The following is a 56,502-nucleotide window of genomic DNA, read 5'->3' as shown; positions in this document are numbered from 1 at the left end:
CCGAGGGCGCACGAACCGTCGTTTCGACACCCGCCGGACGACAGTTCGCGACCACTCGGCGGAGGCGAGCGGCGCGTCCCTCCTCCCCGCGAGCGGGCGGAATGCCGACCGACGCACACACACGAGCGCCCCGCGCCACGGAACCGTGGGGCGGGGCGCTCGGAGTCGGTCAGCGCTCGGGGACGTCGCGCTCGGGCGCGCCCACGTAGAGCTGCTGCGGGCGACCGATCTTGTTGAGCGGGTCGTTGTTCAGCTCGCGCCACTGGGCGATCCAGCCCGGCAGACGACCGATTGCGAACAGGACGGTGAACATCCGCGGCGGGAAGCCCATCGCCTTGTAGATGATGCCGGTGTAGAAGTCGACGTTCGGGTAGAGCTTGCGGCTGACGAAGTACTCGTCCTCGAGCGCGATCTGCTCGAGCTCCATCGCGATGTCGAGCAGGTCGTCCTGCACACCGAGGGACTCGAGGACCTCGTGCGCGGACTCCTTGACGAGCTTCGCACGCGGGTCGTAGTTCTTGTAGACGCGGTGTCCGAAGCCCATGAGCTTGACGCCCTGCTCCTTGTTCTTCACCCGCTCGACGAAGCGCGTGACGGGCTCGCCCGAGTCCTTGATCTGCTGGAGCATCTCGAGCACGGCCTCGTTCGCGCCGCCGTGCAGGGGGCCGTACAGGGCGTTGATGCCGGCCGAGATCGACGCGAACATGTTGGCCTTCGTCGAACCGACCATTCGCACCGTGGAGGTCGAGGCGTTCTGCTCGTGGTCCTCGTGCAGGATGAGCAGCCGCTCGAGCGCCTTCGAGAGCACCGGGTTCGGCTGGTAGGTCTCCGCCATGGTGCCGAAGTTCAGCCGCAGGAAGTTGTCGACGAACGACAGCGAGTTGTCCGGGTACAGGAACGCCTGCCCGATGGCCTTCTTGTGGGCGTACGCGGCGATGACCGGGAGCTTGGCGAGCAGGCGGACGGTCTGCAGCTCGACCTTCTCGGGGTCGTCGACGTCCATGTCGGCCTCGTAGTACGTGGACAGGGCGCTGACGGCGCTCGACAGGACCGACATCGGGTGCGCCGAGTGCGGCAGGGCGTCGAACAGGCGACGGAGGTCTTCGTGCAGCAGGGTGTGCCGACGGATGCGGGCGTCGAACTGCTCGAGCTCGGTGGGGGTCGGCAGCTCGCCGTAGATCAGGAGCCAGGCGACCTCGAGGAAGGTGCAGTTCGCGGCGACCTGGTCGATCGGGTAGCCGCGGTAGCGCAAGATCCCCTGGTCGCCGTCGATGTAGGTGATCGCGCTCTTCGTCGCGCCGGTGTTCACGAACCCGTAGTCGAGCGTGTTCATCCCGGTCTGCTTCTTGAAGGTCGAGATGTCGATCGCGGACGCGCCGTCGACGCTCTGCAGGATCGGGAACTCCGCCGTGCCACCCGGGAACGTCAGCGTCGCGGTCGCGCCCTGCTGCTCGGCAGCAGGGCTCACGGGGACGGGCGTGGTGGGCGGTGTGGCCGTCTTCTGAGCGTCATTGGCAGTGTCAGTCACGAGGACAGCCTAATCGCGGCACCTGTCGCTCGTGCACACATCGGCGGTGATGATTTGGTGGGTCCCACGGATTGCGGGACCTGCCCGACGCGGTCGTGTCCGTGCTACGCGGTGCCGAGTCGACGGCTGCTCGCCAGGCGCTGGGACGCCGCGGCGATGCGCTCGTCGGTCGCCGTCAAGGCCACGCGGACGTGCTCGCCGCCGGCCGCGCCGTAGAACGTGCCCGGTGCGACGAGGATCCCGCGGTCAGCGAGCCAGGCGACGGTGTCGAACGCCGGTTCGCCCCGGGTGGCCCAGAGGTAGAGCCCGGCCTCGCTGTGGTCGACGCGGAAGCCGGCGTCCTCGAGTGCCCGTCTGAGCATGTTCCGCCGCGCCCGGTACCGGGCCTTCTGCTGCTGCACGTGCGTCTGGTCCTGCAGCGCGACGATCATCGCCTGCTGGACGGGCAGCGGCGGCATGAGCCCCGCGTGCTTCCGGACGGCCAGGACGTCGGCCAGGATCGCAGCATCACCGGCGACGAAGGCCGCGCGGTAGCCGGCGAGGTTCGACTGCTTCGACAGCGAGTAGACGCTCAGCACGCCGTCGAGCGAGTCGCCGACGACCCGGGGGTCGAGGATCGTGGGCGTCGGGGTGGTCGCGTACTGCGGGTCCCATCCGAGCTCGGCGTAGCACTCGTCACCGACGATGACCGCCCCGAGCTCGCGAGCACGGGACACCGCGGCCCGGAGTTCGTCGATCGACAGCACACGCCCGTCGGGGTTGCCCGGCGAGTTCAGCCAGACCAGCTTCGTGGTGGACGGCCATTCGGCGGGATCGTCCGAGGCGAGCGCGTCGGCCCGGACCAGCGCGGCGCCGAGCTCGTACGTCGGGTACGCGGCGGCCGGGAACACCACGGTGTCACCGGGGCCGATGCCGAGCCAGAGCGCCAGGCCCGCGATGAACTCCTTCGAGCCGATCGTCGGCAGCGCGTTCGCCTCGGTCAGCGCGACGCCGTGCCGCCGGCCGTACCAGTCCGCGATCGCCTGCCGGAGCGCCGGAGTGCCGGCGACCTGCGGGTAGGCGTGCGCGTCGGTCGCGGTGGCCAGGGCGGTGCGGACGACCTCTGGCGTGGGGTCGACGGGCGATCCGACACTGAGGTCGACGATGCCGCCCTCGCACGCCCCGGCGCGCTGCTTGAACGGGACGAGCTGGTCCCAGGGGAAGTCGGGGAGGTCGAGCGCCACGAGGGGTCCGGTCAGCCGCGGACGGGCTCGGCCGCGACGACGGGGTGGTCCTTGTGGATCACGCCGACCTTCGCGGCGCCGCCGGGCGAACCGATGTCCTCGAAGAACTCCACGTTCGCCTTGTAGTAGTCGGCCCACTGCTCGGGCAGGTCGTCCTCGTAGTAGATGGCCTCGACGGGGCAGACCGGCTCGCAAGCACCACAGTCGACGCACTCGTCGGGGTGGATGTAGAGGGAACGGTCACCCTCGTAGATGCAGTCGACCGGGCATTCGTCGATGCAGGCGCGGTCCTTGACGTCGACACACGGCTGGGCGATCACGTAGGTCACGGTTCGGGTGCTCCCTTCGACGAGCGGGTTCGAGTCTACCCGCGGCCCGGGGCCGTCCGGGACCGCAGCCCCGACAGGTCCGGCCACGCGAGGACCAGGGCGGCGATGACCGCGGGGGCGAAGGTCCACACGTACCCGGCGGCGTTGGCCAGGACGAGCGGCGAGCTCTCCCCGCCGACCGACACGAGCACCTGCGTCGCGACGAGGATCCCGATGCCGATCGCGGCGACCATCGCCCGCGAGCGGTAGACGAGCCGCACGCCCACGGTCAGGCCGAGCACGATGAGGGTGGTGACGACGAGCCCGACCGGGAACGCGCCGATCGTCTGCTGGTGCGTGACCGTCCCGAGCCCGCCTGCGAGCAGCCCGAGCAGCAGCGAGACGACGACCGCCGCGACCTTGCCCTGGCCGGACATCTCGGCGTAGGTCTGCGGCGCCGCCGGCTGCGGGGCCGCGTCGTGCCGGAACGCCTCGACCGCCGGGGCATGCTGCCGGACGCCGTGCGGCATGACCCACGACAGGGCCGCGGGGTCGGCGGGGTCCACGGGGTCGACGGCGACCTGGGAGCGGTACTGCTCGACGGCCGCACGCACCTTCGCCCGGACCGGCAGGACGTCGACCGTCACGTCGGCCTGGCCGCTGGCGGGGTCGACGATCATCGAGAACGGGACTTCTTCGGCACGGGCCGCGTACTGCGCCGCGTGGTGCATCCGCACGTGGTCGGGGTGCCCGTAGCCCCCGTCGTCGGCGTAGCTGATCACGGCGTCGGCACCGGTGGAGCGGATCGCGGCGCGGACGTCGTCCACGACCTCGCCCAGGTCGGCCGCCGTCAGCGAGTCGGCCGGGGCGGCGTCCGCGGCGGTCGCCCGCCCGTCCGGGCCCCACTGCATGCCGGAGTCGACGTAGCGACGCTCCGGCAGGTCGGTCCGCCGAGCACCGCGCCCGCCGAGCCACAGGTGCTGCGGCCCGCCGAGGGCGGCGAGGGCTGCGGCGATCTCGGTCTCCCGGTGCCGCGCCACCCGCGCGGGGTCGCCCGCGAGCGGGGCCAACTGTTCCGTGAGCATCTCGCCGCGCTCGCCCCGGGTCGCGGTGAGCACGGTCACCTCGGCGCCGCGCTCGAGCAGGGTCGCGATGGTCCCGCCCGACGAGAGCGTCTCGTCGTCGGGGTGGGCGTGCACGATCAGGACGCGCTCGGGGCGCGTGGCGGGGGCCTTCGACATCGTCCCCCAGGGTACGGGACTAGCGGGGCGTGACGATGTAGGTCGCCGTGACGCCGCCGCTGTCCTTGGTCTCCGAGAAGGTCAGCACCACGCGGTACGCGTCGCTCCGGAACATGCCGAACGCACTCGACGAGTCCGCACGTTTGGCCGACTCGGTGTACCCGGCGTCGGTGAGCTGCTGCACGGCGGCCTGGAAGTCGTCGACCGAGGCCGCCCGGACCTGCGCGACCCACCCGGAGCCGTTCGGGCCCGCTCCCCCGCCGAGCACGGTGCCGTCGACGAGCGGGACGTCGGCCGACGGGAATCCGTCCGGCACCTTGCCGTCGGAGGTCACGTCGACGCCCTTGAGCGCCGTGTCGAGCGCGCCGTCGATGCCGCCCGCGGCCGAGGACATGCCGTCCTGGATCGCCTTGCCGTCGATGCCGGCGACCCCGTCGGCCACGTTCGACGCGACGGATGACCCGAGGTCGGTGGCCTGCTGCACGGTCTGGGTGGAACAGCCGGTGAGTCCGGCCAGGGCGATGCCGGCAGCGACGGCGGCGATCAGCGGGGTACGGAGGGAACGCATGGCGCGACCGTAACGGACGAGCCGGGAGGCCCGGCGCGAGTTGGCTGTGAACGTGCCGTCCCCGGGGCGGTCACGTGCGCGGCGGGACCGCCCCGGGCCTCCTTCCCGACGAACGTGTCAGGCGACGTACGCGCGCGTCGCGGCCACCAGGGCGTCGACGCCGACCGGGATCGCGGTCTCGGCCTTCGGCGCGTAGAAGGGCGAGTGGTTGCTCGGGATGTCCTCGCCCCGGCGGAAGCGCTCCGGGTCGGTGATGCCCGTGAACCAGTACACGAGCGGCGCACCGGCGGCGGTCGCGAGCTGCCCGACGTCCTCCGAGGCCATGGCGAGTCCGATCTCCAGGTCGCGTGCATCCGGGACCTCGGCTCGGATCGCCTCGAGCACGGTGGCGGCGGCCTCGGCCTCGTTCACGGTGACCTCCGCGCCGGGGGCACGGGCGATCGTCGGCTCGGGCAGCCCGCCGGCCGTGCTCTCGGCCCGGACGATGCGCTCGATCGAGGCGATGATGCGCTGGCGGGTCTCCTCGTTGCGGGCGCGCGTGGAGATCTCGATGACGGCCTGGTCGGGGATGATGTTCGCGCGGGTGCCCGCGTGGAAGCTGCCCACCGTGACGACCCCGGCATCGCTCGGCGAGACCTCGCGCGCGACGACGGTCTGCAGCCGCACGACGGCCGACGCGGCCGTGACGATCGGGTCGAGCGAGGCCTGCGGCGCCGAACCGTGCGCGCCGCGGCCGTTGAACGTCACGGTCAGCCGGTCGCTCGACGCCATCACCGGGCCGGTGCCGACCGCGACGATGCCGACCGGCGCCGGGGCCGAGTGCTGCCCGAGCACGACGTCCGGCTTCGGGAACCGCTCGACCAGGCCGTCCTCGACCATGGCGCGGGCACCGGAGATGACCTCTTCGGCGGGCTGGAAGACGGCGACGACGGTGCCGCGCCAGTCAGCCGTGGTGGCGACCAGGCGCTCGAGCGCGCCGAGCAGCCACGTGACGTGGATGTCGTGCCCGCACGCGTGCATCGTCGGGACGTCCTTGCCCTCGTCGTCGGTGCCGACGTGCTCACTGGCGTACGGCAGCCCGGTCCGCTCCTGCACGGGCAGACCGTCCATGTCGGCGCGGAGCCAGACCACGGGTCCCTCGCCGTTCGTCACGACGCCGACGACACCGGTCCCGCCGACGCCCGTCGTCACCTCGATCCCGCCGATCTCGGCGAGCTCCCGGGCGATGACACCGGCGGTGCGGTGCTCCCGGAAGCCGAGCTCCGGGTGGGCGTGCAGGTCCTGGTAGATCGAGAGGAGGTCGAGAGTCACGCTCCCCACGGTACAACCGCGAACGGCCCGGCCACCTGCTCGAGGTGACCGGGCCGTCGGACGGAGGACGGGCCTCCAGGCCTTGGTTTACGCGTCCTGACGCTTCAGGCGCGCGTACGAGCGCTGGCGGGCCGACGCGTCGAGCTCGACCTTGCGGATGCGCACGACGGCCGGGGTGACCTCGACGCACTCGTCCTCACGGGCGAACTCGAGGCACTCCTCGAGCGAGAGCTGCCGCGACGGGGTCATCGACTCGAACGTGTCGGCGTTGGCCGACCGCATGTTCGTGAGCTTCTTCTCCTTGGTGATGTTCACGTCCATGTCGTCGGCGCGCGAGTTCTCGCCGATGACCATGCCCTCGTAGACCTCTTCGGTGGGGTTGACGAAGAACGTCATCCGCTCCTGCAGGTTCGTGATGGCGAAGGGCGTGACCACACCGGAACGGTCGGACACGATCGAGCCGTTGATGCGGGTCTGGATCGCACCGGCCCAGTCGTCGTAGCCGTGGAAGATCGCGTTGGCGATGCCGGTACCGCGGGTCTCCGTCAGGAAGGACGTGCGGAAGCCGATCAGGCCGCGCGACGGGACGATGAACTCCATGCGCACCCAGCCGGTGCCGTGGTTCGTCATGTTCTCCATGCGGCCCTTGCGAGCGGCCATGAGCTGCGTGATCGCGCCGAGGTACTCCTCCGGCGTGTCGATCGTCATGTGCTCGTACGGCTCCTGCAGCTTGCCGTTCTCGTCACGCTTCGTGACGACCTGCGGCTTGCCGACGGTGAGCTCGAAGCCCTCGCGACGCATCTGCTCGACCAGGATGGCGAGCGCGAGCTCTCCACGGCCCTGGACCTCCCAGGCGTCGGGACGACCGATGTCGAGGACCTTGAGCGAGACGTTGCCGATGAGCTCGCGGTCGAGGCGCTCCTTGACCATGCGGGCGGTGAGCTTGTGGCCCTTGACCTTGCCGACGAGCGGGCTGGTGTTCGTGCCGATCGTCATCGAGATCGCCGGGTCGTCGACCGTGATGGTCGGCAGCGGGCGGACGTCCTCGGGGTCGGTCAGGGTCTCACCGATGGTGATGGTGTCGAAGCCGGCAACTGCGACGATGTCACCGGGGCCGGCGGACTCGGCGGGGTACCGGTCGAGGGCCTTCGTGATGAGGAGCTCGGTGATGCGGGCGTTGACGACGGTGCCGTCGTGCTTGACCCACGCGACCGTCTGGCCCTTCTTCATCGTGCCGTGGAAGATGCGCAGCAGCGCGAGGCGACCGAGGAACGGCGACGCGTCGAGGTTCGTGACGTGGGCCTGCAGCGGGTGCTCGTCGTCGTACTTCGGCGCGGGCACGTGCTGCAGGATGGCCTCGAACAGGGGCTCGAGGTCGTCGTTGTCCGGCAGCTCGCCGTCGTTCGGCTTGTTGCGCGACGCGGCGCCGTTGCGGCCCGAGGCGTAGACCACGGGGACGTCGAGGATCGCGTCGAGGTCGAGGTCGTCGACCTCGTCCGACAGGTCGGAGGCCAGGCCGAGCAGCAGGTCCTGCGACTCGGAGACGACCTCGTCGATGCGGGAGTCGGGGCGGTCCGTCTTGTTGACGAGCAGGATCACCGGGAGCTTCGCGGCGAGCGCCTTGCGGAGCACGAAGCGGGTCTGGGGCAGCGGACCCTCGGACGCGTCGACGAGCAGGACGACACCGTCGACCATGGAGAGGCCGCGCTCGACCTCACCACCGAAGTCGGCGTGGCCGGGGGTGTCGATCACGTTGATGGTGATGGGGCCGTCCGAGCCGAACTCGGTCGCGTGCTTCCCGTTGTAGAGCACCGAGGTGTTCTTCGCGAGGATCGTGATGCCCTTCTCGCGCTCGAGGTCGTTCGAGTCCATCATGCGGTCTTCGCCCTCGAAGTGGGCGTCGAACGAGTTCGTCTGCGTGAGCATCGCGTCAACGAGGGTGGTCTTGCCGTGGTCGACGTGTGCCACGATGGCGACGTTGCGCAGGTCGGACCGGGTGGCGAGCGCCATACAGGACATCCTTCAATTTCTGGGAGAGTGTCGGGCCAGTGATTTCTCAGCACCGCACCCGTGGGCAGAACGCCCGACACGCCAGTCTACCGGTAGTTCGCAACAGACAGGAGTACTGACGATGAGCCGACGGCGAACGTGGGTCGAGATCACGATCGTCCTGCTGCTCTCGCTCGGTGCCAGCGCGCTGTACTCGATCCTGCAGATCATCGACGATCTGTCGCAGACCACCCCGCTCGGCGAGCAGTCCACGGCGCTGAACACCTCGTCGACGACGGTGGAGTACGTCGACCTGGCGCGACAGCTGCTCGGCATCGCGGTCGACCTGGCCCCGGTCGCTCTCGTCTGCTTCCTGCTGTGGAGCACGTCGCGCCCGCACCTGGGACGGCTCGGCATCGACCGCTTCCGTGCGAAGCCCGACCTCGGTGGCCCGGCGCTCATCGCCCTGTGCATCGGGATCCCGGGCCTCGCCCTGTACTTCACCGGTCGGGCCCTCGGCATCACGGTCGCCGTCGACCCCGCTGCCTTCAACTCGTACTGGTGGACGATCCCGGTCCTGCTGCTGTCCGCGATCCGTTCGGGCCTGCAAGAGGAAGTGATCGTCATCGGGTACCTGTACGCCCGGCTCGGCGACCTCGGCTGGGGCCGCTGGCAGATGATCCTGTCGACCGCCCTGCTGCGCGGGAGCTACCACCTGTACCAGGGCTTCGGCGCGTTCGTCGGGAACGCCGTGATGGGCGTCGTGTTCGGCTGGATCTACACCAGGTGGGGGCGTCTGATGCCCTTGATCGTCACGCACTGCCTGCTGGACGCCGCCGTGTTCGTAGGCTACCCCTGGGTGGCGAACGCGTTCCCCCAGCTGTTCTCGTAGGCCACGGAGCGCATACACAGTCTGCCCACAGCGTGCCGAGGGGCAACCACCGCGCCGCACCCCTAGCGTGAGACCCATGAGCATCCCCGCGATCGGCGAGTCCGCCCCGTCGTTCACCCTGCCGGGGATGATCGTCCGCGACGGCGTCCGCACCGACGACGAGTACGACCTGTCCGCCGAGATCGGCCGGACGGTGGTGCTCGCCTTCTACCCGGCTGACGCGACGGCGGTCTGCACCGCTCAGCTGTGCAGCTACCAGGCGGAGCTCGACGACTTCACCGACCTCGGCGCGACCGTGTGGGGCATCAGCCCGCAGGCCCTCGACTCGCACGAGACCTTCGCCCGCGACTCCTCGCTCGCCTTCCCGCTGCTGAGCGACACCGCGGGCTCGGTCGTCCGCGCCTACGGGGTGCGGGCGCCGGGGATCGGCCTGCGACGATCCGTCTTCGTCATCGGCCCCGACGGCGTGGTGCGCTGGCGGCACGTCGGCCTGGTCGGACTCCGGTTCCCGAAGGCCGAGACCATCCGCGAGCAGATCGAATTGCTCGTCTCCTAGAGCCCCGCGTGGGGGTCCGCTGGACAGTTCGACGTGAGGTGTTGACACCCGAACCGGGGCCGACGACCATGGACGGCACGAGCGGTCCGACCAGGATCTGCCTCCCCGGAGAATCGGGTCGTCCGGAGATACGCGCCGGTGTGTCACACCCGCTCCCCGGGCGTCTCCGGGGAGGCATCTCGTACCCTCGTCCGGTGCACACCACCATCGTCGCCCCGGGTCTTCGTCGCCTCGCCCTCGTCCTCTGGGCCGCCGCCGCCGTGCTCGTGCCGCTCGCGCTGGTCGGCGGCGGCTCCCCCTGGCTCGCAGTCGTCCCGAGCATCTGCATCGCGTTCGTCGCGTGGGCCGCGCTGTGGCGCCCACGCATCGAGCTGATGCCCGAGCACCTGCGCATCGTGGACGTCCGGCGGACGAGCACCTACACCTGGTCGCGGGTCACCGAGGTCCGGACCAAGTACGGCATCGAGGTGGTCACGAGCGAGGGCGTGCGCCGCGTCTGGATCGCAACCCGTCCGACCGCGCGGCTCGACGCGCGCACCGGTGACCGGCCGGGAGGCGCGGATCACCTCGACGTGGGCGCCGCGGCCGCGCGCATGCTGGCCCGCGTGCCCACCCCGGCGCCGCAGGACGGCCCGCCCCCCGCGAGCGTCGTCGCTGCGCCGATCACCCACAGAACCCACGGGTGGACGATCCTGGCGATGATCGTGCTCGGGTTCGCGGCGTCGACGGCGGCGGCACGGCTGTAGGACCGGGGCGCCGCGGCCGCCCGCGTGCGCCGACGCAGAACCACACCCCCGACGTCGTGCGACGTCGGGGGTGTGGCTCGTGATCGGTGCTGCGACTACTTCGTGTAGCCGACGTCCTGCCACTTGACGGAGTACTGCTGGAACTGCGCCGGACCGTAGTTCACCAGGTCCTTGCGGACACCCCAGGCGTACGGCTCGGCGAACAGCGGGATCGTGCCGGCGACCTTGACGATCTTCTCGTCGATCTCCTGCGCGTCCTCGGTACGGGCGTCGGCGTCGAGCTCGGCGTTCGCCTTGTCCCACGCCGCACCGAGCGAGTCGTCCGTCACCCCGGTGTAGTTCTGCCCGGCGTCGGCGGGGTAGTAGATCGACTTCAGCGACGAGATCGGGAACGGCGTGCCCTGCCATGCGAAGTACGTGGCGTCGAAGTCACGGCCGTCGGTGGTGATGTACTTCGTGAAGAAGTCGTCGGTCGGCACGGTGTCGATCGTGACCTTGAAGCCGGCCTGCTTCGTCTGCTGCTGCACGAGCTGGGCGATGTTCGCCGAGTTCGGGTTGTCCGACGGGATCACGAACCGGACCTCGAGCGTCGTGCCGCCCTTGGTCGCGTAGCCGTCCGAGCCGATCTCGTAGCCGGCGTCCTCGAGCTTCTTCTTCGCCTTGGCCGTGTCGTAGCCGTAGACGCTAGACACGTCGTCCGTGTAGCCCTCCTGGCCGGGCAGGTAGACGAGGTTGTTGAGCACGTCACCCGGGCTCTTCACCGGTGACAGGATCGCCTGGGCGAGGACCTTGCGGTTGATCGCCTGCGCGAACGCCTGACGGACGTCCTGGTCCTTGAAGACGTCGGCGGTGCCGTTCAGCGTGATCTGACGCTGCGTCGTGCCGAGCGAACGCTCGATCTTCGAGTCCGACCGCGAGTTGGCGGTCTTGAAGTTGTCCGCGCTGCCGTTCAGGTTGAACGCGTCGAACTCCTTGTTGGCGTAGGCCTGGGCGACGCCGTCACGTGACACCGTCTTGAACACGATCGTGTCGAGCTTGCCCTCGTCCCCCCACCACTTCGGGTTCTTCTCGAACGTGAGCACACCGCCGTTGGCGTCGAAGGACTCCACGGTGTACGGACCGCCGGAGACGTAGGTCTTGCCGTCCGCGGCGTACGGACCCTTGGCCCAGGCGGTGTTGAAGTGCTCGGGGGTGTCGACGGCCCAGTACGGGTAGATCGACGTGAACACGGACGGCCAGTCGGCGTTCGTCTTCGAGAACGTGACGATGACGTCGCGCTCGTCGTCGCCCTGCTCGACCGACTTCACGTCCTCCCACACGTTGGTGGCGAGCGGCGCGAAGTCCTCGTTCGTGCCGTTCAGCGCCTTCCAGTTGGCGGCGACGTCCTTCTCGGTGATCGGGGTGCCGTCGGACCACACCGCCTTCGGGTTGATCGTGATCTCGACGGTCTGGGGCGAGTCCTTCGTCAGCTCGATGGAGTCGACGTAGTCCTTGTTCGCCTCCCACTCGCCGTTCTCCTTGAACTGGATGAAGCTCGGCAGGTAGGTCCCGGAGATCGCCTGGTCGTCGACGGTCCCGGAGTCGAGGTTGTTGATCTGGAAGTTGGCCGGAGCCGAGTCGATCGGCAGGGTGATCGACCCACCGTCCTGCACGTCCGCGCGGTCCGCGGCGGTCCAGCCGGTCGACTTCAGCGACGACTCGGCGACCGGGGAGCTGCTGTTGCCCGCAGTTCCGCCCCCGGAGCAGCCCGCCAGCACGACGGCGGCAGCCGCAGCGGTGGCGAGGACGGCGATGCCCTTGATCCTCTTTCGCATGGCGAGGATTCCCTTTCGTTGTGGTTCGCGCAGATCGCGCTGGACCGCGACGGCCCCCGCCGTCGCGTCTGTTGGTTGAGAACCCTAGCCACATCCGAAGGCTGCACAAGGGTCCGTGCGACGAATCGAAACACGCTCGTAACGAATGTTGCATAGCGTCACTTCCGTTGTCCCACCCAGTCGCTCGAACGGCTAGCCTGTCGCCACCGACAACGCCGTCCGGACGGACGGCCGCACCCAGAGGTCACGAAGTACATGCTCGCCTTCATCGCAAAGCGGATCGTCAACTACGTCGTCCTGACGATCGTGGCGACCACGCTCGGGTACATCCTCGCCAGCAGCACGCTCAACCCGGCCGCCCGGTTCCTCGGGCGCAACCCGGCGGTGCCGCAGGGCACCATCGAGGCGTCCCTGCGGAAGCTCGGGGCCGATCCGGACACCCCGCTCATCGTCCGCACGTGGGACTGGTGGGTCGGCCTGGTGACACACGGCTCGCTCGGCATGAGCACCCGCGGCACCGAGGTGACGGCCGACATCATCGCCCGGTCCGGCACGAGCCTGCGGCTGCTCGTCATCGGCACCCTGCTCGGCGCGGTCCTCGGCGTGCTGCTGGGCGTCTGGAACGCCGTCCGGCAGTACCGCACCTCGGACCAGGTCTCGACCTACCTGTCGTTCGCGGTGCTCGCCACCCCGACCTTCGTCATCGCGGTCGTGCTCATGATCCTCGCGACCTCGCTCAACCAGGGCGTCGGGACGCAGGTGATCCGGTTCACCGGTGAGTACACGCCGGGGGTGAGCGGGTTCTTCCCGGTCCTCGGCGACCGCCTCGTGCACCTGCTGTTACCGACGGTCTCGCTGACCATCGGCGCCGTGGCCACCTACTCGCGGTACCAGCGCTCCGCGATGCTCGACGTGCTGTCGAACGACTTCATCCGCACCGCGCGATCGAAGGGTCGCACCCGCGGGTCCGCGATCATGCGCCACGGCGTCCGCGTCGCCCTCATCCCGATGTCGACCTTCTTCGCGTACTCGTTCGGCCTGATCCTGACGGGTGCGAGCATCACCGAGCTGGTCTTCAGCTGGCACGGCATGGGCGAGTACTTCGTCCAGAGCATCAGCAACAACGACATCAACGCGGCCTCGGGCACGATCCTCTTCACGGCGATCCTCGTGCTCATCGCAGGGACCCTCGCGGACCTGCTGTACGCCGCGCTCGACCCGCGAGTGAGGGTGTGACCCGTGTCTGTTCTCGACCCCACGACCACGACCACCGCCGGTGACCCGGGCGACGGCGACGCCGGCGTCCCGGCGCACGTCATCGAGGCCAAGGGCGGCCGCACCCCGCTCTGGCGCAAGGTGTTCGGCACCTGGCGCGCGCGGATCGGCGGCAGCGTCCTGCTGCTCATCATCCTCTGGGCGTTCCTCGGCCCGTACCTGTACCACTGGAACGCCGTCGACTCCGACGGGCTCGCGTTCGGCATGCCGCCGAGCGCCGCGCACTGGTTCGGCACGAACGACATCGGGCAGGACATCTACGCGCAGACCCTCGTCGGCCTGCAGAAGTCCCTGCTCATCGGGCTCATCGCCGGCCCTGCCGCCACGCTCATCGCCGGCATCGTCGGCGCGATCGCCGGCTACTTCGGCGGCACCACCGACCGTCTGCTCGTCTGGGTCATCGACCTGCTGCTCGTGATCCCGTCGTTCTACGCGCTCGTCCTGCTCAGCCCGGTGTTCAAGGACCTGACCTGGGTCGCGCTGATCGTCGGACTCGCGGTGTTCAGCTGGATGGTGATGGCGCGTGTGATCCGCGGCCAGACGATGTCGCTGCGCGAACGCGACTACGTCAAGGCCGCCCGGTTCATGGGCGTCCCGGCGTTCACGATCATCCGGCGGCACATCCTGCCGAACGTCGCGTCGCTGCTCATCATCGACGCCACGCTGGGAGTCGGTGCCGCGATCCTGGCGGAGAGCTCGCTGAGCTTCTTCGGCTTCGGCATCCAGGTGCCCGACGTGTCGCTCGGCACCCTGCTCGCCGCCGGCAGCCAGTCCGCCGTCACCCGCCCGTGGCTCTTCGTCCTGCCCGCCGCGACGCTCGTCGCGACCGTGCTCTCGACCAGCCTGCTCGGCGACGCCCTGCGCGACGCCATCGACCCCACCTCCGGAGCCAACCGTGACTGAGCCGCTGCTGACCGTCTCCGACCTCTCGGTCACGTTCAACCCGAAGACCAAGCCCGTCTACGCCGTCCGCGGGGTGGACTACGCGGTGGCACCCGGTGAGTTCCTCGGCATCGTGGGCGAGTCGGGTTCCGGCAAGTCGGTGTCCTCGATGGCCGTGATGGGGCTGCTGCCGTCGTCCGCCCAGGTGCAGGGCAGCATCCGGTTCGACGGCCAGGAGCTCGTCGGCAGGAACGACCGCGAGATGTCCCGGCTGCGCGGCCGTGACATCGCGATGGTGTTCCAGGACCCGCTGTCCGCCCTGACGCCGGTGTACACGATCAGCCAGCAGATCATCGAGGGGCTGCGCCTGCACGACCGCTCCCTCACCCAGCACGCTGCCCGCACCCGCGCCGAGGAACTGCTGCGCATCGTCGGGATCCCGAACCCAGCCCGGCGCCTCGACGCGTTCCCGCACGAGTTCTCCGGCGGCATGCGACAGCGCGCGATGATCGCGATCGCCATCGCGAACGACCCGAAGCTGATCATCGCCGACGAGCCGACGACCGCGCTCGACGTCACGATCCAGGCGCAGATCCTCGACGTGCTGCAGACCGCGAAGGACATGACCGGTGCCGCCGTGGTGCTCATCACACACGACCTGGGCGTCGTCGCCGGGAACGCCGACCGCGTCGCCGTGATGTACGCCGGCCGGATCGTCGAGACGGCACCCGTCGAGCCGCTGTTCCGCGAGCCGGTGATGCCGTACACGATCGGGCTACTCCGATCGATGCCGAACATGACCGCCGCGCGGACCGAACGGCTCGTCCCGCTCGAGGGCCGCCCGCCGCTGCTCACGCAGAAGCCGACCGGCTGTCCGTTCGCCGACCGCTGCCCCGCCGTCATCGACGCCTGCCGCGACGGCGAGCCCGCACTCATCGCGCCGACCATCACGCGCGCGAGCACCGGCGCGATCACCAACGCCGGCGACGCCGCCGTCGGTGACATCGCGACCGGCGCGGCCGTCTCGGCCCCGGCGGTCATCGTCGACCACACCGCCGCGTGCATCCGCCGGGACGAGATCGCCGCGGGCACCCTCGAGCGCTCGGAGATCTTCCCCCGCCCCGAGGACGTCCCCGAGGCGGCCGTCGACCACGGCGACGACGTCGTGCTCGAGCTGCAGGACGTGGTCAAGACGTTCCCGCTCACCAAGGGCGCGCTGTTCCGCCGGCAGATCGGCGAGGTCCACGCGGTCGACGGTGTCTCCCTGACCCTGAAGCGCGGGCAGGTGCTCGGCCTGGTCGGCGAGTCCGGCTGCGGCAAGACGACCACCATCATGGAGATCCTCGAGCTCGCCGGCGCCCAGCAGGGCACCATCCGGGTGAACGGCGTCGACACCGCCTCGCTCTCGAAGAAGGACCGCCTGGCGCTGCGGCGCGACATCCAGGTCGTGTTCCAGGACCCGATGGCGTCGATCGACCCTCGGCTCGACATCGGCTCGGTGATCGGCGAGCCCCTCACCGTGCACGGTGTGCCGAAGGACGAGATCCGACGCCGTGTGCGCGAGGCCCTCGAGCTGGTCGGGCTCGAGCCGAGCTACATCGACCGGTACCCGCACGAGTTCTCCGGCGGCCAACGGCAGCGCATCGGCATCGCCCGCGCGTTGATCGTCGAGCCCAAGATCCTGGTGCTCGACGAGCCCGTCTCCGCCCTCGACGTCTCGGTGCAGGCCGGTGTGATCAACCTGCTCGAGGACCTGAAGCACCGCCTCGGACTGTCCTACCTGTTCGTGGCGCACGACCTGTCCGTGGTCCGGCACATCGCCGACGACGTCGCGGTCATGTACCTCGGCCGCATCGTCGAGTACGGCGACGGGGACGCGGTCTTCTCGGACCCGCAGCACCCGTACACGCGAGCCCTGCTGTCAGCGGTCCCGGTGCCGGACCCGATGGCCGAAGCAGCTCGCGGGCGCATCCTGCTCGAGGGCGACCTGCCCTCCCCCACGGAGCGCATCGACGGCTGCCGCTTCCGCACGCGCTGCCCGCTCTACCAGCTCCTCGACGAGGGCCGGCAGGAGCAGTGCCGCACGATCGACCCGGGCCTCGAGCCCGTGCACGGCCGAGGCGTCGCCTGCATCCAGACCGACCAGGAGCACCTGCTCACGGAGCGGGTGGGCGCGGTCGTCTGACGACGCCGGTCACGCCGTGGACGTGACCAGCAGGCGGACGGGAGGCCCGGCGCACCTCGTGCGCCGGGCCTCCCGTCCGCCGTGTCGTCGTGATCGAGAGCCGCGTCAGGCTCCGAGCCACAGGCTGAGCAGCGACACGACGAGGAGCGCCAGCGTGGCCGCGCCGACCACCAGGGCCGGCGTGTCCCAGCCGCGCACGACGTCGCCGTCGGCGGCGGCAGCGCGGCGCTCGGACCACCGGTCGAGCAGCACGGTCATCTCGTCGGGCTGGGGCAGCACGGCCTGCTCGCCGCGGCGAGCGGGCTTCGGGCGAGGCAACGACGGGCCGCCCCAGCACTGCACCTTCCGGCCGGCGACCGTCTCGATCACGATCTGCCAGCGGAGCCGGACGTCGGCGACCGCGTGCCACGGCACGACGGTGCGGCGGAGCGGGTTGATGACGTTGACCGTGCGGTCGTCGACCACGATGCACGGGCGGTAGCTGAGCACCCAGAGGGCCCAGACCAGCACGGCGATCGGGCCGGCAGCGCGGAGCACGACGTCCCAGCTGCCCCGGACCGAGGCGTCGCCGAGCAGGAAGAGGCCCAGGACTGCGACGAGGCCGGACGCCACCGCGCCCCCGCGACCAGCGCGGAGGACGACGGGACGTCCGGCCTCGTTCGTGTCCAGGTGGATCAGCGTCCGAACTCGAACCCGGCGCCGGGGATGGCGGCCAGGAGGTCCTTCGTGTACTGCTCCTTCGGGGCGGCGAAGACCTCGTCGGTCGTCGCCTTCTCGACGATCTGCCCGCGGCGCATGACGCACACGTTGTCCGCGACGAGGCGGACGACCGCGAGGTCGTGCGTGATGAACAGGTACGTCAGGCCGAGCTCGGTCTGCAGCTCGGTGAGCAGGTCGAGGATCTGTCCCTGCACGAGCACGTCGAGCGCGGAGACGGCCTCGTCGAGGACGATGACCTCCGGCTTGAGCGCGAGCGCGCGGGCCACGGCGATGCGCTGCCGCTGGCCACCGGACAGCTCGTTCGGGTAGCGGTTCACCATCGACTTCGGCAGCGCGACCTGATCGAGCAGTTCGAGCACGCGAGCTCGACGGGAGGCCTTGTCGCCCACCCTGTGCGTGGCGAGCGGCTCGGCGATCGTGTTCCCGACGTTGTACATCGGGTCCAGGGAGCCGTACGGGTCCTGGAACACCGGCTGCACGCGGCGGCGGAAGTCGAAGAGGTCCTTGCCCTTCAGCGCGCCGATGTCGATGCCGTCGAACTGCACGGTGCCGCTCGTGATGCTCTCGAGCTGCAGGACGAGCTTCGCGACGGTCGACTTGCCCGAACCGGACTCGCCGACGAGCGCCGTGGTGGTGCCCTTCTGGATCGAGAACGACACGTCGTCGACGGCCTTGAGTTCACGCGTGGCGAGGCTCTTGCCGCGCAGCTTGTAGACCTTCTCGAGGTTCTTCACCACGATGAGGTCCTCGGCCGGGCGGTGCTCGCGCTCCTGTGCCCGGGCGATCAGCTCGGCGTCGTCGTTGCCGGCGTCGGCGATGTCGACCCGCTGGTGCTGCACCTTCGACTGGATGCGACGGCTGGCCAGCGACGGTGCCGCCGCGACGAGGCGCTGCGTGTACGGGTGCTGCGGGTTCGCCAGGATCTCCTTCGAGGGACCAGCCTCGACGACCTGGCCCTTGTACATCACGACGAGCTTCTCGGCACGCTCGGCGGCGAGCCCGAGGTCGTGCGTGATGAACAGCACCGAGGTGCCGAAGTCGCGCGTCAAGGTCTCGAGGTGGTCGAGGATGACGCGCTGGACGGTGACGTCGAGCGCACTCGTCGGCTCGTCGGCGATGAGCAGCTGCGGGCGGCTCGACAGACCGATGCCGATGAGCACGCGCTGCCGCATGCCGCCGGAGAACTCGTGCGGGTACTGCTTCAGGCGGGTCGATGCGTCGCCGAGACCGGCTTCCTTCAGGACCTCGACCGCACGGTCGCGGACCGCGGCCTTGCCGGTGGCCATGCCGTTCGCACGGATGGCCTCTTCCACCTGGAAGCCGATCGACCACAGCGGGTTGAGGTTCGACATCGGGTCCTGGGGGACGTAGCCGATCTCCTTCCCACGGATCTCCGACATCTCCTTGTCGCTCAGCCCGACGAGCTCGCGCCCGTTGAACTTGATCGACCCGCCGGTGACCTCGCCGGTACCGGGCAGCAGCTTGATGATCGCCTGGGCGCTCGTCGACTTTCCGGACCCGGACTCGCCGACGATGGCCAGACGCTCGCCCTGCTCGAGCGTGAGGTTCACACCGCGGACGGCCTGCACGAGACCGCTCTGGGTCTTGAAACCGACCTGCAGATCGGTGATCTCGAGCAGCGGGGCGCCGGAACCGCCGGTACGGCTGTTGCTCGGCTGGGTCAGTGTCTCGCTCATCGGCGAGCCCTCGCCTTCGGGTCGAGTGCGTCGCGCACCACGTCACCGAGGAGCAGGAACGCGAGCACGGTGATGGACAGGGCGGCCGACGGCCAGAAGATCGTCGACGGGTTGGTGCGGATCGACGTCTGGGCGGTCCCGATGTCGAGGCCCCAGCTGAGCGCCGACGGCGGCAGTCCGATACCGAGGAACGACAGCGTCGCCTCCGCCACGATGAACGTGCCGAGGGACACGGTCGCGACGACGATGACCGGCGCCAGCGAGTTCGGGATGACGTGCCGGACGAGCGTCTTGAACCGATTGACGCCCAGGGCGGCCGACGCCATGACGTAGTCCGCCTGCTTCGCGCTGAGGACCGCACCGCGCATGATGCGCGCGATCTGCGGCCACGCGAACGCGGCGAGCACGAGCGACACCGTGATGGCGTTGCGCGCCGGGATCACCGACATGATCACGATCGCACCGAGGACGGTGGGGATCGAGAAGAAGATGTCACCGATGCGGGACACGATCGTGTCCAGCCAGCCGCCGTAGAAACCGGCCAGCGCACCGATCACGATGCCGACGATCGACACCAGGATCGTCGCCACGATGCCGACGATCAGCGAGTTCTGGGCGCCCCAGATCACGCGGGCGTAGACGTCGGAACCCTGACGGGTGAAGCCGAGGATGTGCCCGGCTCGCGGCCCCTCGTCGCTGTAGTCGAGGTTCGCGGCCCGCGGGTCGACGTGCGCGAAGAGTCCGGGGAAGATCGCGACGACGACGATCAGCAGGATCAGGACCGACGAGATCCAGAACGTCGGACGGCCGCGCATGGACTCCCACGCGTCGGTCCACAGGGAACGGGTCTTCTCGTCCTCGTTGACCTGGTCGACCGCCTGGAGCGGGGTCTCCTCGATCGGGGCGACGTAGTGCGTCGCCGAACGGGATGCGGCGTTACTTGGCATAGCGGATCCTCGGGTCCAGGACGGCGTAGAGCAGGTCGACCAGGAGGTTGGCGAGCATGAAGATGATGACCATCACGGCGACGAAGGAGACCACGGTCGGGCCCTCGCCGAGCTTGACGGCCTGGAACACCGTGCCACCCACACCATGGATGTTGAAGATGCCCTCGGTGACGATCGCGCCGACCATCAGGTTGCCGATGTCGACACCCAGGTAGGTCACCACGGGGATGAGCGAGTTGCGGAAGATGTGCACACCGACGACGCGCCGACGGGGCAGGCCCTTCGCGGTCGCGGTCCGCACGAAGTCCGCGGTGGTGTTCTCCGCCACGCTCGCGCGGGTGAGCCGGACGATGTAGGCGAACGACACGGACGCGAGCACGATCGCCGGCAGGACGAGTTCGTCCCACGGCGCTTCGCCGGAGACGGTCACACGGAACAGCCCGAGCTTGATGCCGAACACGTACTGCAGCACGAACCCGACGACGAAGGTCGGCACCGAGATGAGCAGGAGCGACACGACGAGCGCGCTGGCGTCGAACAGCTTGCCCTTGCGGAGGCCGGCGATGACGCCGACGACGATGCCGGCGACCGCCTCGAACACGAGCGCGAGGATGGCCAGGCGCGCCGTGATCGGGAAGGCCTGGGCGAGCTGCGAGCTGACCGGCTGACCCGAGTACGTCAGGCCGAGGTCACCACGGAACACGCCGCCGATCCAGAGCAGGTACTGCACGATGAACGGCTTGTCGAGGTTGTACTGCTGCCGGAGCGTCTCGATGACCTGCGGCGACGGCTGACGGTCGCCGAACAGCGCGGCGATCGGGTCGCCGGGCAGCGAGAAGACCATGAAGTAGATGAGGAACGTGGCCCCGAAGAACACGGGGATGAGTTGCAGGAGGCGCTTGCCGAGGTACCAGAGCATCAGATCACTGCCCGGTCCGGAGCGATGTCGATCAGGTTCATTGTGGTGAGGGGTGGACGGTCCGAGGGTCGGCACGGATGTCCGGTGCGGGAGGGCGCCCGCGATGTGGGGGTGTTGTCACCGTGGTACGGGGGTTCGGGGACCGAAGTGGTCCCCGAACCCCCGTCCGGTGGTCGCGAGGCAGGATACCTGCTCGCGCTTTGGTCTCTGGGAGACCTAGATCAGTTCTTGACCTCGATGTCGTAGTACAGCGGCACCGAGTTCCAACCGAACTTCACGTTGGACACGTTGTCCGCGTTCCAGACACCGGTCACGTTGGAGTACCAGAGCGGGATCTCGGGCAGGTCCTTGAACAGGAGCTCCTGTGCCTGGTCGAAGGCCTTGTTGCCCTCTTCGACGGTCGCGGCCGAACGGCCCTCAGCGAGCAGCTCGTTGTACTCCTTGGAGTCGTACCGCGAGTAGTTGTTCGACGAGCCCTCGCCCATGGTCGGGCCGAGGAAGTTGTACAGCGACGGGTAGTCGGCCTGCCAACCGGTGCGGCTACCGCCCGTGAGCTTGTCGTTCGTCTGGAGGTCCAGTGCTTCCTGGAACGTCGGGATCGCGTTGCCCTCGGCCTTGATGCCGAGCGTGTTCGAGATCGAGTTCGTGACCGCGGTCACCCAGGCCTCGTGGCCACCATCCGCGTTGTACGTGATGGTGAGCGTGTCGTCGTACTTCGAGATCTTGTCGGCCTGGGCCCAGAGCTTCTTGGCCTCGTCCTGGTCGTAGTCCAGGACGTCCGAACCCTCGAGGTCGTCGTTCCAACCCGCGATCACCGGCGACGTGAAGTCCTTCGCCGGGGTGCGCGTGCCGTCGAAGATCTTGTCGGTGATCTGCTCGCGGTTGATGGCCATCGAGATGGCCTCACGGCGCAGCGTGCCTTCCTCGCCCTTCCAGTGGTCGAGGTAGTACGGCAGGTAGATCGCCTGGAAGATGGCGGCCGGCTGGTTGACGTTCGAGTCCGGGAAGTCCGACTTGTACGTCTTGAACGCGCTGTCCGGCACGGCGTCGAGGACGTCGAGGTTGCCGCCCTGCGCGTCGGAGTACGCGGTGTCCTGCGAGGAGTAGAACGTGATCGTGAGACCACCGTTCTTCGGCTTGCGCTTGCCCTCGTAGTCCTTGTTGGTGACGAGCTTGATGGACTGGTTGTGGGTCCAGGCATCCTTGCCGTCGAGCTTGTACGGACCGTTGCCGATCGGGTTCTCACCGAACGCCTTGGTGTCGTCGTAGAACGAGGACGGCAGCGGCACGAACGCCGAGTAGCCGAGCGACAGCGGGAAGTCGGACTGCGCCGACTTCAGCGTCACGGTGAACTCGTCGTCGTCGACGACCTTGAGGCCGGTCAGCTCCGAGTCCTTGTCGGCGTCGTAGCCCTCGATGTTCTCGAAGAAGTAGCTGGCGCCCTGGGCGTTGGACTTCTGTGCAGCCCAGTCCCACGCCTTGGTGAAGGACTCGGCGGTGACCTTCTCGCCGTTCGTGAAGGTGTAGTTCGTGTTCAGCGTGATGTCGAAGGTCTTCGAGTCATCGGTGTCGATGCTCTTCGCGACCTCGTTGACCGGCTTGCCGTCGGCGTCGTACGAGACGAGGCCTTCGAAGAGCGAGTCGATGATCTTGCCGCCACCGGTCTCGGTGGTGTTCGACGGGATCAGCGGGTTCTGCGGCTCGCTGCCGTTCGTGGTGACGATCCCGGACGCGTTCGCCGAGCCCGAGTCACCCCCGTCGGAGCTGTTGCTGGAGCAGGCGGTCAGGGCGAGTGCTGTGGCCCCGAGCACGGCGAGGGCGGAAAGCCCGGCGCGCTTCTTGATCAAGGTTCCTCCTGGTGCATGGGACGCGCAAGGGCACAGCGGTGTCACCCGGGCGCGTTTGACATCTGCACTGTAGGCAAGGTGAACAGTGCCGTCCAAACCCTGGGGCGAACGGTTACACGCCGGTAACCAACTTGCACGATCGTTGCGAGACGATGCAAGATTCGCGCGCCTGCGGGTGAAGGGTGCGTTTTTGTTGCAGCCGCATGAAATCCGTTGCACTCCGGCACACTTCTGTGCAAGTCGGGGATCGGCCGAGCATCGCTCAGGGGTAGATGCTTCAGGCGCCCTGCCGGCGGTCACGGCCTGCCGTGCGTCCGCCGTTGAGCGGTCACGAACAGTCGCTCGGCACTGGCCTGGGCGACGGTTCGTGACCAGTCGATACCGGCCGACGCCGACCGAACGTGATCGCACACCGGCCGCCCGATCCCTCCGGACGCCACCGTGCCCCGCCGGAGGACCGGACGGGGCACGAGGCGCGGGGCGACGAGCGCGACGGGGCGCCGGCGCCCGTCGGGATCAGGCGAACGCCTCGATCGGCGGGCAGGCGCACACCAGGTTGCGGTCACCGTAGGCCTGGTCGATGCGACGCACCGGCGGCCAGTACTTCCGGCCGCTGATGCCCGGCAGCGGGTAGACGGCCTGCTCGCGGGTGTATGCGTGCACCCACTCCCCCGAGATGACCGACGAGGCCGTGTGCGGGGCGTGCACGAGCGGGTTGTCGTCCGCCGGCCACTCCCCGCGTTCGACCGCGGCGGCCTCGGCACGGATCGCGAGCATGGCGTCGACGAACCGGTCGAGTTCGGCGAGGTCCTCGCTCTCGGTCGGTTCGACCATGAGCGTGCCCGCGACCGGGAACGACATCGTCGGGGCGTGGAACCCGTAGTCCACCAGGCGCTTCGCGACGTCGTCCACCGTGATGCCGGTGGTGTCGCGCAGCGGCCGGAGGTCGAGGATGCACTCGTGCGCCACGAGCCCGTCGTCACCCGTGTACAGCACCGGGAACGCGTCGCGGAGTCGTGCGGCGACGTAGTTCGCGCCGAGGACGGCGGCCTCGGTCGCACGGGTCAGCCCCTCGAGCCCCATCATCCGGACGTAGGTCCAGGTGATGGGCAGGATGCTCGGGCTGCCGTACGGCGCTGCACTGACGGGGCCGCCGGCGTGCGCCAGGCGGTCGTCGGCCTCGGTCGCGGTCGCACCGGAGCGCCGGTCAGCCTGCTGCGCGAACGAGTGCCCGGGCAGGAACGGCGCCAGGTGCGCCTTCGCGGCGACGGGACCCACGCCGGGGCCACCACCGCCGTGCGGGATGCAGAAGGTCTTGTGCAGGTTGAGGTGCGACACGTCGCCGCCGAAGTCGCCGAAGCGGGCGTGCCCGAGCAGCGCGTTGAGGTTCGCGCCGTCGACGTAGACCTGGCCGCCGGAGTCGTGCACGGCGTCGCAGATCTCACGGATGTCGTGCTCGTAGACGCCGTGGGTGGACGGGTACGTGATCATCAGCGCCGCGAGGGTGTCGGCGTTGGCGGCGACGCGGGCCCGGAGGTCCTCGAGGTCGACGTTGCCGTTCTCGTCGCAGGCCACCACGACGACCTTCATGCCGGCGAGCACCGCGGACGCGGCGTTCGTGCCGTGGGCGCTCGACGGGATCAGGCAGACGGTGCGCTCGGTGTCGCCGTTGGCCTGGTGGTACCCGCGTATCGCCAGGAGCCCGGCGAGTTCACCCTGGCTGCCGGCGTTCGGCTGCAGGGACACGGTGTCGTACCCGGTGACCTCGGCGAGCCACGACTCGAGGTCGCCGATCATGTCGAGGTACCCCTCGACGTCCTCGCGCGGGGCGAACGGGTGGATGTTCGCGAACTCCGGCCAGGTCACCGCCGCCATCTCGGTCGCCGCGTTGAGCTTCATCGTGCAGCTGCCGAGCGGGATCATGCCGCGGTCGAGCGCGTAGTCCTTGTCCGCCAGGTGCTTGAGGTACCGCATCATGCGGGTCTCGCTGCGGTGCGCGCTGAACACGGGGTGCGTCAGGTAGTCGCTGTCGCGCTGCAGGCCGGCCGGGAGGCCCGTGGCCGCGTCCCGCACCGCGGCCTCCGTCGCGGTGACGGTCACGTCCACCGCCCCGAGCACGCCCGCGAGCGCCACGACGTCGTCAGGCGTGGTCGTCTCGTCGACGGACAGCTGGAACGTGTCGGCGTCCACGGTGTGCAGCAGGTATCCGGCGTCCTGCGCTGCCGCGACGATCGCCTCGGCGCGACCGACCGACCGCAGGGTGAGGGTGTCGAAGAAGGCGTCGTGCACCACGTCGATGCCGGCGTCGCGCGCGACCGCGGCGAGCGAACTCGTCGTCCGTGCGACCCGGCCGGCGATGAACCGCAGGCCCTCGGGCCCGTGGTAGACCGCGTACATCGAGGCCATCACGGCGAGCAGGACCTGTGCGGTGCAGATGTTGCTCGTCGCCTTCTCGCGGCGGATGTGCTGCTCGCGTGTCTGCAGGCTGAGGCGGTAGGCCATCTGCCCGTCGGCGTCGAAGGACACCCCGACCAGGCGACCGGGCAGCTGGCGCTCGAGGCCGGCACGGACGGCGAGGTAGCCGGCGTGCGGACCACCGAAGCCGAGCGGGACGCCGAAGCGCTGGCTCGTCCCCACGGCGACGTCGGCACCCAGGTCACCGGGGCTGGCGAGCAGGGTCATCGCGAGCAGGTCGGCCGCGACGACGGCGATGCCGCCGCCGGCGTGGACCCGCTCGATCACCGACGTCGGGGCGACGATGCGGCCGGATGCCCCCGGGTACTGCAGGATGACGCCGAACGCACCGTCGAGCTGGTCGTCGCTGGGGCCGTCGACCGCGTCGAACTCCCGCAGGGCGATGCCGACGGCGTCGGCACGGTGGTCGAGCAGCGCACGGGTCTGCGGCAGCAGGTCGGCGTCGACGAGGAACGCGTCGCCCTTGACCTTGGAGGCGCGGCGGGCGAGGAGCATGCCCTCGACCACGGCGGTGCCCTCGTCGAGCATCGAGGCGCCGGCGGTGGCCATGCCGGTCAGGTCGGACACCATCGTCTGGAAGTTGATGAGTGCTTCGAGGCGGCCCTGCGAGATCTCCGGCTGGTAGGGCGTGTACGCCGTGTACCAGCTCGGGTTCTCGAGCACGTTGCGCTGGATCACCGCGGGCGTGTGGGTGCCGTGGTAGCCGAGGCCGATCATGGCGCGGCGGACGGTGTTGCGGCCGGCCTTCGCGCGGAGTTCGGCGAGCGCCTCGGTCTCGCCGACGGCGGCCGGGATCACCGAGTCGGCGACGGGGCCGACGTGGATGGACTCCGGGATCGCCGCACGGACCAAGGCGTCGAGTGACGGCTGCCCGACGACGTCGAGCATGGCCTGCTGGTCGGCCGGGGTGGTGCCGATGTGGCGGTCGGCGAAGGTCGTCTGGAGGTTCTCGAACGCGGTCATGCGATGGAGGCCCGGTAGGCGTCGTGGTCCATCAGGTCCTCGGGGAAGGACGTGCCGTCGACCCTGATCTTCACGAGCCAGCCGGCTCCGAACGGGTCCTGGTTGACGGTGTCAGGGGTGTCGACGACGGCGTCGTTCACCGCGATGACCTCGCCCTCGATCGGCGCGAAGAGCTCGCCGACGCTCTTGGTCGACTCGATCTCGCCGATCTGCTCGCCGGCCGTGGTGGCGGTGCCGACGGCGGGGAGCTCGACGTAGACGACGTCGCCGAGCTGCTCGGCCGCGTGGTCGGTGATGCCGACGGTGACGGTGTCGCCCTCGACGAGCAGCCACTCGTGGTCGGCCGTGTACTGGAGTGCGGTCTGGTCGGTCATGACATCAGCCTTTCGAGGCGCGGCGGTAGAAGGGGAACGCGGAGACGGTGCTGGGGACGGCCGTCCCGCGGACGTCGATGTGGAGGACCTGTGCCCCGTCCGACACGGCGGCGAGCGCTGCCGGGTCGACGAAGGCCATCGCGACGGGGTGTCCGAGCGTCGGCGAGAGCGCGCCCGAGGTCACGGTGCCGACGACCGTCCCGTCGAGCACGACGTCGTAGCCGGCCCGTGGAGCACGGCGGCCCTCGGTCACCAGACCGACGAGCACGCGGGCGTCCTCGGAGGGGGTGACACCGGCCGCTCCGACGAAGTCGCCGTCCTTGGCGACGACGCGGCCGAGGCCGGCCTGGGCCGGACGGACGTCGGTGCCGAGCTCGTGCCCGTACAGCGGCATGCCGGCCTCGAGCCGCAGGGTGTCGCGGGCCGCGAGCCCGGCGGGGACGACCCCGCGGTCGGCTCCGGCCTCGAGCAGGGCGTCCCAGAGGACGGGCGCGGTGTCCGGGTCGCTGTAGACCTCGAAGCCGTCCTCGCCGGTGTAGCCGGTGCGTGCGACGAGCACGTCGGCGCCGTCGAACAGGGCGTGCAGGACGCGGTAGTAGCCGAGCTCGTCGAGCGGGGTCTCGGGCTGCAGACGGTCGGCGACGACGAGCGCGTCGAGCGTGCCGGCCGCCGCGGGGCCCTGGATCGCGACGAGTGCCGTGGTGTCGGAGTCGTCGGAGACCTCGACGTCCAAGCCCTCGGCCCGTGCGGTGAGCGCGGACACCGCGACGTCACGGTTCGAGGCGTTCGCGACGACGAGGAAGACGTCGTCGTCCGTGCGGTAGACGACCAGGTCGTCGAGGATCCCGCCGTCCTCGGCGAGCAGCAGGGAGTACTTGGCGCGGCCGACGGGCATCGCACCGAAGGACCCGGCGAGCGCGTGGTCGAGGAACGCGACGGCGTCGGGGCCGGTCACCCCGATCTCGGCCATGTGCGACAGGTCGAACACACCGGCGGCCTGGCGGACGGCGTGGTGCTCGGCGAGGTCGGACGAGTAGCGCACGGGCATGCGGTACCCGGCGAAGTCGGTGAAGGTCGCACCGGCGGCGTCGTGCACGGCTTCGAGGGGCGACGAACGCTGACCCGGAGCGGGCGTTGGGGACGGACTCATGGCGGAGTTCTCCTGGCATCGGCAGGGCCCGGCGACGATCGCCGGGTGGAACTCCCCCTCTGTCATGGGCCTGAGAGTTTCACCGCGGCCCGTGAGGTCCGGCGGCTTTCACCGTGGGCGAGACGACCGAGCGTCTGCTTTTCAGAGTGGCCTGTCCGCTGCGGTGTGGGACCTGAGAGATTGACGGGGGGATTGCTCCTTCGGTGCCGTGCGTGCGCCCGGGGGCACGGTGTACCCGAAGGCACGACGTACCCGGGGGCACGTGCACGGCGTCTCCCGCGACGGATGAGCGGCCGGTGTGTTCAGTTGTCCGCCCAGAGCATACCGAGACCGCGTTACGGGCGTGTGTCGTGGGCCGGTCTTCGACATCTCGTAGAATGCGGGGATGGCCGGACAACGATCGCGCCCCCGCGGGCAGCTGGAGCAGGCGGTGCTCGAGGCACTCCGGTCCGCCGACGCCGGGCTCACCGCACGCCAGGTGCTCGACGCGTTCCCGGAGCCCCGCCCCGCGCTGACGACCGTGCTCACCGTGCTCGACCGCCTCGGCCGCAAGGGCCAGGTGGAACGAGAGCAGCACGACGACGCTCCGCTGACGTTCCGCGCCGTGCACAGCCGCGACGAACAGACCGCATCCCTGATGTCGAGCGCACTCGCCGCCTCGGCCGACCGCGAGGCCGCGTTGCTGCAGTTCACCGGCTCGCTCGCCTCGGACGACCTCGAGGCCCTGCGCCGCGCCCTCGACGCCCGCGCCCGCTCCTGACCGGCTGCGGACCGTGGTCGTCGCCGGCATCGCGCTCATCGTCCTCGCCCTGGCGGTGGTCGGGTTCGCGCCCCGGGTCCTGACCCGCTCCGCCTGGACGATCGACCTGCCGCGCACGGCCCTGGTCTGCTGGTCGGTCGCGGTGCTGCTCGGCGTCGTCGGGTTCATCGCCGGGATAGCCCTCGTCGTCCTCGCCGACCGTCCGGTCACCGAGCTGTTCGGCGGCGACGGCTCCCCCACGCACGGCTTCAACGTCTGGGTCGCGGTGCTCGGAGTGATCGCGTTCGTCGTCGCCGTGCGGGTCCGCCCCGGCCCCGAGCACGAGGCCGTCCGCCAGGCGATGCGGTCCGGCGTCGCCCCGCACCGCGAGATCGACGGCACCCCGGTCGCCGTCGTCGAGGCCGACCACGCACTGGCGTGCGCCGTGCCGGGCCGGAGCGGCGGCGTGCTCGTGAGCACCGGCCTGGCAGACCGGTTGCGCACCGACGAACTGGAGGCCGTGGTCGCCCACGAACGCGCCCACCTGACCCAGCACCACGCGGCTGCGGTCGCGGTCGCGGAATCCATCGAGCGTGCGGTCCCGTGGGTGCCCGGTGCGCGCGCCATGGTGCGGTCGACGCGCGTGCTCGTGGAGTTCGCCGCGGACGACGCGGCGGCCCGACGCGTCGGCCGCGACGCCCTGCGCCGGGCGGTCCTGGTGGCGGACGGGAGCAGCGCGCTCGGGGCGATCCGCGCCTCCAGGCTGTCCTGAACGCGGCGATCCGAGACCGCGCCGTCGCCCACGCGGCTGTCCTGAACCCACCGTGTCGGGGGCGAGGCATAGGGTGAGCGGACCGTGAAGCCACTGACCGAAGCCGACATCCGATCCTCGTTCGTCAACGCCACCGCCGACGAACTCGCCCAGCTGCCGATCCCCGGCCTGCACGAGATGCTGTGGGACGAGCGCGAGTTCCTGGGCTGGCGCGACCCGCAGGCCGCCCGCCGCGGGTACATCGTGTCCTGGATCGACGACCGGCCCGTGGGCATCGTCGTCCGTTCCGCCGGTGGCTCCCTGCGCCCCGGCATCGCCGCGATGTGCTCGTTCTGCCATTCGCCGCAGCCCGCGACGCAGGTGCGGCTGTTCTCGGCCGCCCGCGCCGGGGAGTCCGGACGCAACGGCAACACGATCGGCACCTACATCTGCGAGGACCTCGGGTGCTCGATGCTCATCCGCACCGCACCGCCGCACCTGAACCCACCAGCGACCATCGCGATGCGCGGCGCCTCGCTGCTCCAGCGCGTGCAGAACTTCACCGCGGACATCATGAAGTCGGCGTGAGCCGCTTCGGCAACGCCCGCTGGGCCGTCGTCGAGGAACTCGGTGACGGACTCTGGCGGCTGACGCTGCGCGACGAGGCCGACGACGAACTCGGCGCGTTCGGCCTGGGTGTCGAGGGGCCGTGGGACCCGGACGTCGAACCGCACGTCGGGTTCGTGCTCGTGCAGCTCGGGCTGACGCTGCGCGGGGCGAGGCCGTGGCACGTCGACGAGCTCGGCGACCACCGGGCGCCCGTCCTGTCGCTCGGCTGAGCGAGGACGCCCGCCCGGCTCCCGTTCGCGCACGCGGTCCGCTCGGTCAGTCCGCGGCGACGAAGTTGCGCAGGATCTCGCGGTCGTCGTCGGTGCGCATGGCCCACGCAAGCTCGCTGCGGTGCTCGCTGCCCTCGAGCGGCAGGAGCGTCACCGTCTCCGGTGCGGCGAGCGCGGCGCTCTCGGGCACGACCGTCACCCCGAGGCCGACGCCGACCAGGTGCAGCACGGTCGCCCAGGTCGTGGCCTCCTGCACGATCACCGGGCGACGGCCTCCCGAGATGACCGGCGCCAGGTTCCGTTCGGTCGCCAGGGCACCAGCGATCGCCGGGAAGAACACGAACGGCTCGTCGACGAGTTCCGGCCCCCGGATGGTGGTGCGATCAGCGAGGCGGTGCCCGCGTGGAACGGCCGCGACGAACGCTTCGGAGCGGAACGGCAGCAGTCGGACAGCAGGATCGGGATCGGGGTCGCGCACGACGGCCAGGTCGAGCTCGCCCCGGACGATCCGGGCGAGCAGCGTCGACGAGTAGCCCTCGGTCAGGTCGACCCGGACCAGCGGGTACCGCTCACGGAACGCCTGCACGCGCTCGATCGGCCCGAGGGGCAGCGCGGAGACGACGAACCCGACGTCGAGCCGGCCGGCCTCACCCCGCCCCACCCGGACCGTCTCGTCGAGGTCGCGGCGCACCTGCCCGAGCAACGACCGTGCACGCCCCCGCAGCACCTGGCCGGCGGCCGTGAGGGCGACGCTGCGGCTCGTCCGGACGAACAGGTCGACGCCGAGTTCGCGCTCCGTGCGGCGGATCTGCTGGGACAGCGCGGGCTGGGCGATCCGGAGCCGCTCGGCCGCCCGTCCGAAGTGCAGCTCGTCAGCGACCGCGAGGAACGCCCGCAGCTGGCGGAGGTCGACGTCCGGTGCACGATCCATGCATCCAGCGTATCGATCAGCGGGAACGAGTATTGGACGCGACACCATCGTGACCTGAGGATGGATGCATGCCCCAAGCGACCTCCACCGTCACCATCGCCGACCTCGCCACCCCCGCAGACGCCGACGCCTTCCGCGCGCTGAACGAAGCGTGGATCACGAGGTTCTTCACGCTCGAGGACGAGGACCGTGTGTTCCTCGGCGACCCCGTCGGACGCGTCGTCGAGCGCGGCGGGGCCGTCCTGGTCGCCCGGCTCGACGACCGGGTCATCGGGTGCATCGGGGTCGTGCCCACCACCCCCGGCGTGTTCGAGCTCGTGAAGATGGCCGTCTCCCCCGACCACCAGGGCCACGGCACCGGTCGGAAGCTCATCACCGCGGCGCTCGACCGGGCCCGCGAGCTCGGCGCACGCCGCATCGACCTGGAGAGCAACGCGCAGCTCGCCAGCGCCGTGCACCTGTACGAGTCGTTCGGGTTCCGGCACCTGCGCGAGGACGAACTCATCCCGAGCCCCTACGTCCGCGCCGACGTGCACATGACCCTCGACCTGCACTGACGTTGAACCTGCACTGACGTTCGACCTGCACTGACGGCGGCCCGGTCCCGGTACGCTCGCGGCATGGCGACGTACGAGGTGCAGGCCGTCCGCGAGGCCGGCGCGTGGCAGGTGTTCATCGACGGCTTCATGGTGACCGAGGTGTCCCGGTGGCCGTCCGTCGGGTTCGTGGCCCGCGAGCTCCTCGCGATGGACCGCGACGACGATCTGCGCATCCGCGTCGTCGGCCGCAACCAGTACGTGGCCTGACCTCAGCGCTCACGGGACTACGAGGCGACCTCAGCGGGAGAAGCGACCTCCTGCGGCACGCGCGGGCGTCACATCTATCTCGAGCTCGAACGACTCAGGATCGCGCTCGTTCATCAACGCGAGCCAGTCTCGGGCCATGACCTCGATCTCGCGCTCGCGCTTCGCCTGCGTTCGGACTATGCCGTCGATCGAGATGACCCAGTACTTCCCGCCGCGTTCAGCACGTACGACGTGACGACTCACCGTCGCCTCTTCCTTGTCGCGCACACCGTGGGCATGCGCTTGTACGCACTTCCGGCACGGTCTCGATCGACGAGCCCGGCGTCGACCAGGTACCGGCGGAGTGTCGCAGGGTCGTCATGGAACGCGCTGAGCCGCGCGTTGACCGCTTGTTCGCTGAGCGTCTCCCCCTCTTCCAGCGCCTGGTCGGCCACCCACCGCAGGATCTCCATCCGATCTGACGGGCGCGCCGGATACTGCACGATCCTCCCGTCACGCAAGAACCGGCCGATGCCGTCCGGTCTGTCGGGAGCCTGGGTGCGCAGCGCGTTGGAGAAGGGATCGCTGCGCGCGACCAACACGCCGTCTTCCTCTTCGATGAGCCCGATGCGACGCAGCGCCTCCAGCGCTCGTCGGGTCCGTGCCGACTGCTGAACCGTCGGGTCCACAATCGGCGCGCGCTCAAGCACCACCTCCGAGTACACGCGTCGCATGTCGTCATTGGCAAGAGCAGCGAAGATCGGCCGCCATTCTGCCGCAGGTCTTCCGTTCACGATTATTCCTTCACTTCGATCCGCCGCCAGCCCTCGCCAGAACCGACGAGAAGAGCGATCGCCATGTACAACACTCCCGAGATGATGATCCCGTACTCCAATCCGAACGTCTGGCCTGCCCAAGCCAAACGGCGTAGACGTCCAAACCCTGTCCGCGCTCGACCGACGATGTGCGACAACAGTTCCCCAGAAGCTTTGAAATCCGACGTGTCGGTTTCGACCTCTGCCGCCGTGTCCACCGCTTCGAAGAACTGGGGGAAAGCGTCGCGAGCCTCACCCGTGAACCACAATCGCCGCATGTCAGTGACACACTCTCCAACGGCTTGACCGCTCGAGAGCGACTCGAGCATCTGGATGCATTCCGTGAACGCACGACGAATGCTCAGCTCAAGTGAGCCAGTCACTCCAGTGCCTCGAGCAGTCGCTGAGGCCTCATGCCCGTTTGACTCGTAGGCCACCTGCACCACGGGAAGGTCGAATGGGTTCACCAGAAGCTGCACGTGGAATACGCCTCGGTACCGGCGCATGGCTTCGAGGACGTCGGCGGGCACCTGCGACTCCGGAATGCCCAAGGGAGCGAAACCCGTCCGTGAGTAGTACCAAAACGCGTCTCGCTCGACCAACTCGAGCAAAGCCTGGAGGGTGGCATCCTGACGCGTCGCGCCACACGCCGCGCCGTTGGTGCTACCCGTCGATATCGTCGACGCTCCTGGCGGCGGCATGTACGGGCAGAAGACGAGGTTCGCTGGGAACCACTTCGTAGCTCCCGAAACCAGGTCCTCGCTTCTGACCCATTCGATGGAGAGGTCAGGTCGGTACCGCTGCACCCCATCGGTGTCATCGATTGCTGGGAAGCCGAACACAACCTACGGATCCACTGCCTCCGACCCGAGCTGCTCGCGCGTGGCCACGAGCGAGCGGTCTCGGAACGGCCGCGCAGTGAAGTAGCGTTCAAGCCCTTCCCCAAGACAACTCGCAACGCTCTGCTCCAGCGAGGGACCCTTCCCCGGCGACCTCATGCCGTGCCGGATCGTCCGACATGAGGATTGGGCCGTTCACCAGCGAGCAAGCCAACGCGGTTTCAACTGCGACCGGATTTCCGATTGCTGAAGCAAACCCGATCGCAGCCCGATTGCGGCCGACGAACTCGTCGGGAGATGTATTTCGAAACCCCGCGGTCGACTCGCCGACCGGACGATCGCTTGAGATCGTGCCGGAAGCGCTCCAGAACGCGACACGGTCGATCTGTCGGTCGATCCCGCCACACACTGAGCAGAAGGGCACGGGCAGCATCACCGACCAGTTCTGCGGGTCGTACGCTTCGGTAAGAGCAACCGCGACGCCGTATTCGCGGTACATGAGCGCCACGACCTCCCGAGCAAAATCAGCGTCGAAAGTTTCAGCCGCGAGACCGTGGTAGAAGTAATCGATCCCGCGGACTCGGGATCGCAAGCACTCGGGGCATCCGGTCGACCAGTCTTTCTCGATCAAACCGATCGTCGCGAAGCCCGCCTTCGGCACGCCCGCTCGCGCTCAATTTCCAGATTTACTGCGAGGGCCCGTAGCTGTTCTTCGCCTGCCGACCAACGAACGTGTTGTTGGTCCTGGGCGCCAAAATGGTCGTTTTCATCAGACTCTCCTTCTCGGTTCACCACGCGGGCGCATCCCTCGTGGGCCAGCGCCGGCAACAGAGACATTCGTTCGCTGAAGCATGCGTGACTTCGATCAGCCTGGAACGTAGTACCCAACATGTCAACCGTTGGTGTGCGATATTCACAAACTCAGGTATGGGTGTTCCGCTCCTGGGTTACGGTCAGTAGGCAGCTGGTGTTCCGCTCGTCGTCGGCGTGAGGAGGTCCTCGCCGAAGCGCCGACGTTCCCAGCCACCACGGTGGCGACGGAGTCCTTGCCACCGAACGTCGCGACTACCAAACGACTCCTGCACCCCCGCGGCCTGGTCGTCGTCGTCGATCAGGACGAGCCGCCGCTGCCCTTCGCCGACGGCGCCTTCGCCCTCGTGACGAGCCGAGACCCAGCTGCGATTTACTGGGACAAGATCGTCCGGGTCCTCGCTCCCGGTGGCACGTACTCCGCGCAGCACGTCGGACCCGCGAGCGTCTTCGAGCTGATCGAGTTCTTCCTCGGCCCGAAGCCCCCCCCCCCCCGAGCGGCGCGGAGGGCACCACGACGACGAGGCCGACGCAGCACGCGCCGCCGGACTCGGGGTCGTCCAACTGCGGACCGCGCGGACCCTGATCGAGATCCACGACGTCGCCGCGGTGGACTACCTGCTCCGCAAGGTGCTCTGATGTGAGCCGGACTTCACCGTCGAGCGGAACCGCGACTGTCTGCTGGACCTGCACGAGCTGATCCAGCAGGACGGACCGTTCCTAGCGCACTCGACGCGCCACCTCATCGAAGCGCCCCGACCGGCCTGAGCCGACGCGGGCCTCCGGGCCGCGTCACCGGCACGCGCCGGTCAGGCGACGTGCCAGACCAGCCCCTCCTGCGCACTCGACGGGTACGCCGAGGCGATCCGGAACACGGCCTCGCGCAGGGTCTCCGGTGAGCACGCCAGGTTGAGGCGGACGAACCCGCGTCCCTCGGACCCGAAGCCGAGCCCGGAGTTCAGTGCGACGTAGGCGTTCTCACGCAGCGGCACGGCCGGGTCGTCGCCGAGGCCGATCCCCCGGAAGTCGAGCCACGCCAGGTACCCAGCTCGGGGCCGCGTGTAGACCACACCGGGCAGGTGCTCGGCGAGGAGCTTCGCGAGCAGCCGGTCGTTGGCCACGATCCGGGCGACCACGTCGTCGAGCCAGTCCGTCGCGAGCGTGAACGCCGCCAGGTTCGCGTGCAGCCCGAGGATGCTCGTGCGGCAGGCGACCTCCTCCCACAGGGTGTCGAGGAGCGCGGCGGTCCGGGGATCGCCGGCGACGATGACCGAGCACTTCACCCCGGCGAGGTTCCACCCCTTGCTGGCGCTGGTCACGCACACGCTCCGGGCCCCGAGCGGTTCGGCGACGGCGGCGAACGGGGTGAACTGCACGCCGGGGTGGGTCAGGGGCGCGTGGATCTCGTCGCTGATGACGAGGACGTCGTACTTCGCGGCCAGTTCTGCGATCGCGACGAGGTCGGCCCGGTCGTGCACGAGCCCCACGGGGTTGTGCGGGTTGCAGAGCAGGAAGACGCCGACCCCGCCGGCGAACGCCCGCTCGAGCCCCTCGAGGTCGAGCCGGTACTGCCCCCACTGCTCGAGCAGCGGGACCTCGACCACCTGACATCGGGCCTCGTCGACGAGCTCGAAGAACGGCGGGTACACCGGCGGGGTGATCGCGACGCGGCCGCCGTCGGGCAGTGCAAGCCGGAGCGACTCGACGATCCCCACGCTGACGTCGGTGGCCAGGTGGATGCGTGACGGGTCGATCTGCCAGCCCCAGCGGTCCAGCGCGAACTGCGCGAACGCCGGCGCGAGCGGCCCGGGGCCGTCGAGGTACCCGAGGTCGGACTGCGAGACCCGTTCGATCAGGGCCTGCCGGATCTCCGGCGCGACGTCGTGGTCCATCTCGGCGACGAACAGGGGCAGCACGTCGGGCGCGTACCGCGTCCACTTGATGCTCGTCCGGACCCCGCGGAGCGTGCCGACCGGGTCCTGCTCGTCGCTCGCCATGCGTCCCAGCATGCCCCCGCCTGGAGGCTCGGCGCGAGTCCCGACGTCATCCCACGTCGTCTTCGGGCGGGCTCGCGGCCGGGGGCCGCCCCGTCGGCCTACTGTCGGCAGCATGAGCACGAGCACCGCCGACAAGGCCGTCACCCTCAAGCAGCTGCACGAGGCCCCCGAGATCCTCCGCGTCGTGAACGTGTGGGACGCGATCACCGCCAAGGTCGTCAGCGACCTGCCCGGCACGAAGGCGATCGCCACCGCCGGGCACTCGATCGCCGCGTCCTACGGGTACGAGGACGGCGGCATGCCCCTCGACCTCGCCCTGTCCGGGGCAGCGATCGTCGCCGCCGCCACCGACCTGCCGGTCACCGCGGACCTGGACGACGGCTACGAGGACCCCGCCGAGACGATCCGCCGCGCCATCGGTTCCGGCATCGTGGGCGCCAACGTCGAGGACCGGCTGCGTCCCTTCGACGAGGCGGTCGCCCGCGTCGCCGCGATCACCGCTGCCGCGCAGGCCGAGGGCGTCGACTTCCAGCTGAACGCCCGCACCGACGCGATCGTGCGCGGCGGCGAGCGCCCGATCGACGAGAGCATCGAGGACGCCATCGCCCGCGGCAAGGCGTTCCTGGACAACGGCGCCGCCCTGGTCTTCGTGCCCGGCGCGATCGAGCGCTCCGTGGTCGAGCGGCTCGTCGCCGGTCTCGGCCGCGGCAAGCTGTCGGTGATCGGTCTGCCCGGCGCCCTGCCCGCCGCCGAGTACGAGGCGCTCGGCGTCGCCCGCATCTCGTACGGCCCGCTCACACAGCGGGTCGCGCTGCGCGCGCTCCGTGACCTGGCGACCGACCTGTACGCCGACGGCGTCGTGCCGGAGGACACCCCGACCCTGAACTGAACCAGGAGACGGACGGGAGGCGCGGCACCAGCTGGTGCCGCGCCTCCCGTCTGCTTGTGGTCAGGCCCTTTGAAACGTATGCCTGTTCAAGGGACGCGAACCAGTCCGGCGCGGCTCGTCCCTGCCACTACTGTCGTGCCATGTCGGTCGACGTCGCAGCCCTGCTCACCCCGCCCTCCCCCGTCGCTGCGCGCGCACTGGACGTCGTGCGGGCCTGGTCATCGCCGGCGCTGGTCAACCACTGCCTGCGCTCGTGGGTCTGGGCGGTCCTGCTCGCTCCGACGGTCGACCTCGAGCCGGACCCCGAGCTGCTCTTCGTCGCGACGATGCTCCACGACCTCGGCGTCACCCCGTCGTTCGACGCGCACCAGGTGCCCTTCGAGGAGGCCGGCGGCGCCGTCGGCTCCGTCTTCGCGATCGGTGCCGGCTGGGACGCCACGCGTGCTCGTCGCGTCGGGGAGATCATCGAACGGCACATGTGGACCTCCGTCGACCCGGCGCTCGACGCCGAGGGGCACCTGCTCGAGGTCGCGACCTCGCTCGACGTCTCCGGTGTCGGCTTCGACCGGTGGTCGACGGCGGACCTGCGTGCGGTGGCTGCGGCACTGCCCCGTCTGGACTTCTCCGCCTCGTTCGACGGGCTGATCCACGCGCAGGCTGACCGGAAGCCGGCCTCCGCCGCCGCGCGGATCGCCGCTTCGAGCAACGTCGCCGCGGGCGGGGACCGTTGGGAGACGTTCCTGGCATCCTGACGCTCGGTTCGGTCGCACGCTGGACTTCTCGACAGGGTGCGCGTATAGTCTCTGGTTGGTGCACTGCAGCGAACCCATCTGACTCGCGCACACCAACCTCTCGACACCGACTCACCCGAGTCGCATTCCACTCGAGACACCGCTCGATCCGATCGGACGAGCTGCACGTTGAAACGCGACGTGCGCGCCCCGCACTCGATGCGTCGCGCCGGACTGAGACGTCCGCCGACACCGAGTCGCCCTGGGGCCGAATGACCAGGAAGTACAGCACCATGACCAGCAACGAACGAATCACCGTGTTCGGGACCGCTCTTGCGGCCCCGACGATCACCCCCGACCGCATCGCCGAGTTCCCGGTGCGTGACGACCGCTCGCAGCGCGAGTACCTCGTCCGCATCGCGGCCGACGACCTGGGGACCTTCATCACCCGGGGCACCCGTCTCGACGCCGTCGGCGAGGCCGGCTGGACCGTGCCGGGCCGCTCCTGGGCGGGCGAGGCCAGCCGCACCCTGCTGCAGGCCCAGTCCGTGCAGGCGGGCGAGATGGCCCTCGCGGCCTAGGCTCAAACACCACCAACGACGAAGCGCCGCCGGGTTTCCCGGCGGCGCTTCGTCGTTGGTGCGGCGGCGTGGCTCGCTCGGCACTCCGGTGCGAGGTTCCGTGAATCGTGCGAGGCAGCGGTCGTCGCACCGTTCACGGAACCTCGCACCGTTCGTGGCGTCGCGTCAGTTCAGGCGCTCGAACACCATGGTGGCCTGCACCCGGTCGCCGCCGCCGAAGCCCGTGCTGCCGGACGAAGCCGTCGTGATCGTGTGCAGCCGGTACCCGAGGGCCGCCTGGGCGTTGATCGCCTTCTCGAGCTCCGTGAGGTTGCCCGAACCCGTGCCGAAGAACTTCTCCTTGAGCACCACCTGCAGCACGACGTAGCTCATGCCGTTCTGCGCCGGACGCGGCTGGCCGCCCGAAGCGGCTTCGGCCTGGATCCGGCCGATCACCCCGCCGACGCCCGACATCGGGGGAGCCTGAGCTTGCACCTGCTCCGTCCACGCGGAACCGTCCCACCACCGCATGGCGCCGGAGCCGTCGTCGTACCACCCTGCCTGCGCGTTCGTCATGCGCTCAACCTGGCGCACAGCGCTGGAAGATCAGTTGTTGAAGCGGAACTCCACCACGTCGCCGTCCTGCATGACGTAGTCCTTGCCCTCGATCCGGGCCTTGCCGGCAGCGCGGGCCTCGGCGATGGAGCCGGTGGCGACCAGGTCCTCGAACGAGATGACCTCGGCCTTGATGAAGCCCTTCTCGAAGTCGGTGTGGATGACGCCGGCAGCCTGGGGAGCCTTCCACCCCTTGCCGATCGTCCACGCACGGGCTTCCTTCGGGCCGGCCGTCAGGTAGGTCTGCAGCCCGAGGGTGTCGAACCCGATGCGGGCGAGCTGGTCGAGGCCCGACTCGGTCTGACCGGTCGACTCGAGCAGCTCGGCGGCGTCCTCGGGGTCGAGGTCGATGAGCTCGGACTCGACCTGGGCGTCGAGGAACACGGCCTGCGCGGGGGCGACGAGCGCGGCCAGTTCGGCCTTGCGGGACTCGTCGGTCAGGATCGCCTCGTCGACGTTGAACACGAAGATGAAGGGCTTGGCGGACAGGAGCCCGAGCTCGGAGATCGGCGACAGGTCGATCTTGGTCGCGGACAGCAGCGTCCCCTGCTCGAGCGCGGCACGGGCCTCGCGAGCGGTCTCGAGCACGACCGGCTCGGTCTGCTTGAGCTTCACCATCTTCTCGTACCGCGGGAGCGCCTTGTCGATGGTCTCCATGTCGGCGAGGATCAACTCGGTGTTGATGACCTCGAGGTCGTCCTTCGGGGAGACCTTGTTCGCGACGTGCACGACGTCGGCGTCCGTGAAGCCACGGACGACCTGCGCGATGGCGTCGGCTTCGCGGATGTTCGCGAGGAACTTGTTGCCGAGCCCCTCGCCCTCGCTCGCACCCTTGACGATGCCCGCGATGTCGACGAACGACACCGGCGCCGGCACGGTCTTCTCCGAGTGGAAGAGCTCCGCGAGCTTGTCGAGCCGCGAATCCGGGAGGTTCACCACCCCGACGTTCGGCTCGATGGTCGCGAAGGGGTAGTTCGCGGCGAGGACCTGGTTCTTGGTCAGGGCGTTGAACAGGGTCGACTTGCCGACGTTCGGGAGACCGACGATTCCGATGGTGAGAGCCACGGGAGCACAGCCTACCGGCGGCGGCCTGCCGGAGCCGACCCGGGCCTCCAGGCTGCCGTCATCGCCCCGCACGCAAGGCCGCGATGCGGCGCTCCACGACGTCGAAGACGTCGGCCTGCGACCGTTGCGACCGCCGCCAGTCCCCCGGCACATGCAGCGAGTGATCGGCTCCCGCCACCGTCTGGAGGCGCGCAGCGGTTCCCGACGCCCGTTCCGGCCGCCACAGCGGGTCGTCGCCACCCCCGATCGCGTCGTGCGCGTCGGTCGCCGCGGGGAGCGCTGCCGCGACGTCGTCGTGGGTGAGGACCGGCGTCAGCCAGACGCCGGGCACCTCGTGGCGGATCGCCCACGGCAGCGCGAAGCAACCGAACGACTTCGCGACGACGAGGTCGGGCAGCTGGCCCCCCAGCTCGGCCGCGACGGCGGCCCCGACGAACCCCACCGGATCGGCGCCGGCAGTGTCGTCGACCTGCCACCCGGGCGCGATGACCTCGCACCCGGCCACGACGGCGATTTCCCGCGACCACCAGAGCAGCGGCGCCTGCTGACCGTAGCCGGAGCCGGCGAGCAGCAGCACTCGCGGACGTCCGTCGACCTCGTTCCCCATCGGACAACCGTACGGCCGCAACGCCGAACGGGCTTCCGGCGATGTCGGCACCCCGTGCGACGATCGGGACCGTGCCGTTGAACTTCACCGCGATCGACTTCGAGACCGCCAACAGCTCGCCCGCCAGCGCCTGCTCCGTCGGGCTCGTGAAGGTCCGCGCCGGCCGGGTCGTCGATCGGGCGTCGTGGTTCATCCGCCCGCCGCTCGGGCACGACGCCTTCCTCGAGTGGAACACCCGGATCCACGGCATCGTCGCCGAGGACGTCACGCACGCGAAGACCTGGGAACAGCAGTACCCCGACCTGGTGGCCTTCGCCGAGGGTGACGTGCTGGTGGCGCACAACGCCCGGTTCGACATGGGCGTCATCGCCGGCGGCTGCTCCGCGACGGGCATCGACCTGGCCGAGCACCACTCGCTGTGCTCACTGGCGGTCGCCCGCAAGACCTACACGCTCGACTCGTACCGGCTGCCGGTCGCCGCGATGGCCGCAGGGTTCGAGGGGTTCCAGCACCACGACGCCGCCGCCGACGCCGAGGCCTGCGCTGCGATCGTCGTGCACGCCGCCGGGCACCACGGCGTCGAGACCGTCGAGGCACTCGGCGCGGTCACCCGGGTGACGATCGCCCCGGTGCACGCTCGTGCCGAGAAGCCGAAGGCCGCGAACCAGCCGCGGCTGTCGAACCGGCCGATGGTGTTCGCCGACTGAGCCAACACCCGTCGGGTAGGGCCGGGGCTGCACATTCCCGGTGGTATTGTCACGACAATGCTGTCGGCACCGACGCCGGCATCCCGCACGTGTGAAGGACCGCGATGACCAACGAAGGCCAGCTGCCGTCCGACCTGTTCATGGACCTGGACCGGTCGGGTCCCATGCCCCTCTACTTCCAGGTCGCCTCGCGCATCGAGGAGTCGATCCGCTCCGGCGCGATGCCACCCGGCGCCCGGCTCGAGAACGAGATCGCCCTCGGTGAGCGTCTGGGCCTGTCGCGCCCGACGATCCGCCGTGCGATCCAGGACCTCGTCGACAAGGGCCTGCTCGTGCGCCGTCGCGGCATCGGGACGCAGGTCGTGCACGGGCCGGTGACGCGCAAGGTCGAGCTGACGAGCCTGTACGACGACCTGGCGCAGGGCGCACAGGCCCCCGCGACCAAGCTCCTCGAGCGCAACGACGTCCCGGCGCCGGCCGATGTCGCGGCGGCGCTCAGCCTCGAGCCCGGCACGGTCGTCGCGCACATCCGCCGCGTGCGGTTCGCTGAGGACGTCCCGATGGCGATCCTCGAGAACTACCTGCCGCCGGAGTTCCTCGACCTGACCGACGACGATCTGCAGGCGCACGGGCTGTACCAGCTGCTCCGGGGCCGAGGGGTCACGATGCGGGTGGCCAAGCAGCGGATCGGTGCGCGCGCGGTGACCGACGAAGAGGCCGGCCTGCTCGAGATCGAGGACGGCGACCCGGTGCTGACGATGAGCCGAACCGCGTACGACGCCTCGGGTCGCGCGGTCGAGTACGGCGTGCACTGCTACCGCCCCGACCGGTACTCGTTCGAGGTCACGCTCGTCGACAAGTAGGCCGACCGGTCACGTTCTGTCACCCGGGGCGGCTCGGGGTCGCTCGGGTCGCTCGGGGTCGCTCCCGGAGGGGTCACAACTTGCCGTCGTGGGTGCGCCGAGTGGTCACGAAGTGCCGCTCTGACGCCCGGCAACCGACAGATTGCGCCTACTCGGCGGAACTGAGCGGGGTGTTGTGACCGGCCAGCCGGCCGGCAGCGCGTCACCCCAGCGCAGGCACGCCGAGCTCGCCCGTCACGTACTGGGCGCGCCCGAAGCCGAACGACCAGTCCTGCGGCCCGTTCTCCACGTAGCCGATGAAGACGTCCTCGGACGCGACCCCGATCGCCGCGAGGGCATCGTGGATCGCCCGGTACAGCGCCGCCTTCGCCTCGTCGGTCCGCCCGCGCTGCGTGAACACCTGGATGACGATGACCCCCTCGGTGCGCTCGAACCCGAGCCCCGCGTCCTCGGCGATGATCTGCTGCGCCGGGTGCTCGGTGATGACCTGGAACCGGTCGCGCACGGGGATCCCGTACACGTCGACGATGGCCTGGTGGATGGCGTCGGCGATGCCACGGACGGCCTCCGGCGTGCGGCCGGTGGCGAGGTCGATACGGACGAGCGGCATGGGTGCCTCCTGGTTGCTCGGACTTTGTCCTTACATACTAACAAGAAGGCGCCCGGTCGTGTCTAGATCCTCGGCGTCGGCTCCCCGTACGTGAGCGGACCGTCCACACGCGCGACCTCGTGCCAGGCACCGTCGACCAGGGACGCCTCGGCCGCCTCGACGATGGATGCGGCAGCCAGGCCGTCGGCGACCGAGGGCGCGAGCTGCTCCCCGCGCCGCACACTGGCGATGAACTGCGCCGCCTCGATGGTCTTCAGGTCGTCGTACCCCATGGCCGTCCCGGCCCCGGGCTGGAACCGCGCGAACTCGCCGTCGCCCGCAGCGACGTAGTGCGTCGCGTACCCGTCGATTTCCTGCCCGTCCAGGTACACCTCGAGCTCGTTCAGGCGCTGGAAGTCCCACCGGACGGACCCGCGGGTGCCGTAGATCTCGAGCGTGTACTCCGCGTGCGGCCCGCGCATCACCCGACTCGAGTCCATCGTGCCGACCGCACCGTCCTCGAACCTGAACAGCAGCGCGGCGTAGTCCTCGTTCTCGACGGCACCCAGTTCGCCCGTCGCCGCCGCACTGCGGTCGACGATGCCGGTACCCGGCCGGGGTCGCGACTCGATGAACGTCTCGGCGAGCGCACTGACCGAGGCGATCCGCCCGACCACGTACTGCGCCAGGTCGAGTCCGTGCGACAGCAGGTCGCCGAGCACACCCGATCCGGCACGCTCACGCTCGAAGCGCCAGGTCAGCGGGGCCGCCGGGTCCGACGAGTAGTCGGCGAGCAACGACCCGCGCACATTCGTGATCCGGCCGAGTCGCCCGCTGCGGACCAGTTCACGAGCGCGCTCGATCGCCGGGGCGTGCCGGTAGTTGAAGCCGACGCTCGTGATGACCCCGGCGCGCTGCACGGCCTGGTGGATGGAGCGGGAGTCGCTGGCGTACCGACCCATCGGCTTCTCGATCCAGAAGGGCTTGCCCGCCTCGGCCGCGGCGACGGCCATCTCGCGGTGCAGGAAGTTCGGGGAACAGATCGACACGACGTCGACCGACGGGTCGGCGAGGACCTCGCGGTAGTCGGCGACGGCACGCTCGTAGCCGAGTCGCGTCACCGCCTGGTCGCGCGCGGCCTCGATCGGGTCGGCCGCGACGACGAGCCGCGGCTGGACGCCGAGCTCCGGGAAGTGATCAGGCAGTGCGCGGTAGGCACGCGAGTGCAGCCGCCCCATCCAGCCGACCGAGATGAGACCGACACCGATGCTGTCCATGGAGAACTCCTTCGTTCAGGTGGGCGCATTGGAGCGCGCCAACGAGCCTAACCGATGCGGCTCCCTTTGTCAGCACATGACCCACCGCATGGAGGCCCGGTGCCGGTCTCGGGGACCGGCACCGGGCCTCCAGGCTGGTGCGTCAGCGCGCGGGGCGCGACCCGTGGTTCCGACCGCGGATCGGACCGCGGCTCAGACCGCGGGGACCATGATGTCGCGGACCAGCGCGTCGAGCTTGGCGTCCGCGTCCAGGAACTGCCGCAGCGTCGTCACGGTCGCACCGAAGCGGTCGAACTCGTCGATCGTCATGCCGTCCACGTCGTAGCCGCGGGCGAACTCCGGCGTCGCGGCCCGCAGCGCCTCGATCACGTGCACGGGGACCTCGTCGTCGATGGCGTGCGGACGGAAGGGGAACGCGTTGTCGTTGATGTCCTTCGTCCACTGGAACGGCGGCGACACCACCAGGTCACCGCCCTGGAACTCCGACCACTGCAGTGCGTTGCGGAACGCGGCGACCAGCACGCGCGAACGGAACCCGCGCTCCTGGAAGACGCGGTAGGCGTTCTTCACCGCGGCGACACCGGCCCACTCGAGGATGCCAGGGTCGACCATCACGTGGTCGCGCTTCACGACGGTCTTCAGCCAGTCGTCGAAGCGCCCGGCCATCAGGGTGACGACGTGCCCGAACTCCTGCTCGGGCTTGCCCTCGGCAGCACGGCGGTCGAGTGCCCGCTCGATGGCCTCGCCCACGGCGACGACCTGCGGCACCGTGAACGACACCGTCGCGTTGATCGAGACACCGCGGTAGGCGGCCTCCTCGATCGCGGCGATGCCGACCTTCGTGGCGGGGATCTTCACGATGATGTTCGGTGCGAGCTGCGAGAACCGGACGGCCTGCTCGACGAGCGCGTCGGCGTCGCGGTGGAACCGGGGGTCGGTCTGCATGGACAGTCGACCGTTCCGGCCGCCGGACGCCTCGAACGCGGGCAGCAGCTGCGCCGCGGCGGCGATGGAGAGCTCCTCGACGGCCTTCCAGCCGATCCAGGACTCCCCCGCCGTCGGGTACTCGGCGGCGATCTCGCGGATGCGCGGCACCCAGGTGTCCGGGTCCTGCTGGATGCAGGTGTACGCGATCACCGGGTTGCAAGTTGCCCCGACGGCGCCGTACTCGTGGATGGCGGTCGACAGCTCGCGCGGATCGGCGGAGTCGTTCCACAGGGCGGTCGGGGTCTGCTCCGCGGCCTGCAGGGTGACGGGACGGGTGTCGGCGTCCGTGGACGCCGGAGTCTCGAGGGTGGTGCTCATCGGTGGAGTCCCTTCGTGATCGTGTCGAGCTGGAACCGCGACACCGCGTCGGCGTTCTCGTCCTCGGCGAAGACGCTGGAGACTGCGACGGTGTCCTCGCGTGCCGAGAAACCGACCCGGTCGAGCGCCGCCCAGAACGCGTCGAAGTCGACATCGGCCTGGCCGATCGGCAGGTGCTGGTGCACGCGGACCGGATTGCCGGGCGGGTTGGTGATGTAGCGGAGGCCGTGCGAGCGACGGTGGTCGTACGCGTCGGCGACGTGGACGAGCTGCAGCGAGTCACCGGCGGCGTCGATGATCTCGTCCATGTTCCCGCCGTAGTGGAACGTGTGGCAGGCGACGTAGACGAACCCGATGTGCTTCGAGTTCAGGCCGCGGATGACCCGGAGCGCCTCGAGCCCGTCCTCGACGAAGTCGTCGGGGTGGGGATCGATGAGCACCCGGATGTCCGCGCCCTCGATGATCGGCAGCAGTTCCTCCATCGACCGGTAGAACCGGTCCTCGGATTCCTCGGCGCGTTCGGGGCGGCCGGAGAACTCCGTGTTGATGGTGTCCACGCCGAGGCGCTTCGTGATCTCGATGACCCGCTTCCACTTCCGCACCGCGGCTTCGCGCGCATCCGCGTCCGGCCCCGACCAGCGGAGGACGGGCAGGACGCTCGCGACCTGGACCCCGGCGTCACGGCAGGCCGCGGCGAACGCGTCGACCAGGTCGTCGTCGGCCTTGGGGTGCCGGTAGAAGGGGATGAAGTCCTTGTGGGGCGTCAGCTGCAGGTACTCGTAGCCGAGGTCCGCCACCTTGCGCGGGAACTCGAGCAGTGACAGGTCGTGGTGGAACGGGGTCGGGTCGAGGGCGATCTTCGGCATCGATCAGGCCCCGGCGAGCGCGGCGGCAGCACCCGCTGCTGCGTCGGACGTCACGTCGTAGAACGCCGGCTTCGTGACCGCGTACTCGACGGTCTCGTGCGCACCGGACTGCTGCGCACGGACGGCGACCTCGGCGACGACGGACGCGGTGTAGCCGTCCCAGGCGCTCGGGCCGTCGATGCCGCCGAGCCGCGCTGCGTCGACCCAGCGCTGCACCTCTTCGTCGTAGGCCGCACCGAAGCGCTCCTTGAACGACGGGGTCACACCCTGCGAGGTCGCACCGGCGGCGGCGAGGGACAGCGAGGTGTCGCGGCCGATGTACGCGACACCGGACTCGAACACGGCGTCGGTGGTCACCTGGTAACCGAACTGGGCGTTCACGTTGATCTCGACGATCGCCATGGTGCCGGACTCGGTGGTGAACAGGACGAACTGCGGCTCGGGCAGGTCCGCCGGCGCGAGGGAGTTCTTGCGCGGCTTCTTCACCTCGACGCTGGTGATGGGTTCGCCGGTCAGGAACGGGATGATGTCGATCTCGTGGATCACCGAGTCGTGGATGAGCATCGACTCGCTGAAGTTCGGCGGGGTCGTCGGGTTGCGGTGCGCGTGGTGCAGGGCGAGCAGGGCGCCGTTGGCCCCGGACTCGCGCAGGGCCTTGAGTTCCTGGTAGCCCCTGTCGAAGCGGCGCATGAAGCCGACCTGGATCACCGGGCGGGCGGCGTGCTGCTGCTCGAGCTCGACGATGCGCAGGGAGTCCTCGGCGCTGGTCGTGAGCGGCTTCTCGCACAGCACGGTGAGCCCGCGCTCGAGGGCCGTGACCAGGATCGGCTCGTGCAGGAAGCCGGGCGTCGCGATGATGACGCCGTCGATCTCCGTCTGCTCGAGCGCTTCGTCGAAGGACGCGGCGGTGATCGCGCCCGGTGCCAGGGCGGCGGCCGCGGCGGCACGGGCCTGGTCCGGCTCGACGACGGCGACGACGTCGGCGTTCGAGATCTTGGCGGTGATGCGTCGGACGTGGTCGGCGCCCATCATGCCGGCGCCGACGACGGCGACGCGGAGGTTCTGCGTGGTGGTCATGGTGATGTTCTCCTGGGGTTGATGACGCTGCTGGACGGCGCGTCAGGAGGCGCGTGCGGCGGACGTGGAGCCGAAGATGTGCTGGAAGGTGCGCTCGGCGATCGGGCCGGGAGCGTCGACGGAGCAGCCGTACATGTCCTGCTCCACGATGCCGAAGATCTCCGGGTTGATCGCCGCGACCGCCTCGATGATCGGGGCGAGCTCCGGGGTGCCGTGCGGCGGCTCGGTCATGATGCCCTGCGACACGGCGGTGGCGAACGGCACGTCGTTCTTCAGCACGTCGAACAGCAGGTCGGTGTCGACCTGCTTGAGGTGCAGGTAGCCGATGCGCTCCGGGTGGGCGGCGATGAGCTTGAGGTTGTCGCCGCCGTAGTACGCGAAGTGGCCGGTGTCGAGGCAGAGGTTTGTGTACTCGGGGTTCGTCACCTCGAGGAACCGCACGGTCTCCTTGTAGGTACCGACGTGGCTGTCCGCGTGGGTGTGGAACTGCTGGTGGACGCCGAACTCCTCGAGCAGGGCCTTGCCGAGCTGGTCGTGGCCCTTGCCGAGGCGCTCCCACTGCTCGTCGGTGAGCGTGCGCGCCTCGAGCACCTCTTCCGTGGCGTCCGAGCGCCACAGGTCGGGGATCGTCACCAGGTGCTGGGCCCCGAGCTTCGCGGCCAGGCCCGCCACGGCGACGGCCTGGTCCCATGCACGCTGGAACTGGTCCTCGCCCTTGTGGAATCCCGTGAACACCGTGCCCGCCGACAGCTTGAGCCCGCGGGACTCGAGCTCGTCGGACAGCTGTGACGGGTCGGTCGGCAGGTAGCCGTACGGGCCGAGCTCGATCCACTCGTACCCGGCGGCGGACGCCTCGTCGAGGAACCGCTGCCACGGCACCTGCTTCGGGTCGTCCGGGAACCAGACGCCCCACGAGTCGGGGGCGGTGCCGATGCGGATCGAGGCGGACGCCGCGTCGGTGGCGGGGCTGCCGATGGGGGTGGCGGTGTCGGTCATGACGTCGCTGTCGCTTTCTGTCTCGTGAACGGTTCAGCCGAGCAGCGGACGCTGTGCGGCGACCTGCTGCTCGTACTCGGCGCGGGCGGCCTGGGTGCTGGGGAGGGTGGAGGTCTGCGCGACCGGCACGTCCCACCAGCCGTCACCCTCGGGGGCGTAGACCAGCGGGTCGGAGTTGATGTGCACCAGGGTCGTGTGGTCGTTCGCCTTCGCCTGACGCAGCGCGGCCTTCAGGTCCTCGATGCTGTCCGGGCCGGGCTGCACCTCGATGACGTCGACGCCGTACGAGCGGGCGTTGGCGGCGAGGTCGACGGGGAGCGGCTCCCCGTTCTCGAACGACTCGGTCTCGTCGAGGTAGCGGTACTTCGTGCCGAAGCGCTCGGAGCCGACGGTCTCGGACAGGTGCCCGATCGACGCGTACCCGTGGTTCTGGATGAGCACGACGATGATCTTGATGCCCTCGGCCACGGCGGTGACGAGCTCGGTGTGCAGCATGAGGTAGCTGCCGTCGCCGACCATCACGATGGCGTCGCGGTCCGGCGCACCCCGACGGACGCCGATGCCGCCGGCGATCTCGTAGCCCATGCACGAGAACGCGTACTCGACGTGGTACCCGAGCTCGTCGCGCACTCGCCAGAGCTTGTGCAGGTCGCCGGGCAGCGACCCCGCCGCCTGGATCACGACGTCGCGCGGGTCGGAGACCGACTGCACTGCCCCGATGATCTCCGGCTGGCCGGGCAGATCCGCGCCGGACGGCGCGAACGCGCCGTCGACCGCAGCGTCCCACGCCGCTTTCAGCGAGGCGATCTCGGACGCGTAGCCGGGCTCGACGACGTACGCAGTGTCCGAGGTGAGCGACTCGGTCAGGGCGACCAGCGCCTCCCGGGCGTCCGCGATCAGCGGCAGCTGCGAGCCGTGCTTGTAGGCGTCGAACGCGGCGACGTTGACGTTGACGAACGTGACGTCCGGGTTCTGGAACGCGGTGCGCGACGCCGTCGTGAAGTCGCTGTACCGGGTGCCGATGCCGATGACGACGTCGGCCTGGGCAGCGATCGCGTTCGCCGCCGCGGTGCCGGTCGCACCGATCCCGCCCAGGTACTGCGGGTGGTCCCAGACCAGGGAGCCGCCACCGGCCTGCGAGGTGCCGACGGGGATGCCGGTGGCCTCGACGAACGCGCGGAGCTCGTCAGCGGCGTCCGAGTAGAGCACCCCGCCGCCGGCCACGATGACCGGGCGCTTGCCGGCGCGGATCGCGGCCACCGCACGCTCGAGTGGGCCGCGCTCGGGCAGGGGGCGACGGATGTGCCACTCGCGTGGCTGCAAGAACGCGACGGGGACGTCGAACTCTTCCGCCTGGACGTCCTCGGGCAGGGCGATCGTCACGGCACCGGTCTCGGCCGGGTCGGTGAGCACCCGCATCGCCGCGAGGGCGATCGAGAACAGCTGCTCCGGCCGCTCGACGCGGTCGAAGTAGCGGGACAGCGGTCGGAAGGCGTCGGTGACCTGCAACGACGTGTCGTGCGGCAACTCGATCTGCTGGAGTACCGGGTCGGTGGTGCGCGTGGCGAAGGTGTCCGACGGCAGCAGCAGGGCCGGCAGCCGGTTCGTCGTCGCGAGCGCGGCGCCGGTCAGCATGTTCGCCGCACCTGGACCGACGGAGGCCGTCGACGCGTAGGTCGCGCGGCGGCGGTGCATCCGGGCGAAGCCGACGGCCTCGTGCACCATCGCCTGCTCGTTGCGGGCCTGGTGGTACGGCAACAGGCCGGGCTGCTCGACGTGGAGCTGCTTGATCGCCTGACCGACACCGGCGACGTTGCCGTGCCCGAAGATGCCGAAGATCCCCGGGATGGTGCGTTCGCGGACGTCGCCGTCGACGGTCCACTGGTTGGCGAGGAACTCGACGAGTGCCTGGCCGACGGTCATCCGGCGGGTCTCGCCGGCCTGGCGCGTGGTGGTGGTCACGCGTCCTCCTTCTGCTCGTGCGCATAGGGCAGTCGCGGGTCGAGCTGCTCGCTCGCCCACGCCTGCCGGACCCAGCCGTGGGCGGGGTCGTCGGTGATGTTCCAGACGCGCTCCGGGTCGGGCCCGGCCATCACGTTCAGGTAGTACATGTCGTAGCCCGGAGCGGCGACGGCCGGGCCGTGCCAGCCGTACGGCACCAGGGCGATGTCACCGGTCCGGACCTGGCGGAACTCGTCGATCGCTCGGCCGTCCGACGCGTACGTGCGGTGCAGCGCGAAGGGGTCGGCGGCCTCCGGCCCGATCTGCTCGAGGCCGCGGGACACCGCCGACTGGTAGTAGTAGATCTCCTCGAGGTTGGACTCGGAGCCGGGCACGTTCGTGTCGTGCTTGTGCGGCGGGTACGACGACCAGTTGCCGGCCGGCGTGATGACCTCGCACACGATGAACTTGACGGCGTCGAGCGCGGCCGGGGTGCCGAAGTTGTGCACCTGGCGGCTCGACTGCCCGGCGCCGCGGAGCTCCACCGGCACGTCCGGCCGGGCCACGTACGTGGTCGGCTTGACGGTGTCGGTGGGCGCCTCGGCGACGGCGAACCGACCGTTGCCGGTGATGCTGGCCGCGGAGCCGGAGCCCAGGTACAGGACGTCGGTGGGGCCGTCGAAGACGCTCCCCCGCCCCTGCAGGACCTGCTCGCCGTCACCGGCGGCGCCCGAGTAGGCCACGTGGAACGACCCGGCGAGCGGCACGACGATGCGCTCCACGGCGTCGGCCGGGAGGCGCAGCTCGCCCCCGTCGGTCAGCGCGCCCGTCCGGAGACCGGTGTGCGCCCACCCCTCGATGCGACCGTCGACCACGTCGGTCCAGCCCGCCTCGGGCCGGGAGCCCGCCGGGATGAACCACTGGTCGTGCTGGTGCTGGTGCTGTTCGTTCGCCATGCTGCGCGTCAGTTGTTCGACGGGAAGCCGAGGTTGATGCCGCCGTGCGACGGGTCGAGCCAGCGGCTCGTGATCGCCTTCTGACGGGTGAAGAAGCTCACGCCGTCGGCGCCGTACGCCTTGTGATCGCCGAACAGCGAGTTCTTCCAGCCACCGAACGAGTAGTAGGCGACGGGCACCGGGATCGGGACGTTGATGCCGATCATGCCGACCTGCACGTCACGCTGGAACCGGCGGGCGGCGCCACCGTCGTTCGTGAAGATGGCGGTGCCGTTGCCGTACGCGCCGGAGTTGATGAGCTCGAGGCCCTCTTCGTAGGTGGCGACGCGGACGACGCTCAGCACCGGGCCGAAGATCTCCTCGGTGTAGACGCGGCTGGTGGTGGGCACCTGGTCGATCAGCGTCGGGCCCAGCCAGAAGCCGTTCTCGTCGCCGTCGGGTCGGACGGTGCGGCCGTCCACCACAACCACCGCACCGTCCTGCTCTGCGACCTCGATGTACGAGGCGACCTTGTCACGGTGCTGCTTCGTGACGAGCGGCCCCATGTCGCACCCGCGACGACCGTCGCCGATGCGCAGGGTCGCCGCGCGCTCCGTGATCTTCTGGATGAGCTCGTCCGCCACCGGCTCGACGGCGACGACGACCGAGATCGCCATGCAGCGCTCACCGGCCGAGCCGAAGCCGGCGTTGATGGCGTTGTCGGCGACCAGGTCGAGGTCGGCGTCCGGCAGCACCAGCATGTGGTTCTTCGCGCCGCCGAGGGCCTGCACGCGCTTGCCGTGCTTCGTGCCGGTCTCGTAGACGTACTGCGCGATGGGCGTGGAGCCGACGAACGAGATCGACTCGACGTCGGGGCTGGTGAGCAGGCCGTCGACGGAGAGCTTGTCGCCGTTCAGCACGTTGAACACGCCGTCGGGCAGGCCGGCCTCCTTGAACTTCTCCGCCAGCCAGATGGCGGCCGACGGGTCCTTCTCGCTCGGCTTCAGCACGACGGTGTTGCCCGCGGCGATCGCGATCGGCAGGAACCAGAGCGGCACCATCGCCGGGAAGTTGAACGGGCTGATGATGCCCACGACGCCGAGCGGCTGGCGGATCGAGTAGACGTCGATGCCGGTCGAGACCTGATCGGAGAACTCGCCCTTCATCAGGCTCGGGATGTTGGTGGCGAGCTCCACGACCTCTTGCCCACGGGCGATCTCACCCAGGGCGTCGTCGATGACCTTGCCGTGCTCGCTCGTGATGATCTCGGCCAGCTCGGCCTTGTCGCGGTTCAGGATCTCGCGGAACGAGAACAGGATCGCCTGGCGCTTGGCCAGCGACAGGTTGCTCCACCCGGGGAACGCCGCCTTGGCGCTCCCGATGGCCGCCTGGATCTCGGACTCGTCGGCCAGCGCGACCTGCTTGGACACGACGCCGAGCGCCGGGTCGTACACGGGGGCGGTGTTGCCCGACGCCGATTCGACGCGCTTGCCGTCGATCCAGTGCCCGACGGTGGTGGTGGTCGTGTCGGTGAGCGTCATGCGTTGCTTCCTTCCGGGATGGACGAGTCCATGGTGGTGGCGCCCGCGCGCCGTGCGGCTGGGTCGTGGGCATCTGTGGAGAACCCGCCCCGGGCCTCCTGGCTGTGGACGAGACCGGCGGCCACGTCCACGGCGGCGGCGACGTCGCCGTCCGATGGGTAGAGCAGTGTGCGTCCCACGACCAGGCCGCGGACGCCGGGGAGGGCCAGGGCGTCAGCCCACTTCGCGTACGTCTCAAGGGGCCGCGAAGCGGGGTCGCCGCCGAGCAGCAGCGTCGGCAGCGTCGTCGCGGCCATCACGCGCTCCATGTCGTCGACGACGGGGATCTTGAGCCAGCTGTAGGCGCTGGACTCGCCGAGGCCGGCAGCGATCGCCATCGAGGTGATCACGGCGTCGGCGGACAGGTCGTTCACGACCCGGCCGTCCCGCCACTCGGACATGAACGGCTCGAGCATGATCGGCAGCTGGAGCGCCGCGGCCTCGCTGACCGCGCGGGCCGTGGCCTCGAGCGTCGGTGCGGTGCCCGAGTCCTCCAGGGCGATGCGCACCAGCAGCTTGGCGAAGTCGAGCCCGGAGTCCTTGATGGCCTGCGCCGAGTACGCCGTGTACCGGTCGTCCATCTCGAACGTGGCACCGCGCAGCCCACCGCGGTTCATCGACCCGACGACGACCTTGCCGTCGAGGGCACCGAGCAGTGCCAGGTCCTCGAGGATGTCGGGCGTGCCGAGCACTCCGTCGACCCCAGGGCGACCGAGCGCGGTGACGAGCCGCTCGAGCAGGTCGTAGCGGTCGGCCATCGCGGACTCGTCGTCGCGCACCGCCAGGGCGCCGCGTGCGGGGTGGTCGGCGGCGACGATGAAGAGCTTGCCGTCGTCGGCGAGCAGGGAGCGCTTGCGGCGGGCGTCGAGCGTGGCACGCACCAGGTCGGGCTGGCCGGCACGGATGTCGCGGAGGCGCTGGAAGTCAGCGGGGCTGAGCTCAGGCATGGGTCTTCTCCTCGGTGCTGGTCGTGCCCTCGGCTGGGTTGTCGGTCAGGAACTGCTCGATCTCGTCGCTCGTCGGCATCGCCGTCGAGCACTCGAACCGCGTCGCGACGATGGCGCCGGCGGCGTTGCAGAAGGCCAGGATCCGTTCGAGGCTCCAGCCCTGCAGCAGGCCGTGGGTGAGCGCGCCGCCGAAGCCGTCGCCCGATCCGAGCCCGTTCACGACGTCGATGTGGTGCGGCCGGAACTCGACGAACTCGTCGCGGGTCTTCGCCAGGACGCCCTTCGGCCCCTGCTTGACGATGGCGATCTCGACCCCGCGCTCGAGCAGCGCGTCGGCGGCACGGACCGGGTCGGTCTCACCGACGGCGACCTCGCACTCCTCACGGTTGCCGACGGCGACGGTGGCGTGCTCGAGAGCGACGGCGACCTCGCGCGTCGCGGCCTCGGGGCTCGACCAGAACATCGACCGGTAGTCCAGGTCGAGCACGGTGTGCATCCCTCGGGCAAGCGTCGCTTCGCTCCGCGCCCTCAATGCCACGTGGTGCGCCTGTCGGCTCGGCTCTTCGCTCAGGCCGGTCACCGTGGTCCAGAAGATCTTCGCCCGCTCGATCTCGTGCAACGGCAGGGACTTCGCCGTGATCATCAGGTCCGGCGCCTTCGGGGCCCGGTAGAAGTAGAGCGGGAAGTCGTCCGGCGGGAAGATCTCGCAGAAGGCGACGGACGTGTTCAGGCCCTCGACCGTCTCGACGAAGGCGTTCGCGACGCCGAACTCCGGCAGGGTGCGGGCGATGTAGCGGCCGAACGGGTCGTTGCCCGTCCGGGTGATCACCGCGGCGTCGGCTCCGTGCCGGGCAGCTGCGATCGCGACGTTCGTGGCACTGCCGCCGACGGACTTCGAGAAGGTCGAGACGTCCTCGAGCGGGCCGGTCTGCTGCGGGTAGATGTCGACGCTGACGCGTCCCATCGTGATCACGTCGTAGGCGTGGGGAGCTTGGTTCGTCATGCGACGCGGTGGACCTTCCGTGCGGCTTCATCGGCGGACGATCACGACTGTACACCCTGTTTGCCCTAATGTCATGACATGGGTTTCGGGGGTTCTCCCGCTGGTCCCGTGGGTCGCGTCGGAGTGCCGGGAGGCGCGGTGTCGGTGGGTCCTGCCAAGGTCACGACATGCAGATCCTCGCCCTGGTCATCGGTCTCGTGATCGGTATCGCCGTCGGTGCGGTCGTCGCCTGGTCGCTCGCCCGCTCGCGCGCCGGCATCGACGCCGCCTCGTCCCGTGCGACGGCCGAGGCGCTCCGCGGACAGCTCGACGCAGTCCGGCACGACGCCGAGGAACGGCTCGACGCGCAGGACACGCAGTACCGCCGCCAGGTCGACTCGCTCGAACGGCGGTCCGCCGAACTCGAACACCTGGTGCAGCGCATGCACGGCGTGGATGCCGCGCGGAACCAGAACGAGTCGAAGGTGCTGTCGGCCCTCAGCCCGGTGGCGCAGACCCTCGACGTGATGCGCACGAAGATCGCCGAGCTCGAGCAGGCCCGGAGCGAGCAGTACGGCGCGCTGTCGGCCCAGCTGCGATCGGCCGCCGAGTCCGAGGAACGCCTTCGGGCCACCGCCGACACCCTGGCGAGCGCCCTGTCGTCGAACAGCACGCGCGGGGTCTGGGGCGAGACCCAGCTGCGCAACGTGGTCGAGGCAGCGGGCTTGCTCGAGCGGGTCGACTTCGACGTGCAGTCCTCCGTCACCACCGCCGTCGGGACCGCGCGCCCGGACATGGTGGTGCACCTGCCCGGTGGCAAGACCATCGCCGTCGACGCCAAGGTGCCCTTCAGCGCCTACCTGCAGGCCGCCGAGATCCCGGCGTCGGCCACCGGCGCCGAGGCAGCTCGACGTGACCAGCTCATCGCGCAGCACGTCAAGGCGCTCCGGGCGCACGTCGACGCCCTGGCCGCACGGGAGTACTGGACCGGGTACGACGCCTCCCCCGAGCTCACCGTCGCCTTCATCCCGTCCGAGTCACTCATCTCGAGCGCCCTGGCCGCCGATCCCGGTCTGCTCGACCACGCCTTCCGCAAGCGCATCGCGCTCGCCTCACCTGTGACCCTTTGGTCGGTGCTCAAGACCGTGGCGTTCTCGTGGCAGCAGGACGTCGTCTCGCAAGAGGCGCACGAGCTCTTCAAGGTCTCCCGCGAGCTCTACGGCCGGCTGTCGACCATGGCGGGACACGTCGACAAGCTCGGCCGCTCGATCCGCGGTTCGGTCGTCGACTACAACCGCTTCGTGGGGTCGCTCGAACGCCAGGTGCTGCCCAGTGCCCGTCGGCTGTCCCTGCTCGACGAGTCGAAGGTCATCGCCGACCCGTCATCGATCGAGGACGAACCGCGGCTGCTCACGGCGCCCGAGCTCGTCGGCGCGGTCGACGACGACTAGCGGCCTAGAACCACTTCTCCGCACGGTGGTCCGCCTGGATCCGGCGGATGGTGTTCGAGCGGGACCGCAGCACGAGCGAGTCCGTGTGGATCACACCGCGCGAGCGACGGACGCCGTCGACCAGGACACCGTCGGTGACCCCCGTCGCGACGAAGAAGGTGTTGTCGCCCGTGACCAGGTCGTCCTGGTCGAGGACCTTGTCCAGGTCGTGGCCGGCGGCGACGGCGCGCTCGCGCTCCTCGTCGTCCTTCGGCTGGAGCTTGCCGAGGAGCACCCCGCCGAGCGCCTTGATCGCGCACGCCGTGATGATGCCCTCCGGTGTGCCCCCGACACCGACGCACATGTCGATCGTCGAGCCGGGCAGGGCGGCGGCGATGCCACCGGCGACGTCGCCGTCGAGCAG

The 56,502-nt window shown here is 69.8% G+C and carries 54 protein-coding genes, 1 pseudogene and 1 riboswitch; of the genes and pseudogenes, 18 read left to right on the top strand and 37 right to left on the bottom strand.

The window, feature by feature from the left end; genetic code table 11:
- Nucleotides 1-169: 169 nt before the first annotated feature.
- From ITJ56_RS11115 to typA, 7 genes are all read right to left on the bottom strand, one after another.
- Nucleotides 170-1,468 carry a citrate synthase gene (locus tag ITJ56_RS11115; protein ID WP_194630761.1) on the bottom strand — a complete coding sequence of 433 codons (1,299 nt, stop codon included), beginning with the start codon at nt 1,466-1,468 and terminating at the stop codon, nt 170-172.
- A gap of 164 nt (nt 1,469-1,632) precedes the next feature.
- Complete coding sequence (gene dapC, locus ITJ56_RS11110) at nt 1,633-2,751, bottom strand: succinyldiaminopimelate transaminase (protein WP_194630679.1); 1,119 nt, start codon at nt 2,749-2,751, stop codon at nt 1,633-1,635.
- An 11-nt stretch (nt 2,752-2,762) separates the two neighbouring features.
- The gene (fdxA, locus tag ITJ56_RS11105; RefSeq protein ID WP_194630678.1) at nt 2,763-3,080 is read right to left on the bottom strand and encodes a ferredoxin; all 318 of its coding nucleotides are present in this window, start codon (nt 3,078-3,080) and stop codon (nt 2,763-2,765) included.
- A 35-nt stretch (nt 3,081-3,115) separates the two neighbouring features.
- Nucleotides 3,116-4,300 carry a PIG-L family deacetylase gene (locus ITJ56_RS11100; protein WP_194630677.1) on the bottom strand — a complete coding sequence of 395 codons (1,185 nt, stop codon included), beginning with the start codon at nt 4,298-4,300 and terminating at the stop codon, nt 3,116-3,118.
- 19 nt (nt 4,301-4,319) lie between these two features.
- Nucleotides 4,320-4,868, bottom strand: a complete 549-nt coding sequence (locus ITJ56_RS11095) for a hypothetical protein (RefSeq protein WP_194630676.1) — start codon at nt 4,866-4,868, stop codon at nt 4,320-4,322.
- 117 nt (nt 4,869-4,985) lie between these two features.
- Nucleotides 4,986-6,179 carry an amidohydrolase gene (locus tag ITJ56_RS11090; RefSeq protein ID WP_323749786.1) on the bottom strand — a complete coding sequence of 398 codons (1,194 nt, stop codon included), beginning with the start codon at nt 6,177-6,179 and terminating at the stop codon, nt 4,986-4,988.
- A gap of 87 nt (nt 6,180-6,266) precedes the next feature.
- A complete protein-coding gene (gene typA / locus ITJ56_RS11085) occupies nt 6,267-8,189 on the bottom strand; it encodes a translational GTPase TypA (protein ID WP_194630674.1) in 1,923 nt (640 codons plus the stop codon).
- 121 nt (nt 8,190-8,310) lie between these two features.
- Here typA and ITJ56_RS11080 point away from each other — a divergent pair, with 121 nt between their 5' ends.
- The 3 genes from ITJ56_RS11080 (at nt 8,311) to ITJ56_RS11070 (ending at nt 10,362) form a co-directional block, all read left to right on the top strand.
- Nucleotides 8,311-9,060, top strand: a complete 750-nt coding sequence (locus tag ITJ56_RS11080) for a CPBP family intramembrane glutamic endopeptidase (RefSeq protein ID WP_194630673.1) — start codon at nt 8,311-8,313, stop codon at nt 9,058-9,060.
- A gap of 76 nt (nt 9,061-9,136) precedes the next feature.
- Nucleotides 9,137-9,616, top strand: coding sequence for a peroxiredoxin (locus ITJ56_RS11075; RefSeq protein ID WP_194630672.1), 480 nt, complete (start codon nt 9,137-9,139; stop codon nt 9,614-9,616).
- Between the two features lie 194 nt (nt 9,617-9,810).
- A complete protein-coding gene (locus ITJ56_RS11070) occupies nt 9,811-10,362 on the top strand; it encodes a PH domain-containing protein (protein ID WP_194630671.1) in 552 nt (183 codons plus the stop codon).
- Between the two features lie 95 nt (nt 10,363-10,457).
- Here ITJ56_RS11070 and ITJ56_RS11065 read toward each other — a convergent pair whose 3' ends face one another.
- Complete coding sequence (locus ITJ56_RS11065; protein ID WP_194630670.1) at nt 10,458-12,176, bottom strand: ABC transporter family substrate-binding protein; 1,719 nt, start codon at nt 12,174-12,176, stop codon at nt 10,458-10,460.
- A gap of 255 nt (nt 12,177-12,431) precedes the next feature.
- Here ITJ56_RS11065 and ITJ56_RS11060 point away from each other — a divergent pair, with 255 nt between their 5' ends.
- From ITJ56_RS11060 to ITJ56_RS11050, 3 genes are read left to right on the top strand one after another with little or no spacing between them, the layout of a single operon-like run.
- Complete coding sequence (locus ITJ56_RS11060; RefSeq protein WP_194630669.1) at nt 12,432-13,412, top strand: ABC transporter permease; 981 nt, start codon at nt 12,432-12,434, stop codon at nt 13,410-13,412.
- 3 nt (nt 13,413-13,415) lie between these two features.
- On the top strand, nt 13,416-14,354 hold the full coding sequence (locus ITJ56_RS11055; RefSeq protein WP_194630668.1) for an ABC transporter permease: 939 nt from the start codon (nt 13,416-13,418) through the stop codon (nt 14,352-14,354).
- Complete coding sequence (locus ITJ56_RS11050) at nt 14,347-16,518, top strand: dipeptide ABC transporter ATP-binding protein (RefSeq protein ID WP_194630667.1); 2,172 nt, start codon at nt 14,347-14,349, stop codon at nt 16,516-16,518. Before ITJ56_RS11055 ends, ITJ56_RS11050 begins: the two co-directional genes overlap by 8 nt.
- Nucleotides 16,519-16,623: 105 nt before the next feature.
- On the opposite strand, the gene ITJ56_RS11045 is transcribed toward ITJ56_RS11050, so the two are convergent.
- The 8 genes from ITJ56_RS11045 to gcvT all read right to left on the bottom strand — a co-directional run bounded on the left by ITJ56_RS11045 (nt 16,624) and on the right by gcvT (nt 27,610).
- A complete protein-coding gene (locus tag ITJ56_RS11045) occupies nt 16,624-17,130 on the bottom strand; it encodes a PH domain-containing protein (protein ID WP_194630666.1) in 507 nt (168 codons plus the stop codon).
- 62 nt (nt 17,131-17,192) lie between these two features.
- Nucleotides 17,193-18,935 carry a dipeptide ABC transporter ATP-binding protein gene (locus tag ITJ56_RS11040; protein ID WP_194630665.1) on the bottom strand — a complete coding sequence of 581 codons (1,743 nt, stop codon included), beginning with the start codon at nt 18,933-18,935 and terminating at the stop codon, nt 17,193-17,195.
- A complete protein-coding gene (locus tag ITJ56_RS11035) occupies nt 18,932-19,882 on the bottom strand; it encodes an ABC transporter permease (protein WP_194630664.1) in 951 nt (316 codons plus the stop codon). Before ITJ56_RS11035 ends, ITJ56_RS11040 begins: the two co-directional genes overlap by 4 nt.
- Nucleotides 19,872-20,801, bottom strand: coding sequence for an ABC transporter permease (locus ITJ56_RS11030; protein WP_194630663.1), 930 nt, complete (start codon nt 20,799-20,801; stop codon nt 19,872-19,874). The genes ITJ56_RS11035 and ITJ56_RS11030 overlap by 11 nt, the downstream gene beginning before the upstream one ends.
- Nucleotides 20,802-21,022: 221 nt before the next feature.
- A complete protein-coding gene (locus ITJ56_RS11025) occupies nt 21,023-22,648 on the bottom strand; it encodes a peptide ABC transporter substrate-binding protein (RefSeq protein WP_194630662.1) in 1,626 nt (541 codons plus the stop codon).
- Between the two features lie 516 nt (nt 22,649-23,164).
- Complete coding sequence (gcvP, locus tag ITJ56_RS11020; RefSeq protein WP_194630661.1) at nt 23,165-26,086, bottom strand: aminomethyl-transferring glycine dehydrogenase; 2,922 nt, start codon at nt 26,084-26,086, stop codon at nt 23,165-23,167.
- On the bottom strand, nt 26,083-26,460 hold the full coding sequence (gene gcvH, locus ITJ56_RS11015; RefSeq protein WP_194630660.1) for a glycine cleavage system protein GcvH: 378 nt from the start codon (nt 26,458-26,460) through the stop codon (nt 26,083-26,085). The genes gcvP and gcvH overlap by 4 nt, the downstream gene beginning before the upstream one ends.
- Nucleotides 26,461-26,464: 4 nt before the next feature.
- Complete coding sequence (gene gcvT, locus ITJ56_RS11010; protein WP_194630659.1) at nt 26,465-27,610, bottom strand: glycine cleavage system aminomethyltransferase GcvT; 1,146 nt, start codon at nt 27,608-27,610, stop codon at nt 26,465-26,467.
- 49 nt (nt 27,611-27,659) lie between these two features.
- A riboswitch (glycine riboswitch) is annotated at nt 27,660-27,765 on the bottom strand.
- A 230-nt stretch (nt 27,766-27,995) separates the two neighbouring features.
- Here gcvT and ITJ56_RS11005 point away from each other — a divergent pair.
- The 4 genes from ITJ56_RS11005 to ITJ56_RS10990 all read left to right on the top strand — a co-directional run bounded on the left by ITJ56_RS11005 (nt 27,996) and on the right by ITJ56_RS10990 (nt 29,939).
- Nucleotides 27,996-28,370, top strand: a complete 375-nt coding sequence (locus ITJ56_RS11005; RefSeq protein WP_194630658.1) for a BlaI/MecI/CopY family transcriptional regulator — start codon at nt 27,996-27,998, stop codon at nt 28,368-28,370.
- 13 nt (nt 28,371-28,383) lie between these two features.
- Nucleotides 28,384-29,121, top strand: coding sequence for a M48 family metalloprotease (locus ITJ56_RS18945; RefSeq protein WP_194630657.1), 738 nt, complete (start codon nt 28,384-28,386; stop codon nt 29,119-29,121).
- Nucleotides 29,122-29,205: 84 nt separating this feature from the next.
- Nucleotides 29,206-29,688, top strand: coding sequence for an FBP domain-containing protein (locus ITJ56_RS10995; protein WP_194630656.1), 483 nt, complete (start codon nt 29,206-29,208; stop codon nt 29,686-29,688).
- On the top strand, nt 29,685-29,939 hold the full coding sequence (locus ITJ56_RS10990) for a hypothetical protein (RefSeq protein WP_194630655.1): 255 nt from the start codon (nt 29,685-29,687) through the stop codon (nt 29,937-29,939). Before ITJ56_RS10995 ends, ITJ56_RS10990 begins: the two co-directional genes overlap by 4 nt.
- 46 nt (nt 29,940-29,985) lie before the next feature.
- Here ITJ56_RS10990 and ITJ56_RS10985 read toward each other — a convergent pair whose 3' ends face one another.
- The gene (locus ITJ56_RS10985; RefSeq protein WP_194630654.1) at nt 29,986-30,870 is read right to left on the bottom strand and encodes a LysR substrate-binding domain-containing protein; all 885 of its coding nucleotides are present in this window, start codon (nt 30,868-30,870) and stop codon (nt 29,986-29,988) included.
- A gap of 68 nt (nt 30,871-30,938) precedes the next feature.
- Here ITJ56_RS10985 and ITJ56_RS10980 point away from each other — a divergent pair, with 68 nt between their 5' ends.
- Together ITJ56_RS10980 and ITJ56_RS10975 are read left to right on the top strand one after the other, a co-directional pair.
- Complete coding sequence (locus ITJ56_RS10980; protein ID WP_194630653.1) at nt 30,939-31,427, top strand: GNAT family N-acetyltransferase; 489 nt, start codon at nt 30,939-30,941, stop codon at nt 31,425-31,427.
- 63 nt (nt 31,428-31,490) lie between these two features.
- On the top strand, nt 31,491-31,676 hold the full coding sequence (locus ITJ56_RS10975) for a hypothetical protein (protein ID WP_017887087.1): 186 nt from the start codon (nt 31,491-31,493) through the stop codon (nt 31,674-31,676).
- A gap of 30 nt (nt 31,677-31,706) precedes the next feature.
- Here ITJ56_RS10975 and ITJ56_RS10970 read toward each other — a convergent pair whose 3' ends face one another.
- The 5 genes and pseudogenes from ITJ56_RS10970 to ITJ56_RS10945 all read right to left on the bottom strand — a co-directional run bounded on the left by ITJ56_RS10970 (nt 31,707) and on the right by ITJ56_RS10945 (nt 36,116).
- Nucleotides 31,707-31,943, bottom strand: a complete 237-nt coding sequence (locus ITJ56_RS10970) for a hypothetical protein (protein WP_194630652.1) — start codon at nt 31,941-31,943, stop codon at nt 31,707-31,709.
- Nucleotides 31,916-32,449 (bottom strand): DUF2087 domain-containing protein, encoded by a 534-nt coding sequence (locus tag ITJ56_RS10965; RefSeq protein WP_194630651.1) that lies wholly within the window; start codon nt 32,447-32,449, stop codon nt 31,916-31,918. Before ITJ56_RS10965 ends, ITJ56_RS10970 begins: the two co-directional genes overlap by 28 nt.
- 2 nt (nt 32,450-32,451) lie before the next feature.
- Nucleotides 32,452-33,468 (bottom strand): annotated as a pseudogene (locus ITJ56_RS10960) (YcaO-like family protein).
- Nucleotides 33,401-33,970: a hypothetical protein gene (locus ITJ56_RS10950; protein WP_194630773.1), complete on the bottom strand. Its 570-nt coding sequence runs from the start codon at nt 33,968-33,970 to the stop codon at nt 33,401-33,403. Before ITJ56_RS10950 ends, ITJ56_RS10960 begins: the two are co-directional and overlap by 68 nt.
- Before the next feature lie 958 nt (nt 33,971-34,928).
- On the bottom strand, nt 34,929-36,116 hold the full coding sequence (locus ITJ56_RS10945; RefSeq protein ID WP_228517585.1) for a MalY/PatB family protein: 1,188 nt from the start codon (nt 36,114-36,116) through the stop codon (nt 34,929-34,931).
- Between the two features lie 112 nt (nt 36,117-36,228).
- On the opposite strand from ITJ56_RS10945, the gene ITJ56_RS10940 reads away from it, so the two are divergent.
- From ITJ56_RS10940 to ITJ56_RS10930, 3 genes are all read left to right on the top strand, one after another.
- Nucleotides 36,229-37,005, top strand: coding sequence for an isocitrate lyase/PEP mutase family protein (locus ITJ56_RS10940; protein ID WP_138802715.1), 777 nt, complete (start codon nt 36,229-36,231; stop codon nt 37,003-37,005).
- A 140-nt stretch (nt 37,006-37,145) separates the two neighbouring features.
- The gene (locus tag ITJ56_RS10935; protein WP_194630647.1) at nt 37,146-37,757 is read left to right on the top strand and encodes an HD domain-containing protein; all 612 of its coding nucleotides are present in this window, start codon (nt 37,146-37,148) and stop codon (nt 37,755-37,757) included.
- A gap of 272 nt (nt 37,758-38,029) precedes the next feature.
- The gene (locus tag ITJ56_RS10930) at nt 38,030-38,317 is read left to right on the top strand and encodes a hypothetical protein (RefSeq protein WP_194630646.1); all 288 of its coding nucleotides are present in this window, start codon (nt 38,030-38,032) and stop codon (nt 38,315-38,317) included.
- Nucleotides 38,318-38,482: 165 nt separating this feature from the next.
- On the opposite strand, the gene ITJ56_RS10925 is transcribed toward ITJ56_RS10930, so the two are convergent.
- From ITJ56_RS10925 to ITJ56_RS10915, 3 genes are read right to left on the bottom strand one after another with little or no spacing between them, the layout of a single operon-like run.
- Entirely contained in the window at nt 38,483-38,872 is a 390-nt protein-coding gene (locus ITJ56_RS10925) for a DUF2510 domain-containing protein (RefSeq protein ID WP_194630645.1), read from the bottom strand.
- Between the two features lie 30 nt (nt 38,873-38,902).
- Nucleotides 38,903-39,976 carry a redox-regulated ATPase YchF gene (ychF, locus tag ITJ56_RS10920; protein ID WP_194630644.1) on the bottom strand — a complete coding sequence of 358 codons (1,074 nt, stop codon included), beginning with the start codon at nt 39,974-39,976 and terminating at the stop codon, nt 38,903-38,905.
- A gap of 58 nt (nt 39,977-40,034) precedes the next feature.
- The gene (locus tag ITJ56_RS10915) at nt 40,035-40,583 is read right to left on the bottom strand and encodes a hypothetical protein (RefSeq protein ID WP_194630643.1); all 549 of its coding nucleotides are present in this window, start codon (nt 40,581-40,583) and stop codon (nt 40,035-40,037) included.
- Nucleotides 40,584-40,654: 71 nt separating this feature from the next.
- Here ITJ56_RS10915 and ITJ56_RS10910 point away from each other — a divergent pair, with 71 nt between their 5' ends.
- Together ITJ56_RS10910 and ITJ56_RS10905 are read left to right on the top strand one after the other, a co-directional pair.
- Complete coding sequence (locus ITJ56_RS10910) at nt 40,655-41,290, top strand: exonuclease domain-containing protein (RefSeq protein ID WP_323749785.1); 636 nt, start codon at nt 40,655-40,657, stop codon at nt 41,288-41,290.
- Nucleotides 41,291-41,394: 104 nt separating this feature from the next.
- Nucleotides 41,395-42,153, top strand: a complete 759-nt coding sequence (locus tag ITJ56_RS10905; RefSeq protein WP_194630641.1) for a GntR family transcriptional regulator — start codon at nt 41,395-41,397, stop codon at nt 42,151-42,153.
- Between the two features lie 202 nt (nt 42,154-42,355).
- Here ITJ56_RS10905 and ITJ56_RS10900 read toward each other — a convergent pair whose 3' ends face one another.
- The 11 genes from ITJ56_RS10900 to iolC all read right to left on the bottom strand — a co-directional run bounded on the left by ITJ56_RS10900 (nt 42,356) and on the right by iolC (nt 54,669).
- Nucleotides 42,356-42,763 (bottom strand): tautomerase family protein, encoded by a 408-nt coding sequence (locus tag ITJ56_RS10900; RefSeq protein WP_071405737.1) that lies wholly within the window; start codon nt 42,761-42,763, stop codon nt 42,356-42,358.
- A 62-nt stretch (nt 42,764-42,825) separates the two neighbouring features.
- Complete coding sequence (locus ITJ56_RS10895; protein ID WP_194630640.1) at nt 42,826-44,019, bottom strand: Gfo/Idh/MocA family protein; 1,194 nt, start codon at nt 44,017-44,019, stop codon at nt 42,826-42,828.
- A gap of 192 nt (nt 44,020-44,211) precedes the next feature.
- Nucleotides 44,212-45,324: a transaldolase family protein gene (locus ITJ56_RS10890; RefSeq protein ID WP_194630639.1), complete on the bottom strand. Its 1,113-nt coding sequence runs from the start codon at nt 45,322-45,324 to the stop codon at nt 44,212-44,214.
- Complete coding sequence (locus tag ITJ56_RS10885) at nt 45,321-46,190, bottom strand: sugar phosphate isomerase/epimerase family protein (protein WP_194630638.1); 870 nt, start codon at nt 46,188-46,190, stop codon at nt 45,321-45,323. The genes ITJ56_RS10890 and ITJ56_RS10885 overlap by 4 nt, the downstream gene beginning before the upstream one ends.
- 3 nt (nt 46,191-46,193) lie before the next feature.
- Entirely contained in the window at nt 46,194-47,267 is a 1,074-nt protein-coding gene (locus tag ITJ56_RS10880) for a Gfo/Idh/MocA family protein (protein WP_194630637.1), read from the bottom strand.
- Nucleotides 47,268-47,309: 42 nt separating this feature from the next.
- Nucleotides 47,310-48,263, bottom strand: coding sequence for a sugar phosphate isomerase/epimerase family protein (locus ITJ56_RS10875; RefSeq protein WP_194630636.1), 954 nt, complete (start codon nt 48,261-48,263; stop codon nt 47,310-47,312).
- Nucleotides 48,264-48,296: 33 nt separating this feature from the next.
- The gene (gene iolD, locus ITJ56_RS10870; protein WP_194630760.1) at nt 48,297-50,186 is read right to left on the bottom strand and encodes a 3D-(3,5/4)-trihydroxycyclohexane-1,2-dione acylhydrolase (decyclizing); all 1,890 of its coding nucleotides are present in this window, start codon (nt 50,184-50,186) and stop codon (nt 48,297-48,299) included.
- Between the two features lie 35 nt (nt 50,187-50,221).
- Entirely contained in the window at nt 50,222-51,160 is a 939-nt protein-coding gene (iolB, locus tag ITJ56_RS10865) for a 5-deoxy-glucuronate isomerase (protein ID WP_194630635.1), read from the bottom strand.
- A gap of 8 nt (nt 51,161-51,168) precedes the next feature.
- Nucleotides 51,169-52,680, bottom strand: coding sequence for a CoA-acylating methylmalonate-semialdehyde dehydrogenase (locus tag ITJ56_RS10860; RefSeq protein WP_194630634.1), 1,512 nt, complete (start codon nt 52,678-52,680; stop codon nt 51,169-51,171).
- On the bottom strand, nt 52,677-53,666 hold the full coding sequence (locus ITJ56_RS10855; RefSeq protein WP_194630633.1) for a class I fructose-bisphosphate aldolase: 990 nt from the start codon (nt 53,664-53,666) through the stop codon (nt 52,677-52,679). Before ITJ56_RS10855 ends, ITJ56_RS10860 begins: the two co-directional genes overlap by 4 nt.
- The gene (gene iolC / locus ITJ56_RS10850; protein ID WP_194630632.1) at nt 53,659-54,669 is read right to left on the bottom strand and encodes a 5-dehydro-2-deoxygluconokinase; all 1,011 of its coding nucleotides are present in this window, start codon (nt 54,667-54,669) and stop codon (nt 53,659-53,661) included. The genes ITJ56_RS10855 and iolC overlap by 8 nt, the downstream gene beginning before the upstream one ends.
- Nucleotides 54,670-54,836: 167 nt before the next feature.
- On the opposite strand from iolC, the gene ITJ56_RS10845 reads away from it, so the two are divergent.
- Nucleotides 54,837-56,099 carry a DNA recombination protein RmuC gene (locus ITJ56_RS10845; RefSeq protein WP_194630631.1) on the top strand — a complete coding sequence of 421 codons (1,263 nt, stop codon included), beginning with the start codon at nt 54,837-54,839 and terminating at the stop codon, nt 56,097-56,099.
- A 4-nt stretch (nt 56,100-56,103) separates the two neighbouring features.
- Here the strand turns inward: ITJ56_RS10845 and ITJ56_RS10840 are convergent.
- The coding region (locus tag ITJ56_RS10840; protein WP_194630630.1) for a fructose-bisphosphatase class II at nt 56,104-56,502 on the bottom strand (399 nt) is incomplete at its 5' end.

Source organism: Curtobacterium sp. VKM Ac-1376 (assembly GCF_015351025.1).
Taxonomy (GTDB): domain Bacteria; phylum Actinomycetota; class Actinomycetes; order Actinomycetales; family Microbacteriaceae; genus Curtobacterium.
Note: the sequence above shows the minus strand (reverse complement) of the source record. Positions and strands in the feature narration are given on the sequence as shown.

Coding starts and splice junctions, on each gene's coding strand:
- ITJ56_RS11100 (WP_194630677.1), bottom strand. CDS start 4,300: ATGTCGAAGGCCCCCGCCACGCGCCCCGAGCGCGTCCTGATCGTGCAC.
- ITJ56_RS11095 (WP_194630676.1), bottom strand. CDS start 4,868: ATGCGTTCCCTCCGTACCCCGCTGATCGCCGCCGTCGCTGCCGGCATC.
- typA (WP_194630674.1), bottom strand. CDS start 8,189: ATGGCGCTCGCCACCCGGTCCGACCTGCGCAACGTCGCCATCGTGGCA.
- ITJ56_RS11080 (WP_194630673.1), top strand. CDS start 8,311: ATGAGCCGACGGCGAACGTGGGTCGAGATCACGATCGTCCTGCTGCTC.
- ITJ56_RS11075 (WP_194630672.1), top strand. CDS start 9,137: ATGAGCATCCCCGCGATCGGCGAGTCCGCCCCGTCGTTCACCCTGCCG.
- ITJ56_RS11065 (WP_194630670.1), bottom strand. CDS start 12,176: ATGCGAAAGAGGATCAAGGGCATCGCCGTCCTCGCCACCGCTGCGGCT.
- ITJ56_RS11060 (WP_194630669.1), top strand. CDS start 12,432: ATGCTCGCCTTCATCGCAAAGCGGATCGTCAACTACGTCGTCCTGACG.
- ITJ56_RS11040 (WP_194630665.1), bottom strand. CDS start 18,935: ATGAGCGAGACACTGACCCAGCCGAGCAACAGCCGTACCGGCGGTTCC.
- ITJ56_RS11035 (WP_194630664.1), bottom strand. CDS start 19,882: ATGCCAAGTAACGCCGCATCCCGTTCGGCGACGCACTACGTCGCCCCG.
- ITJ56_RS11030 (WP_194630663.1), bottom strand. CDS start 20,801: ATGCTCTGGTACCTCGGCAAGCGCCTCCTGCAACTCATCCCCGTGTTC.
- gcvP (WP_194630661.1), bottom strand. CDS start 26,086: ATGACCGCGTTCGAGAACCTCCAGACGACCTTCGCCGACCGCCACATC.
- gcvH (WP_194630660.1), bottom strand. CDS start 26,460: ATGACCGACCAGACCGCACTCCAGTACACGGCCGACCACGAGTGGCTG.
- gcvT (WP_194630659.1), bottom strand. CDS start 27,610: ATGAGTCCGTCCCCAACGCCCGCTCCGGGTCAGCGTTCGTCGCCCCTC.
- ITJ56_RS11005 (WP_194630658.1), top strand. CDS start 27,996: ATGGCCGGACAACGATCGCGCCCCCGCGGGCAGCTGGAGCAGGCGGTG.
- ITJ56_RS10985 (WP_194630654.1), bottom strand. CDS start 30,870: ATGGATCGTGCACCGGACGTCGACCTCCGCCAGCTGCGGGCGTTCCTC.
- ITJ56_RS10980 (WP_194630653.1), top strand. CDS start 30,939: ATGCCCCAAGCGACCTCCACCGTCACCATCGCCGACCTCGCCACCCCC.
- ITJ56_RS10975 (WP_017887087.1), top strand. CDS start 31,491: ATGGCGACGTACGAGGTGCAGGCCGTCCGCGAGGCCGGCGCGTGGCAG.
- ITJ56_RS10945 (WP_228517585.1), bottom strand. CDS start 36,116: ATGGCGAGCGACGAGCAGGACCCGGTCGGCACGCTCCGCGGGGTCCGG.
- ITJ56_RS10940 (WP_138802715.1), top strand. CDS start 36,229: ATGAGCACGAGCACCGCCGACAAGGCCGTCACCCTCAAGCAGCTGCAC.
- ITJ56_RS10935 (WP_194630647.1), top strand. CDS start 37,146: ATGTCGGTCGACGTCGCAGCCCTGCTCACCCCGCCCTCCCCCGTCGCT.
- ITJ56_RS10930 (WP_194630646.1), top strand. CDS start 38,030: ATGACCAGCAACGAACGAATCACCGTGTTCGGGACCGCTCTTGCGGCC.
- ITJ56_RS10925 (WP_194630645.1), bottom strand. CDS start 38,872: ATGACGAACGCGCAGGCAGGGTGGTACGACGACGGCTCCGGCGCCATG.
- ITJ56_RS10915 (WP_194630643.1), bottom strand. CDS start 40,583: ATGGGGAACGAGGTCGACGGACGTCCGCGAGTGCTGCTGCTCGCCGGC.
- ITJ56_RS10905 (WP_194630641.1), top strand. CDS start 41,395: ATGACCAACGAAGGCCAGCTGCCGTCCGACCTGTTCATGGACCTGGAC.
- ITJ56_RS10900 (WP_071405737.1), bottom strand. CDS start 42,763: ATGCCGCTCGTCCGTATCGACCTCGCCACCGGCCGCACGCCGGAGGCC.
- ITJ56_RS10895 (WP_194630640.1), bottom strand. CDS start 44,019: ATGGACAGCATCGGTGTCGGTCTCATCTCGGTCGGCTGGATGGGGCGG.
- ITJ56_RS10890 (WP_194630639.1), bottom strand. CDS start 45,324: ATGAGCACCACCCTCGAGACTCCGGCGTCCACGGACGCCGACACCCGT.
- ITJ56_RS10885 (WP_194630638.1), bottom strand. CDS start 46,190: ATGCCGAAGATCGCCCTCGACCCGACCCCGTTCCACCACGACCTGTCA.
- ITJ56_RS10880 (WP_194630637.1), bottom strand. CDS start 47,267: ATGACCACCACGCAGAACCTCCGCGTCGCCGTCGTCGGCGCCGGCATG.
- ITJ56_RS10875 (WP_194630636.1), bottom strand. CDS start 48,263: ATGACCGACACCGCCACCCCCATCGGCAGCCCCGCCACCGACGCGGCG.
- iolD (WP_194630760.1), bottom strand. CDS start 50,186: ATGACCGTCGGCCAGGCACTCGTCGAGTTCCTCGCCAACCAGTGGACC.
- iolB (WP_194630635.1), bottom strand. CDS start 51,160: ATGGCGAACGAACAGCACCAGCACCAGCACGACCAGTGGTTCATCCCG.
- ITJ56_RS10860 (WP_194630634.1), bottom strand. CDS start 52,680: ATGACGCTCACCGACACGACCACCACCACCGTCGGGCACTGGATCGAC.
- ITJ56_RS10855 (WP_194630633.1), bottom strand. CDS start 53,666: ATGCCTGAGCTCAGCCCCGCTGACTTCCAGCGCCTCCGCGACATCCGT.
- iolC (WP_194630632.1), bottom strand. CDS start 54,669: ATGACGAACCAAGCTCCCCACGCCTACGACGTGATCACGATGGGACGC.
- ITJ56_RS10845 (WP_194630631.1), top strand. CDS start 54,837: ATGCAGATCCTCGCCCTGGTCATCGGTCTCGTGATCGGTATCGCCGTC.